The sequence below is a fragment of the Paenibacillus lignilyticus genome (assembly GCF_017942085.1).
Classification (GTDB): domain Bacteria; phylum Bacillota; class Bacilli; order Paenibacillales; family Paenibacillaceae; genus Paenibacillus_Z; species Paenibacillus_Z lignilyticus.
The window spans coordinates 288,358-346,028 of the sequence record NZ_JAGKSP010000005.1; the positions used below are offsets into that span (position 1 = coordinate 288,358).

Sequence of the window (57,671 nt, forward strand, 5' to 3'; positions counted from 1 at the left end):
TGTCGATTGAGCGCTTTTCCAAAATGGAACACATCCACTTTAAACTGCTTTTGTGCTTTTTGAATCGCATTCCAAACGGCCGTTTCGATATGATGGTTCAGCTCGGTCTCGTATAAGCGCAAATGTTCGGGATTTCGAAGATCTAATGCCGGAATGCTCTCGAGTACGACTCCGTTGCCTTTCAAGTCGACTTCAATGTTCACTCGACCGTCCTCGACTGCTGTACGGATCTCATTATTCGGGTTTCGGACATTTGCGTTGAACGTACCTTTACCGTCAGACAAAACCACTGTGACCGGAATGTTATCCGTTTCGCCGGTCACCCATAATCGGTAAACGGATTCCAATCGATCGAAATAACCGGCTAATTGCTCCTTACGGTTAAGAATAGCTCGTCCGTATAATTGAATCGTTTTTTTTCGGAGTTTCGTATCGTATATGATTTCAACGGCAGGAAGAGTCGGACCGCTTCCTTCCACGTTTTGTTCGATTAACAGCTCCAGCAACGAGTTGCCGGTTCTCTTGCCAATACTATGTCTTAATTTAGATAGGGCAATAGCAGGCATCTTCTCAAGCGGGTAGGACATTTGCATAAACGAAAGGGCGGATCCGCCTTTCACGACCCATATATCCGATTTGAGCCGGCTGTCGGGGTCACGAGTTACCGAGTCCATGAGGTTCGAGATGCCGACCTTTGCCATTTCTTCTCCGATGTAGATGTTATTGCGATGACCGCGGGTTATTTTTCGCGACAGCTTTAACTGCAAATCTAATAGACAGGTAGACACCGTGGTTCCGATGCCGGTTTCGATAAAGTACGATTGTTTCTCGCCACCGCCAGCTTCTCCGGTCTTCGTCGGAATCATGAATTGCCCAATCAGCAATAGCTTGCCATCCCCTAGCCAATCTACGCCGGAACCGAGCTCGAATAACCGGTCGTTCAATTCACGGCGATCCCAGCATCCGGTTAATAGAAGCAGGCAAATGATGGCCGCCAGCAAGCCAGGTCGTTTGCTCCGCATATTACCTCCGTGTAGCTTTTTTGATTATTGAGGTTTTTGGTGAAAACTTCTTCCACCAGGGAACGCGTATGAGAACGTCCTTGATTTGATCCGGCTGGAAAGGAGCGATAGGTGACAAATAGGGAACTCCGAACGACTCCAACTTCGCCATATGGACTAAGATAATCAGTGTCCCCATGGCGATTCCATACAAGCCAAGCGCTCCGGAAATAAGCAGAAGCGGAAACCGAAGGATGCGAAAAGGAATGCTCATGTTATAACGGGGAATGGCGAAGGACGCGATCCCGGTTAATGAGACGATGATGACCATCGGCGCCGATACGATTCCCGCCTGGACCGCTGCTTCTCCGATAACCAGGGCACCGACGATGCTAACGGCAGAACCTACGGCTTTGGGCAGGCGCACGCCTGCCTCGCGTAAGCCTTCGAACAGAAATTCCATCAGAAGGGCTTCGATGACGCCCGGGAACGGAACGCCTTCGCGAGCTGACGTGATGCTCAGCAAGAAGTTCGTAGGAAGCAGCTGCGGATGAAACGTCGTAATTGCGACATACATCGAAGGCAGGTACAAGGAAATAGTGAACAAAATAAATCGGGTCCACCTAACCAGCGTGGCATAGATGAATCGTTCATAGTAATCCTCGACGGCTTGAAATGCCGTCCAGAACGTGATCGGAACGATTAAGGCCAGCGGCGTTCCATCGGTTAGAATCGCGACTCTTCCTTCCATCAAGCTGGCTGCCACGATATCCGGGCGTTCCGTATTCATGACTTGCGGGAAAGGACTAAATGATGTATCTTCAATGAATTCTTCGATATAACCGGATTCCAGGACGATATCCATTTGAATGTCGGACATTCGCTGTTTGACGAGTTCCACCAAGTCATGACGCGCTTTTCCTTCTATGTAGGCGATAATGAGTTTGGTCTTGGAATACGTTCCAAGCGTAACAGAGACAAACTTAAGTTGTGGCGATTGAATTCTTCGACGCAGGAGACTTGTATTGGTTAGAAGGGTCTCGGTAAAGCTTTCCCTAGGCCCGCGGATGGCCACCTCGTTAGCCGGTTCTTCGACTCCCCGGTGCTCGGAGCCGGACATATCCAGAATAATCGCTTCCGACTCGCCTTCAACGATCACTACCAGACATGCTCTCAAGACCGATTCGACGATGACTTGTAGACGGCTTTCGTTCCGGATCGGCCGTACGACGGCAAAATGCTCTTGCAAAATCGGGAAGTCGACCGTATCTTTGCCAGCGGGGGTACCGCTTTTCTCTAGTAGCCAGGATTGAAAGAGCGGCGACTTGATTTCGTTCTTATCGATCATGCCGTCAACGTAAACCATGAGAATCGTGCAAGTGTCGGACAAATTAACCCGTTGAAAGATGATGTCGAAGCAGTGCTCGAATAATTGACGCAGCAGCGCTTCATTCTCGGCCAAGTCGGAGCTGATTGATTCCCGGGGATAGGAAACAGGATTTCGAGAGGCGATCAAGTCGTCACAGCTCCCTCAATTTTTCCATATTATGCTACGCAATGCGATCCATTATACCGTTAAGTGGATATAGAAAAAGGCTGCCGACTGTAATCGGTAGCCTTTAACACGCAATAGGGGAAAACGTACCTGCATCATTTATTTGGGATTGGTAATATCGAATATTTTACCGATCATTCCGGCGGAACCGAGCGCATTCACGGCGTCCGTTGGAATAAAGATCGTAGTAGCTCGACCCTCCGCCATTTGACTGAGCGCCTCGAAGGATTTATAGGCGAGTATTTGGGCATCCAGACCGGCTACTTTAATAGCCTCGATTCTTGCTCGTTCCGCGTTTGCGACATGCTTAATGGCTTCCGACTTTCCGATCGCTTCCAGCTCCTGCGCTTTCTGCTTGGCTTCCGCATCCAAGATCTGACGCTGTTTCTCCGCTTCCGCAGCAAGGACGACCGCAGCTCTCTGCGCCTCAGCACGCAATACGGTGGATTGCTTCTCACCTTCGGCCTGCAGGATGATAGCACGTTTCTCGCGCTCCGCCCGCATTTGTTTCTCCATCGAATTCTGAATATCGGCAGGAATGGCCAATTGCAGCACCTCGACGCGCTCGATTCGCACACCCCAATTCTCCGATGCCTGGTCGAGAACCAGACGCAGATCCGTTTGGATACGGTCACGGTTGGAGAGGATTTCGTCCAATTCCATCTTGCCAATCGTCGCGCGCAGCGCTGATGCTACGATATTATGTATACCTCCAACGTAATTGGCAATGCCGTAAGTCGCGAGCTTCGGATCAACAACACTGAAGAACGTGGCAAGCTCTATGCCGATCGCAACATTATCCTTCGTTATGACGGATTGAGAGGGCACCGTTTCTTGATGTATACGAAGATCATGGCGAAGCCGAATCTTATCGATGACCGGGATAATCAAGTTCACTCCGGCATGAAGCGTTTTATTGTATTTTCCCAGTCTCTCCACAATCGCAACGGTTTGCTGCGGAATTATGCGAATCCCCTTGATTACGATGGCAACGACTACGGCCAATATAACGATAAATACGATAATGCCGACCAATCTGCATCTACTCCTTTGTCACGATTAATTTGGTAACTCGGACCTCTGCGACAATAACTTTATTTCCTTCTTCAATCTTTTCATTAGCAACCGCGGACCATATTTCGCCATGAAGCTTGACCAAACCGGCCTCATCCGGAGATATGGTCTGCACGACAAATGCCTCTTGACCCACTAAATAATCGGATAGCTGGGGGATCATGGACTTCGAGGTCGAAGGGATCAATTTACGAAGGAGCGGCAGCAAGAAGATATACATAAGGGCAATGGCGACAACAAAGGTGAAGCATTGAACCAGTATCGGGAGACCGGCAAGTGCGGTAATCATGGTGAGGATGGATGCGGCGGCAAGGAGTAGAAAATAGAACGTCCCCGTATGCAGCTCGATCAGTACGAGCACGGCGGTCAGAATCAGCCAAGCTAACGCGTACATGAATCTCCTCCTTCACAAAGCGTCCATTTCTATTCCTATGTTTCTACTTCTTGTTCAGAACATCGGCAAGCGATATTTGCCAATAAAATCCTGCAAAAGGTTGTCTCATCCCCTATACTAATAGAGTAAAACAACGAAGCAGAATGAGGACATGTCACCGGGACATCTTAATGCCAAGGAGTACATTCGCGTTAAGACGTACAAGAGGCTTTCGCCGACGGCACGTTATCTGCTTCATGTCGAGTGGGACATGATTTGAGCTTATTTATACTAGGAGGGTACAGCGTGGAGGTTTTTGCAGACTATTTAGACGGAATTGAAAACCCGCAGCATCGGGCTCGGACGGAAGAAGTTTTGGAGTGGGTAGCCAAAACATTTCCGGGGCTGGAGCCTAAATTCGCATGGAAACAGCCCATGTATACCGATCATGGCACTTTTATTATTGGCTTCAGCATATCCAAACAACATTTGGCGGTTGCTCCTGAGAAAGCGGGGATGAATCAGTTTGCTGATCGGATTAAGCAGGCTGGCTATGATCAAACCAAGCTGTTATTTCGTATTGGATGGGATAGTCCGGTAAATTATGAGTTGCTGGAGCAAATTATCGAATTTAATCGCATGGATAAAGCAGATTGCTCCACTTTCTGGCGAATATAAGGAGGTGCCGGGGATGACGAAACTTCGATGTGCAATTCTGGACGATTATCAGAAAGTAGCGTTGACTGCAGCCGATTGGTCGCCCATTCTGGATCGGGTGGAGGTTAAGCACATTACTTGGCATATTGATCAACAGGATGAACTGGTCGAGCTAATCGCTGATTGTGAGATTGTGGTCATGATGCGTGAGCGGACTCCATTTCGAGCCTCTCTGCTGGACCGACTTCCTCGCCTGAAGCTGCTGGTTACGACAGGTATGCGCAATGCCTCGATTGATTTAGAAGCAGCCGCATCAAAAGGGATTACGGTATGTGGTACGGGAGGTGCCGGTAATTCAACAGCCGAACTTACTTGGGCTCTGTTGCTGGGGTTAGCTCGAAATATCGTACAGGAGCATCATGCAATCCGAAGCGGTCAGTGGCAAAGCACGATCGGCGTAGATTTGTACGGCAAGACGCTCGGTGTGCTGGGCCTTGGTAAACTGGGCAGCCAGATCGCGAAGTTTGGACAAGCGTTCGGGATGGATGTTATGGCATGGAGCCAAAATTTGTCGCAGCAACGCGCGGACGAGGCAGGAGTAAGATTAGCTGCTTCCAAGGAGGAGCTTCTGGAGAACAGTGATTTTGTGTCGATCCACCTTGTGTTGAGCGACCGGACACGAGGACTGATTGGCGCTGCGGACCTCAAACGAATGCGCCCTTCAGCATTTCTGATCAATACTTCTCGCGCACCGATCGTCGATCAAACCGCACTCGCCGAAGCCTTACAGAATAGCTGGATTGCCGGTGCCGCAGTGGATGTATTTGAAGTGGAACCATTGCCAAAGGACGATCTATTCCGGTCGCTTCCGAATCTGCTAACTACCTTCATATCGGGTATGTTTCACAAGCCAATTATGAGGCATTTTATAGAGACATCGTGCAAGATATCGGAGCTTATTTATCCGGAGAGCCGATACGGATTATTTCCTAGCGGTGGATGTATTACATAGGTAGAAAGAGTGCGAGCCGGTGGCGGTTTGCACTCTCTTTGTGTTGCTCGAATCTGCGAGCGGTGTATTAGTAATTGGAACATTCTATGCAATAATGCAAATCCAACAAATTGTCGTCGCCTGTGACACACCGGAGACAGGTGCAGCATGGGACATTTCCAAATTCTATCTGGCTGGTGGCAAAATTACTTAACGGTCTTCTTTAAGAAAACCTTCCAATTCTTATTGGGTGGTTTTTCGAATATACAGTAAAGTACCGGAGAAGGATATGATCCCACTTCGAGGAGGTCATCCATTGGATTTTAATAAACTACTGCACTTGAACCTGGGCGCATACACGCGCAATATCCCCCTTAAGAATTCTTTCGGCAACGTGTATCCGGTACTAAATGATGAACTTCTGACACAAATGCTTGATATTCAGCCGGGTGAGACAGTTCTCGATATTGGCGGCGGCTCCAATCCGTTCTCTCGCGCGAATACGGTGACAGAGCCTTTCCTAACCCATAACGCTCATCGTTCCTGGGCCGGGATTGATACTCGTTTTGATTATGTGGAATGTTTCGCGGAGAAATTGCCTTTCCAAGATAAGAGCTTCGATTTTGCGCTTTCTCGCCAAGTGTTCGAACATACCAACTCTCCCCTAGACGCTTGTGAAGAAATGATGCGAGTCGCCGAGCGTGGGTTTATCGAAACGCCGCAGAAAATCTTCGAGCTGCTGCTGGGACCTAATCCGTCTCATAATTGGTTTGTTTCGCTGCAGAGCGATACGATTATATTCGAGCGGCGGCAGTTCATTCGCCACCCGCTCGGTCATCTCTCGCTAAGCGCAGTACCTTCCTCGCCGGAGCTTCAAGTGCTCACGCATTGGGAACTCAAAAACCTCAGCAATGTGCAATATTACTGGGAAGGTGCTATTAAATATGAGGTGTTCGATGATCCGGCCGGGTTTGATTATAACAAACAGGACCATGCCTCCCAGTCACATCTCGACGTTGCGCTATGCGCGCTCCGGCAAGGCGGTCATTATCTTGATCACCGGGAAGCGGATGCGAGGGAGGCCGTGCGACTAAAGCCCGATTGGGCTCTTGCTCGCAGCACGCTGGGCATCATCCTGTGGCGACAAGGCAAACTTCTTGAAGCAGCAGCCGAGTTCGCAAACGCAAATAAGCTTGACTCTCGAGAAGAATACGCGCATAATGCTCATTTGCCTGCCGGTGATTCGCCTGTGCTTGTTGGCTTCGAAGATACACTCGCGATGGATGAAACGTTCTACAAACGGTTTAGTCTGTGCAGCTATTTTGATATGAATGCGTATCTGCATCGGCCACATGTGATCCTTTGAAGTAGAGAAGAGAAGCGATGATTCGCTTTTCTTTTTATTTTCCACGGAACTTACAAGTAAAGGAAAGAGCATCTTCATGAACGAATAGTTAGGAGTAATTCGAATCAATCCATACTTGAATTGACTCACGGCAGGAGGTCCTATGAGAACTTATATTTACATGGTAAGACATGCGGAATCGCCAAAGTCCGATCCCAATGAGCGAACACGAGGGCTCACGGGCAAAGGTTGGACTGATTCGCGAAAAATAACCGAAATGCTCAAAGAAGAAGGCATTGATACTTTTATATCCAGCCCCTATCGGCGAGCGGTGCTGACAATCGAGGAACTAGCCAGCAGCTGCGGTAAAGAAATCATTCTATTCGAAGATTTGCGTGAAATGACGTTCTCGAGCGCTGATGGCACTATGACCGATAAGGATTTTTATCTATTTGTGGAGAAGATGTTCCGCGACCCTGATCTCTCGTTGCCCGGCAGCGAAACGATTAAAGCGTGCATGGATCGTGCTGTTAAGGTAGTAGCGGAAATTCTTGTGAACTTTAGGGGTCAGAAAATCGTTATCGGCACGCATGGCATGGTTATGACGTTAATGATGCGGTATTTTGACAGTCAATATAATTACGAGTTTCTGTTACAGACCTCAAAGCCTGATATTTACATCATGGAATTCGATGGGGAAGTGCTGGTAGGCGTACAGAGAATGTGGCGGTAGAAGGCGAATTTGTCTCAACACTGGCATGAAAAGGAGTAATTTTATGATTACTCCTAAAGAAGTACAAAAATATTAGTGCATTACATTTCTTTATAGTACTTGAAACGGTAATAAGAGCAATAAACAAGTATAAACAAAAAGGTGAATACCAGCAGCAATACCACGATTATATCAATACCCATCAAAGCAACTGCCGTAATTAAAGCTCCGAACACAAAAACCATCATGTCATAAGCTTTCGCTTTTGCCCGATTGGCGATTGCCAAATTTCGCTCATCATTCCGGTCAATCTCCAGCTGCTTTGCTGCTGTGGGATCCTTTTTCATTGCGCTTCGGAGGATGATTTCTCCCACACCGAGACCAAATAAGCCACAGCCAAGTCCAACACAGATATATGGCAACGCTCGCAGCACACCTTGCGGATCTTCAATTGTTTTGATGAAATAAACACCGCAAGCTAGCAGTCCTATGCCTGCAACGGTAAGGAAATAATACGAAAGCGTTTTGTTCATACGTTCTCTTCCTCCTCATAAATAAAGATTTCTTCGATACTCATACCGAAAAAGCGAGCAATCTTGAACGCTAACAGGATCGAGGGGTTATAGCGTCCGTTTTCCAGCGAACCGATCGTTTGCCTGGACACTTCAAGAGCCGCAGCTAATTCTTCTTGCTTAATTCCGCGTTGTTTGCGGATTTCTTCTAAACGGTTGTTCAATGCGTCGACCCTCCTTACGGAAAGCTAACTTTCCATATGAGAAGCTTACCGTGAATTGAATGCAATGTCAAGCGAGCTTTCCATTTTGATGAACAAGAGAATTTGGATTCAGTAACTTTCTTCGAATTATAACGAGGTAAATAAGAGGGAGTTTATCCACTTGTAAACAAAACAGGCTGCCTCGCGGCAGCCTGTTTGATTTCCATAAGGAACTTTATTTGAAAAATAGGAAATGGGTCGGTACCGGTCGAAGTTGTCCGTCCGACGGGTGATTTACGACGCGGCCATTAAAGACGAGAGATGACGACCCGCCACCGTCAAGGTTATAGCCATCGATCGCGCCGAATCGCTGAAGTAACAGCTGTGATTCCTGAAGTGTCGCGCCAGAGCTGCCATTCTCGTTGCGCCCGTCGATAACGAGGAAGAGAAGCTGATTGTCTTTATAATTGGCGATTATAGTCCGTGGCGCACGTAAGGGGCTGGTCCGCCACTTGTCAGGAATCGGAAGGGCATTGCCGTTATGCAAGAGGACCGGTACAAATGAAGCGCCGAATCTTGGATTCTCACTGTCCAGGTGAGATTTGCTCCTATATTTGCCACCGATCAGCTCCAGCTTATCGTTAAGCCCAACGAAGAACAAATCCTTATATGACGGAGCAAAGCCATTCAAATAGTTGCCGTTCATCACAGTGGTGCCGAGCGGATAACGCTTGTTGCCATCATCTGCGAAGCCGCCGGCATTAACGCCGGCAATGGCATTGTATCGATCAACGGCAGCGAGCGTTGTTTCAGCTCCGCCGTTCTTGTCTTGACCGAGCACCATTTTCATCGCTTTGGGCGATTTTAGCTTGACCTTCAGCGCATAGCCGTTAAAGTGCTGCGCATGAATCACAAAAAGCTGCGCACGAACGTTATCAGACTCAATCTGCTGCGTCGGTGCACCGATCTTCCGCGTAATGCGGCGGTCATAGATGCGATATGGCCTGTTTGTCTGTGAGACGGCGATGGAGACGATGGCATCCATGTTTCTGTTCGTAGTGGTATAAAGCTGAATTGATTTCTTGAGTGACTTCGCAGTGACGAGTGCCGTCTTCTTCGCTTGGTCCAAACCGGCTGTCAGCTTCGCGGTATCCGCCGGCACGGTTGCATGCGTTAATGCATGCTTCGGATACGAACTGTCCGGAAGTGTGATAGACAGTTCCGAAACCATCAGCCAAATGATTAGCCCGATGAACGGGGCGCATGCCATAAGAAAGAAACGGTTGATTTGCTTGATATTCAACGTCATTTCAGCACATCCAAACTTTTCTGCAGTTCGGCCAGTTTTTTCTTAACCTCATTCAGCTGCGTGAACAGTTTATTGCTATTGTCGGTTTTTGAATTCGTATTATCTTTAGTAAACTCCAAAAGTTCGTTAAGCGCGTCAACTTTGCCTTGCACCTTATTCAGTTCGCCTGAAAAATCGGCCTGCATCTGCTTCAGCTGCGCATCGTAATTTTGCTGCATTGTCGTAATTTGCTGCGCCGTTTGAACGCTTATGTCTTGTGTCAATTTGTCCTTCACTTGACCGGTATACCAGACTGCGCCTACTATGCCACAGCTGATCAACAGCACCCAGGCTGCAAGAAACATAGGGACAGATGGCTTTGATTTGCGGGAAGTTCTCTCGAGAGATCGGTTTGCCGACGTCGGGACATTCGTTTCCATGCTATGAATCGCTCCTCTTACTATCATTCAGAACTTATATTCTACCACAAAAGTACTAGGGGAAAAAGAAAGGATAATATGCTACTATTTTCATAAAGAGTGTTAAGGAGGGAATCCAATTGTCAGATCATGACGAATTATCGGAAAGACGAAAGAATAAGTTGAAGCTTATTCAATTCAACCAGGATGACCAATCCATCATTGAATCAGATAAACCGAAGGAAACCTTTGAAGATGTCGGTGGTCTTGAAGATGTGAAGAAGAAGATTCGGATGAACTTCATTCTCCCTCTGAAGCAGCCGGAAATTTTCAAAGCCTATGGCAAACAAGCAGGCGGAAGTCTACTGTTGTTTGGCCCTCCCGGATGCGGGAAGACTTTCCTCGCGCGTGCGGTTGCCGGTGAGATTGATGCGAATTTTATTCATATCGAGTTGCAGGCTATTCTGTCCATGTATGTGGGACAAAGTGAGCATAATTTACATGATGTATTTCAGAAAGCGCGTGAAAATAAGCCATGCGTTATCTTTATCGATGAACTGGATGCCATGGGCGGAAGCCGGCATCAGATGAGGCAGCATCATGAGCGCATGCTCGTCAATCAGCTGTTGACCGAGCTCGACGGATTACAAGCCGGCAATGATCAGGTGTTTGTCATTGGTGCAACGAATACGCCATGGTATCTGGATTCTGCTTTGCGGAGACCGGGGCGGTTCAACCACCTGGTATTCGTTCCGCCGCCGGAGGAGGAAGAGCGGAGTGCTATCCTGAAACTGAAGCTTGCGGATAAGCCAACAGCCTCACTGAACTTGTCCAAGCTGGCAGCGGAAACGAAGTTGTTCTCCGGTGCGGATCTGGAACAAGTCGTCAAGGATGCTGTGGATTACGCAATGGAGCGGACGTTTGAGACGGGTGAAATTCAGCCGATCATGCAGGAAGATCTCCGTAAATCACTGAAAGCACGGAAGGCTACAACCATTGAATGGTTCTCAACCGCAAGAAACTATGCCACATTCAGCGATGTGAACGGTGATTACCAGATCGTGCTGGACTACGTGAAGAAGCATGGTATCAAATAGCCGAATAATCGGGAGGATCGTTCAATGGAAGGAACTATACGTCCGGCAACTTCTACAGCCTACAGTGCCGTCTATCAGCTGATTGCCTGGAAACGATATAAGGAAGCATTGGTTGAAACGGAGAAACTGCTGCGGGATGATCCGCATGATCCGGATCCGTATGCCATATATGCTCAAATCTTTACGTTTATGGGGGAGTATGAGAAAGCCCAGCATTGGGCGAAAGAAGCATTGAGTCGGGATCCCGAACATCATTTAGGCTGGTATGTGCGCGTTTCGGTTTATTATGAGACCGGTAATGAGAAAGCCTTTGAGAAGGCACTCCAAGAAGCGCTGCGCATAAACCCATACGAATCCCACTATTATTATTTAGCGGCCAATCAATTGAACAAGAAGGGCAAGTTTAAGGAAGCGAAGATTCAAATAGTGACGGCCCTTGAGCTGGATGCCGAGAATCCCCAATATTTGGCTGTTCTCAGTTATATCGAAGCTCTTCTTGGTGAAGCGGTTGAATCCAGGAGATTGGACCGTGAAGCAATCCGTTACGGAGCCGAAGAGCCTGTCGTCTTGATGTATCTTGCATGGGCAGCTGCGAGCCGTAATGAGTATAAACTGCAAGAGACTTATATGCGCAGCGCGATCCGGTTGAATCCCGATGAGAAGCAGTACCAGGATGAATATTTGGAATCGCTTCGTCATCACTATTTCCTTTATCGAATCTGTATGTGGCCTAATAAATTATTACGCAAAATGAAGCCATGGCAAATCTTACTATTATGGATTGGCAGCTGGATCTTGTTCAAGCCACTCGTAGTGGTTTTTATTGTCCTACATATTCTGGCCCATTGGTCGACAAGAGCCATCGTTCACATCAGTGTGTTCGGCTGGCGCAGACGGAGGACATAATAGTCCGTATAAAGAAGTGAAGTCTAGGTAATAAATAGGCGATTGCGAGGCTGTCGGATTCAATCCGGCAGCCTCGCTTCGTTATGGGTGTGTAAACATTTATAGTCAAAATGTATGTTATAATATACAAAATGACAATAATCATGTATGATTCGAATGTGGAGGTGATGAAGTGGGTGAATTACGCAACCGCGTCCGAGAGCTGAGGGCTCGCGATCGCTTGTCGCAAGGCGATCTCGCCCAATTAATCGGGGCATCCAGACAAACGATTGCCTTAATCGAAAGAGGGGATTACGCTCCTTCGATCGTATTGGTCTTGAAGATCTCGGCTGTTTTTCACGAACAAGTGGAGTCCATATTTTTCCTGGAAGGGGATGGGGAGAACAATGAACAATAAATCGAAAAAAATCAGCGCGCTGTATTTGGTATTCATGATGGCCGTTGGAGGGGTTTGCGGTTTCCTACTGACCAGCGAGTCGATTCCGCATCCGGACAATTTATCGTTTAACCCCGGGATCTATTACGATTACGATGTTATCTTTGGGATTATAATCGGATGAAGGACCGACAGCACGTGAGCGTGCGGTTGGCTTCCTTATGAAGATCAGCGCCTTCAATTATATTTCAGCTTCTTTGTGGTTCGCGCTTTGCATGGCTTACTTCGCGAGCAGGGAAGCTCAAGACAAGGATCAAATAGTCTTTCTGAGCGTAAACCTGTTTAGTGCTGTTGTATTTATCGTCATAGCGGTTCTTTTGCAGTCCATCATCCTTCGTCATTATAACAAACTGTATCCGGATCGTTCGATTTCGATGCGTTCAAGAAACACGCAACGCGAGTTGTTTGATAAACTGGATGAAGCCGAACGATTCACCGTCTATCGGTCTGCCTACAGCTCCTTCAAGGCTGACAATGTGATGATTTATTGCTGCATCCTGTTCTTTATTCCGGTATTTAACAATTTCCGCTTGTAGATTAAAATGACTGTATAGGTACGAGTTTGATCAAAGCTCGAAATCACATGGGGGTTATCGAATGCTTGAGGAATATCTGAAAGAATGGTCTTACCTGGCGGTATTCATCTTGTCGGCGCTGCCCTGGGTAGAGTCTGCGGCGATTGTCGTGCTGGCTATAGCGCTTGGTTTAAATCCGATTTGGTCCACTATTCTTGCTTTTACAGGGAACTGGATAACCGTAGCCCTGTTGATCTCCCTCTTCCATAGATGGCAGGAATGGAGAAACAAAAAACAACCTGCAGAGGTAAGGCAACAGCAGGAGAGCAAGAAGAGCAGACAGGCTCATAAAGTATTCGTTAAGTATGGATTGCCCGGCCTTGCCGTAATCGGTCCGCTATTGATCGGGACGGAAGTCGCAGTCGTGTTCGCCATGATTTTCAAAGCTCCGCGTAAAAACGTTCTCTTCTGGATGACGACGAGCCTTGCCTTCTGGACTGTTCTATTCGCGGCAGCTGCCTATTACGGTTTTAGTATTATCTAATATTGACTTGAACATAATTGCGTTATCGCCAGAAAACCTGAAATTATCATCGATGCCAAGAAACGGCGGCTATTCATAGGGCGGCCGTTTTCAAGATTGAAAAGCGAAAAAAATTATGATAAGATGAATTCTAATTTAACGATTGGAGGTGAAAAGGATTATGTAATATTTCTTGCTTATGTCGTAAAGAATAATTCAGCAGGTCTGGTTTATTCTTTATAAGCAAGGAAGTTACGTATTCTTTTCACTCAATCCAAATATTCATTCCGGCCCTCTTTGGGGTTGGATTTGTCATATTTGTTTGAGCCACAAGAAGGTAACTTTCTTGTGGCTTTTTATTATTAATTGGAGAAATGCTATTGTTGCGCAGGACACCGCGTTTTTGAAGGGCATTTTAACAAATAACGCAAGAAACAACAGGATCGAAAAGTGTATAAAAGGAGAGGTAACATGAGCACAGACACGGTCATTACACATGATTTACTCCGTATAAGTCGTTAATATCCATTGAACTTATGCGGAGCGACTAAGAAGAGATGGGTATGAACCGACTTTTTATAAAAAGTAAATGTGTTATAAAAAGGAGGAACTTACCATGTCCATGATTCACGTTCAAAACCTGACATTTTCATATCCAAGCAGCTTTGATAATATTTTTGAAGATGTCAGCTTTCAAATCGATACGGATTGGAAGCTGGGCTTTATTGGCCGTAACGGCCGAGGCAAGACAACTTTTTTCAATTTGTTATTAGGAAAATATGAATACAATGGAACCATTATTTCTTCCGTTGAATTTAATTATTTTCCATATCCTGTATCGGATAAAAGCAGATACACGCATGAAATATTAGAAGAGATATGTCCTCGGGCAGAGGATTGGGAGTTGCTTCGGGAAATATCTTATTTAGATGTCGATGCCGAAGCGATGTACAGACCCTTCGAAACTTTATCGAACGGGGAACAAACGAAGGTTTTGCTGGCTGCGCTTTTTTTGAATGAAGGGCAGTTTTTATTAATTGACGAACCAACCAATCACCTGGACAGTCACGCACGAAAGATGGTTTCGAATTATTTGAAAAAGAAAAAAGGATTCATTCTCATTTCACATGATAGAAACTTTTTGGATGGCTGTGTTGACCACATCTTGTCGATAAACAGAGCCGATATAGAAGTTCAAAGTGGCAACTATTCTTCTTGGAAGCTGAACTTCGATAGACAGCAGGAACATGAAGAAAAAACAAACGAGCGTTTACGAAAAGACATCGGAAGGCTGCAACAATCTTCAAAACGTTCTGCCAATTGGTCGAATCAAGTAGAGGCTTCCAAAAATGGCACGACGAATTCCGGTTCTAAATTGGACAAGGGGTACGTAGGACATAAAGCTGCAAAAATGATGAAACGTGCAAAGAACCTGGAAACAAGGCAGAATAAAGCGATTGAAGAAAAGTCAACACTGCTTAAAAATGCGGAAAAAACGGAGTTATTACAATTAGCGCCTCTAGAATACAAATCGAAAGAACTGATTCAGTTAACGGACGTGGCTGTTCGGTATGATAATGATTTGGTGAATACGCCAATAAGTTTTACCGTTAAGGCTGGGGACCGGGTATTGCTTGATGGACGGAATGGGAGTGGAAAAAGCAGTATTTTAAAACTAATTTTAGGGTATCCACTCCACTATACAGGTACTTTGAACGTTAGTTCTGGCCTTGTCGTATCTTATGTACAGCAAGATACCTCTCATTTAAAGGGAAAGTTATCAGACTTTATTGAAGAAAATCAGATTGATGAACCGATCTTTAAATCCATTTTACGCAAGTTGGATTTTGACCGTATCCAGTTTGAAAAGGATATCTCCCACTACTCCGGCGGACAAAAGAAAAAGTTGCTTATCGCTAAAAGTCTATGTGAAAAAGCTCATTTATATATTTGGGATGAACCACTAAACTTTATTGATGTTTATTCGCGAATGCAAATCGAAGAGCTTATAAAAAGCTTTAATCCAACCATGATTTTTGTTGAGCATGACCAGACATTCCAAGAAGAAGTTGCAACGAAAAGAGTTGCCTTATAGTTCTGCTTTGCTTCGTCAAAGTAAAGCCTATAAGATCTCAAAATTATATTGTCGGATAAACACTATCTCATTAAAGGCCGCGAAAATCGCGGCTTTTTCACATTTATAAGATCAAGTTCTTGTCAAAACCAAATGACAAGGACTGAAGGACACTCAGCCGGAAATGGCCGACTACGATTCATTGAGGCCCCCTCAGACAAAGTTCGCAATGCACTCATGCCCTGTCTCGCTTGGTAAAATCTTTCGTTACCTACTTGTAACTGTTTCGTTACCGTTCTGTTATTCCTTTCGAGGCTAGTCTGGGTATTATGAGGTTGTAAGCCAACCGTCGCTTATCTCCAATAAAATAAGAGGTGAAATTCTATGTGTTGAACAAATCGAAACAATCGTATAAATTAGCCGCCAAGCTAGTCTTAACCGGCTTAATCGTTTTTGAGTTCAAGTATCCAAAAAATATAATTTTAAGTATCCAGATTTAACCCTATAGCGACACAGAGGCCTTATAAAACGAAAAGCTTTTGAGGAGGAAATGAACATGAAAAAGAAAAACAAGGGAATCGCAGCGCTGCTGCTGCTGGTGGCTATTGTCGCCGTATCCGTACCGGCTATAGTGTCCGCAAACAGAGCGAATCATGCTGAACAGGTAGTACCAATCGTTGCACAAGCGAATCAAGTTCAGGAATCCGCCGTCTATGAGAATACCCAATATGGCTTCCGTTTCACGCTGCCGGACAGTTGGAAAGGGTACACGATCGTAACGGACAAATGGACAGGTCAGGATGCGACAGACGGTAAGGCCGTAGAAAGCGGCGCGTCCATCGGCATCCGCCATCCCGAATGGACAGCTGACAAGCCAAGACAGGACATCCCTATTTATGTCTTTACGATCGATCAATGGAACGCGCTTCAGCAGGAGAAATTTTTCATCGGCGCAGCGCCCGTGGGACCAAGCGAACTAACTCGCAATGACAAATACGTGTTCGCACTTCCGGCCCGATATAACTTTGCCTACCTTGATGGCTACCAAGAAGTGGAAGACATCTTGAAGGACAATCCCATTCAACCGTTGTAATCGAATATAAAGAAAGAAGGAATCCGCTGTTTCAGCGGATTCTTCTTTCTTTTACATCACTTTATTGGAGCGCAGGACCCAAAGCATTGCGCCGGAAGAACAGCACGATGAGATAAGCACGGCAAGCGCAACGAACAAGCCGTTTGAGGCTTGCAGGTTGAATTTTCGGGCAGCAGTGAGACAAATTCATGCATGTTGGCCCAAAAGCATGCTATAATAAGTGCGCAAAACACATATTTTGCGCACTTTCGTCTCAGATCGACAAAAGTCATCGGAGTCAGCCTACGATAGAGGTGAATGCATGCCCCGAAACCATGAAACGGATGAACAATACGAGGAAGAGCTGCGTGCTTTTCATATATGGATGAAGCAAGCGGGTTATACGTTAACAACGCAAAGAGAATATAAGAGAGAAGCGCATTCCTATCTCCAATCGCTAGATGGACTCTCCGCCCAGAAAGCCGGAAAGATGGATGTGATCGGTTATTTGGTTTCCAAGCAAGATTCTACCGGCGATCGCACGAGGAACCGAACGCTTTCGGCGATTCGTTCCTTCTATGTAGCCTTGATAGATTTCGAGATGGCAACGAGGAACCCGGCAATGGAAGTGAAGAAATCCAAGACAGAGAAGAACAAGAAACCGATCTACTTGGAGGAAGAGGAGCTTGTCCAAAGTCTGGCTTTTGTCGATGGCAGGTACCGCGATCGGAATCTAGCGATTTTCTTGTTGATGAGCTATTGTGGCCTAAGGGTTGGAGAAGTGCATCGGTTAAATCTCAAAGACTTTAAGAAAGCGAAGGGAACGATCGAAGTATTCGGTAAAGGGAGAAAATGGAACGAGATCCCCGTACCCGAAATGCTGAGCTCCATTCTGGATAAAGTAGAGCAGGAGAGAATTTCCCCTTATCGGGAGAAAGAAGAAGCTTTCTTCGTGTCCCAGAAGGGGAAGAGATTGTCCATTCGGCAGATTCAGAAGATCGCAGAGCAGACCTTCAAGGCCTTCAAAGCGGACAAACCCGGGCTGACCGATATGAAGTTGTCTTGTCATAAATTGCGACATACTTTCGCGACGATGCTGCTTCGTAATGGTGTTGATATTCGGGTTGTAAAGGAACTGCTCGGCCATTCCTCGATTGAAACGACGATGATTTATACGCATGTCAATGACGATCAGAAGAAACAAGCCATGTCGACCATTAATATTCCGGTTTTGATCTAATTCCATATCCTACTGCGTTCAAGAGCTGCCATGAAGCGGCTCTTTTTCATTTACTTCCAAATTGTTTAGGATAGTTCATCCTTAAGCTGAATAAATATTAGCATAGCTGCTTCGACAACGTCCGCAGGTGCTGAATAAGATAACGGCAAGAGGAAACGGCATGCGCCGTGAGAAAAAGGGTGAGACATCATGAAAAAACAACGACGGATCAATACGCAATCATCGGATTTGTTCCCGGTCAGAGGTATCGACTTTCTCGAAATTTATGTCGGCAACGCAAAACAAGCCGCGCATTATCTTAGCAAAGGGTTCGGTTTCAAGGTGGTGGCTTACGCAGGATTAGAAACAGGGGAAGCCAATAAGGTCTCGTATCTGCTGGAGCAGAATCAAGCGCGTTTTGTACTCAGTGGATCGTTGACGCCGGAGCATCCCATTGCAGAGTTTGTCAAAAAGCACGGAGATGGCGTGAAAGACATCGCGATGCGTATCGATGATGTAGAGAAAGCTTACCATGACGCTGTTGCGAGAGGCGGCATCCCCATTCTGGAGCCGCGGGAACTTATGGATTCGAATGGAACCGTGACGATGGCAGCCATTGGAACGTATGGGGAAACCATCCACACATTAATTAATCGCAGCAATTATAAAGGCGTGTTTTTACCTCATTACGAGCCCTGTGACTTGAACATCCCGCATCAATCGACCGGATTAATCGGGATTGATCATGTTGTCGGCAATGTGGAGCAAATGGAGGAATGGGTGTCGTATTACGAGAAGGTCATGGGCTTTAAGCAAATGATTCATTTCGATGATAAGGACATCTCTACCGAATATTCGGCGCTCATGTCGAAGGTTATGTTTGGCGGCGGACGGATTAAGTTTCCGATTAACGAACCCGCGACCGGTAAACGTAAATCCCAGATCCAAGAATTTCTCGATTATTATCATGGTGCCGGCGTCCAGCATATCGCGATTTTGTCGAATGACATCATTGCAACGGTAACGGCATTGCGAGATAACGGCATCGAGTTTCTAAGCACACCGGACAGCTATTATGAAATGTTGACAGAGCGAGTAGGTACGATCGATGAAGAGATTGCAAAGCTCCAAGAGTTGAACATTCTTGTCGACCGTGACGATGAAGGTTATTTGCTGCAAATTTTCACGAAACCGATTGTGGATCGTCCCACATTATTTATCGAAATCATTCAGCGAAAAGGCGCCGTTGGATTCGGAGAAGGCAACTTTAAAGCCTTGTTCGAGTCGATCGAACGGGAGCAAGCGCGAAGAGGGAATTTATAAGAAATTACGACAATCGGAAGGAGTGGGTGCGATGAAAGTAGATCCTGCCACGCTGCCGTGGAGGGACGCCTATAAGCTGCTGATCGGCTCCGTTCTGCCGCGTCCTATTGCTTTTGTCTCCACTGTCGATCTTCAAGGCCATAGTAATTTAGCTCCGTTCAGCTTCTTCTCCGGCATCTGCGCGAAGCCGATGATGGTTTGTTTTGCGCCGATGATAAGAGGCTCGGACGGGAAGAAGAAGGATACGCTGGCCAATATAGAGGCGACCAAGCAGTTTGTTATCAATATTGTAGGAGAGAGAATCGCCGCACAAATGAATGACTGCGCGATCGAATTCCCACCCGAGGTGGATGAATTCACTTATACGGGACTGACGAAAGCACCGAGCCACAGCGTTCTGCCGCCGCGAGTACAAGAAAGCGATGTGCAGCTTGAATGTACGTTACATCAAATTGTAACTCTCGGCGAGCTGCCCGGCGCCGGCAGTCTCGTGATCGGCCGGGTCGTTTGCGTTCATGTGCGGGATGAACTATTCGAAGGCGGCAAAATCAACAGCGAATTGTTAAGACCGATCGGCAGAATGGCAGGGCAAACCTACACGAGGGCGGTTTCCGACACATTTGATCTGGAAAGGAAGTAGCAGCCCGAAGCTGAAGGGGGAGTACGAATATGGCGTTCTATCATCGGATGGGGGAGATTCCGCCGAAGCGACATACGCAATTTCGTCAGCCTGACGGTAGTCTGTACCGTGAACAAGTGATGGGAACCAAAGGGTTCTCGGGCATCCAATCGATTCTCTATCATCACCATCCGCCGACCGAGATCACGAAAGCATCCTTGCTGTCAGCGAGCAGACCGCAATTTGAGACGCAAGGCGCGCTTCGTCACCGCCATTTTCGCACCAATCGATTGATCTTGAAAGGAGATGCCATCTACGGCAGGCAATATATGTTCGGCAACGACGATATCTTAATCGCTGTCGCGCATCCTACTGAAGCGATGGACTTCTTCTATCGCAATGGGGATGGCGATGAATTGATATTCGTCCATAAAGGATTCGGCAAAGTGGAAACGATGTTCGGCACTTTGCGCTATCGGCCCGGGGACTACATTGTAATTCCGATTGGAACCATCTACAGAGTCGTACCGGATTCCGGCAAAACGAAGCTTCTCATCGTGGAAACGAACAGCTGGATAACGACACCGAAACGATACCGCAATGAGCAAGGTCAGCTGCTGGAGCACAGCCCGTACTGCGAACGGGATATACGGCTCCCCGAGCAATTGGAAACGTTTACGGAGAGAGGCGAATTTGAAGTTCGTACTCGCAAAGGCGGTTATCTGCATGCGCATATTTTCGCCCATCATCCCCTGGATGTTGTCGGCTGGGACGGCTATCTCTATCCGTGGATTTTGAATATACGTGATTTTGAACCGATTACGGGACGGATCCATATGCCTCCTCCGATTCATCAAACATTCGAAGGCAATCAGTTCGTCATTTGCTCGTTCTGCCCGAGGCTTTATGACTATCATCCCGATTCGATTCCTGCGCCATATTATCACAGCAATGTCGATAGCGATGAGGTGCTTTATTATGTGAAAGGTAATTTTGGCAGCCGCAAAGGGATTGAAGAAGGTTCGATGACGCTGCATCCGTCGGGCATCCCTCACGGGCCGCATCCCGGCAAAGTAGAAGAGAGTATTGGCAAGAAGGAAACCAATGAGCTGGCGGTTATGATCGATACGTTTCGTCCCCTGCAAGTCGTCGAGCATCTGCAGTCGGCAGAGGATATGAATTACGTATACAGCTGGGTAGTCCGACCGGACACCTAGTCCGGCCGGATACTGAAGGAGATGCTGCCTATGCGGCAACAACCGGCGTGGTTCCCCAAGCAGTCGGAGCTGGAACAAACACGTCTATATCAGTTCATGCTCAAGTATGGATTTACCGATTATGAGGCTTTCTATCGCAAATCGATTGAGGACATCAGTTGGTTCTGGCATGCGGTCGCGCAAGATATGGGGATCGAATGGGCAAGTCCTTACGAGCAGGTTGTTGATCTTACAGCGGGCATTCAATGGCCATCCTGGTTTAAGCTGGGTCAGTTGAACATCGCATCAAATGCAGTCGACAAATGGTTAATGGACCCCGCCGCAGCCGGCAGGAACGCAATCATCTGGGAAGGCGAGGATCATCAAACCCGGACCTTCACCTATATCGAGCTTAATGAGCAGGTGAATCGAGCAGCGCATGGATTAAGGCGGCAATTGGGTATAAGTCCGGGTCAACGTGTTGCACTTTATATGCCTATGATTCCGGAAACCGTGATAGCAATGCTTGCCGTAGCCAAACTAGGCGCTGTGGCTGTACCTATCTATTCGGGTTATAGCGCTGAAGCAGCTGCTAAACGAATGGAAGGAGCCGGATGTACAGTTCTGATCACTGCTGACGGCTATTATCGGCGCGGCAAACCGATTCCCATGAAGGAAGAGGCTGACAAAGCAGCCGATGCAGCGGTTCCTATTGTTTTAACGGTCGTTGTTCGGCGGTTGGGCAATCCGATCACTTGGCGGCAAGGACGTGATGTCGACTGGTTGGAGCTCAGGGACGGTGAAAATGGTGAAGCTTCAAAACCATTTCCAGCTGTGCCGATGAACAGCAACGATCCGTTGATGCTTCTCTACACCTCCGGAACTACCGGATTACCTAAAGGAATTGTTCATACGCACAGCGGATTTCCGATCAAAGCCGGATTCGATGCCGGTTACGTGATGGATTTTCAGCAAGGCGACACGATGCTATGGATCACGGATATGGGCTGGATGATGGGACCCTTCATGGTGTATGGCACCTTGTTAAGCGGCGGTACGATGGTGTTGTACGAAGGGGCACCCGATTATCCCGGTCCGAGTCGTATATTTAACCTCGTTAACAAGCATAAAGTGACCCATCTCGGCGTATCGCCAACGCTGATTCGCAGCTTGATGAAACATGGCGATGCGTGTTATAGGGAAAGCGATCTGACATCGCTAAAGGTAATCGGTTCGTCAGGCGAACCTTGGAATCCCGAGCCGTGGCAATGGCTGTTCCATGAAGTCGGCCTAGACAGAATCCCCATTGTTAATTACTCGGGTGGCACCGAAATATCAGGAGGCATTCTGGGAAATGTGCTGCTGAAGGCAATCGCCCCGGCCAGCTTTAACACGGCGATTCCCGGCATGCATGCGGATGTATTTTCACAAGAAGGAAAGCCCGTTCGCGGTGAGGTCGGGGAACTGGTGCTCAGGAACGCTTGGGTCGGAATGGCAAGCGGTTTCTGGCAAGAACCGGAACGCTACGAGAAAACCTATTGGTCGCGATGGCCTGAAATATGGGTGCACGGTGATTGGGTCGAGCTGGACGAAGATGGATTCTGGACGATCACCGGACGTTCCGATGACACCTTGAATGTGGCTGGCAAGCGGCTTGGACCAACCGAAATCGAATCCATGCTTGTCGAGCATCCTCGCGTGGTGGAGGCCGCTGCGATTGGCGTACCGGACGATCTTAAAGGAGAAACCGCCGTTTGCTTCGTCGTACTGAATCATCCGTTAGTCCTTCCTGATGATAGGACTGCTTTGACGGCCGAACTATTGGAGTGGGTGACCAGCCAACTTGGCAAAACATTCAAACCGTCAGCGATTCACATCGTGGACGCATTACCTAAGACAAGAAATGCGAAGGTGATGCGCAGAGTCATCCGAGCTGCCTATTTAGCGATGGATCCGGGAGATCTATCGGCACTTGAAAACCCGGAATCATTAGAAGCGATAGCCAATCTCCGCGTGATATAAAGGAGCGCATTCTATGGCATGTTCGTTCATTAATGTGGATGAGGATTCGCATTTTCCGATACAAAATCTGCCCTATGGCGTATTTCGTCCACTGCGTCATCGTGGCTGTATGCCTCGAATCGGAGTAGCTATAGGGGACTACGTGCTGGATTTAGAGGTATTAGATAAAGCCGGCTGCTTCGACCATACGCGAGTATCCGGGAAAGGCGTATTCGCCCGGCCCTCGCTCAACGCGTTCATGGCGATGGGGCGTGATGTATGGCGCGAGGTTCGATCAACCATCTCAAGGTTACTCGATTCGAATGAGCCTGCGCTTCGAGATAACTTCCCGCTCCGATCGACGGCATTTTACCGTCAACGTGAAGTCGAGATGATGCTGCCTGCGGAAATCGGTGATTATACCGATTTCTACGCATCCAAGGCACACGCTGTTAATGTCGGTACTTTATTCCGAGGCAAAGAACAGGCTTTGATGCCGAATTGGCTTCACCTTCCCGTCGGTTATCATGGCCGGTCAAGCTCCATTGTAATCAGCGGAACGGATGTTCGCCGTCCCTGCGGACAGATTAAACCTCAGGACTCCGCTGTGCCAATATTCGGCCCGAGCAGCCAGCTGGATTTCGAACTGGAGATGGGCTGGTTAATTGGAACCGGCAATAAGCTTGGGGAGCCGATCCCAATCGGCGAAGCGGAACGGCATCTATTCGGTCTTGTGCTCGTCAATGATTGGAGCGCTCGGGACATTCAAGCTTGGGAGTACCAGCCGCTTGGCCCTTTCCTCGGTAAAAACTTCGCAACCTCCATTTCCCCCTGGGTTGTTCCAATAGAGGCAATTGCACCTTTTCGTATCCCGGCAGCTTCTAAACAAGAGCCCGACCCGCTTCCCTATCTGCAGCATAGAAAAATGACTTCCTTCGATATCCAATTAGAGGTGTACTGGCAACACGCATCAAATGATAGCCGGGAACGAATTTCCGCAAGCAATTACAGCAATCTGTATTGGACGATTGAGCAGCAGGTCGCACATCATACGGTCGGCGGATGTAATTTACGACCAGGGGATCTGCTCGCTTCCGGTACGATCAGCGGTCCTGCGAAGGAATCAAGAGGATGCATGCTGGAGCTTACTTGGCGGGGAACAGAACCTTTACACTTGAATAATAACCAAGAGAAACGCACATGGCTTGCCGATGGCGACCGGATTACGCTGACCGGCTGGTGCCAAGGCGATGGATATAAAATCGGCTTCGGAGAGGTAACAGGGATGGTATTGCCGGCAGCCAGATAGATCACGCGAACAGCAGAGGGAGTGGAAGACATGAGAATGATTCCGCCTCATTTGTCCCCCTATATATCCGAGCAAGATTACGATCAGTACACGCCGATTGATCACGCAGTATGGCGTTATGTGATGCGTCAGAATCATCATGCGTTACGAGATACTGCCCATGCGGCTTTCGTTAGCGGACTGCTGAAGTCCGGTATTCAGAAGGAGAGTATCCCCCGAGTATCCGAGATGAACGCATGCCTTGCCAAAATCGGATGGGGTGCGGTAATCGTCAATGGGCTCATTCCCGGTGCTGTGTTCTACGAGCTGCTCGCGAACGGAATATTGCCGATTGCAGCTGAAATTCGTAAATTATCGAACATCGAATACACCCCTGCTCCTGATATTATCCACGAAGCTGCCGGCCATGCACCGATCTTGTTTGATCCTGAATATAGGGCTTACGTGCAAACAATTGGGTCCATAGGTACGAAGGCTTTCTCCATGAAAGAAAGAGGGGAGGCTTTCGAGGCGCTGCGCTTATTAACGATCGTCATGGAAGATCCCAAATCAACAGCGGAAGAGAAAGCGGCTGCCCAGAAGCTGGTAGAGGAGAAACAACAGGCGATTACGGAATTAACGGAAGCTGAGAAAGTGTCTCGACTCTTCTGGGCAACCGTCGAATACGGTCTGATCGGGGAGCTGGATGATCCGAAAATCTACGGTGCCGGTCTGCTGTCATCCGTAGGAGAGAGCAAACATTGCTTCACGGATGCGGTAATGAAGCTGCCATACTCCGTTGAGGCTTGTGTCGCGAGCCCAAAGGTCGTAACGGAGATGCAATCCCGCCTCTTCGTTTGCCATAGTTTCGAGGAATTATTAGAAGGCGTTGAAGCATTGGCGAACACAATGGCATTTCGAGTTGGTGGCACGGATAGCTTGGAGAAGGCGCTGCGTTCGCGTCATGTGGCGACGATTGCGTTCAACTCGGGCATTTGTGTTACGGGGATCATCCATAGCATCGAGAAAGACTCGAACGGCGAGGCCGTCTATGTGAACACGACAGGCGAAACGGCATTGTCCGTGAATCATCAGCAATTAAGCGGTCATGGCAAGCATTATCATGCGACAGGATATGGCACTCCCATTGGCAAGCTGCAAGGCGGGATTGCATTGGAAGACTGCGATGATCAAACGCTTACCGGGTTAGGCGTGCTTCAAGGAAATCAAACGGAGCTGGTTTTCGAAAGCGGCGTTCGTGTTTCCGGACGGATCCAGAGCATACTCAAAAACGATCAACAAGTCATGCTTCTATCCTTCGAGGACTGTTCGGTCACTTGGAACAGTAAAGTGCTCTTTAAGAAAGAATGGGGCACATACGATATGGCGGTAGGTTCGCGTATCATCTCCGCATATCCCGGTGCCGCTGACCCAGCAGCCTACTACAGCGCAACAGTACCTCTCTTACATGAAACCGTAGTAGAGCCGGGGCCCCCCGCACCACTTAACGAGCTTGAAACCCTCTATCAACAAGTAGCAGCAATAAGAGAGTCGGACAGCTTCACAGACCATTCCCTCCAAGCACTCACTGAGATCCACAACGAGCTCATCCAAACGTATCCGAACGACTGGTTATTGCGATTGGAAATGCTCGAATTGGCCGTCGCCAGCCAGGAATTGCAAGCACTGGAGCTCCCCCTGCAGCAAGAATTGAATGACCTTTGCAAAGTAGCTTCCATTCGTAATCTCATCCTCAATGGGTTAGCTATACTAAAGTTCCACTAAAGATTAGAAAAAAGCAGTGGTGCATAGGGAACCCCGTTCATACATTGATATGTATATCAATATTTGAATATGGAGCTAGTCCTCCTATTTATGTATTGAAAAAGTATACAAGTATGGAACGGGGGGTTATCTGTCTTGGGTCGGAATGGTTTGAGAATCGTTGTCCTCACTTTCATAGTTTCACTGCTGCTGAGTGTTTTCCCACTTGCCTCCGCAAGTGCTGAAGCAAGTAATAACCAATTGATTGTAATAAATAAAAGCACGAATAAATTAGCGTACTTCAATAACGGAGAGCTGATTAAAACCTTCTCCGTCGCGACTGGCAGAACAAGTACGTTAACACCGGAAGGAAGCTTCCCGATCGTTAACAAAATCAAAAACAGGCCTTATTACAAAGAAAAAATTCCCGGAGGCGACCCTCGGAATCCGCTTGGTGACCGTTGGTTAGGGCTGGAGGTGGACGGCACAGAAGGCACCACCTATGCGATACACGGCAATAATAACAGCAAATCGATTGGCAAATACGTCAGCGCAGGCTGCATTCGGATGAAGAATGATGAGATTCACTGGTTATTTCCGCAAATTGAAATCGGAACGCTCGTTGTTATAACCAGTTCGGAGCATACGTTAACCGAAATTGCTGAAGCTCATGGTTACCCGGTCATGAAGAATTATGAGGGGAAGCTGCTCGTTAACGGAGAACCGAAGGATTTAGAAAATGCTATGTTTATTGCCGATTCACGCGTATTTATTCCGATGAGGGAAGTGTTTGAGCTGTTGGGAGCGGAGGTAACCTGGGATGATGCAACGAAGACGGTGACGGCTGTCATCGGCGATCGAACGCTTACCCATACGATCCAATCGACAACCGTCGATGTGAACGGAGAGGCCTTAACCATAACCGCATCTAAACTGGTCGCGAATAAGGTGCTGCTGCCGCTGCGAAATATATCGGAGCTGATTGGTTATAACGTTGAATGGGACAGTACTACCAAAGAAATCCGAATTACCAAGTAATCCCGAGAACGTGCAATCCCTGATTCTACTTAGGGTTGCACGTTTTTCGATTTTCATCCGTCTCTCGACCGATTCCGTTTGGCGTCGAAATCGATTAGACTATACAAATACGAATGGAACGGAGAGGGGGGATATCATTGTTCGAGCCTTATGATGCGCTTCTATATGCGATGTCTATTTGTACACTGGTTTCATTGGCTTACTTATGTTTCGTTTGGATTCCGACAGCCGCTGATGATGCGAGGTGGACGAGAATCCGTGAAGCGGATATGCCGTTATCCTTGCTGAAGAAAACACCCGGTGTTATTCTAACGCGGCGACAGCGGTTAACACGGCATACGAAACGCAAAGAAGCGCCTGACGATGATTCTTCCCCGTGCACGACCCTGTTGATTGCTGCAGCATAACAACAACAGGGAGGATTGTTAATCATGTTAAATATGTACGCGCAAGTTAGCTTTTTTCATCAATACTTTGTTTCGCCGTTTTCTTGGATGATCGACCATTTTGCAGGATGGTTCGGAGGCAGCTTCGGACTTGCCGTAATCGCCATCACAGTCATCGTACGGCTGGCGTTAATGCCGTTCATGATTAATCAATATAAGCAGCAGCAGAAGATGAGACGCAAGATGACGGCCATGCAGCCTGAGCTCGATGCGATAAAACAGAAATACGTAAACAATACGGATGCCGATAAACAGCGTAAGCAAACGGAAGAAACGATGGCAGTCTACAGCAAGCACGGGTACAACCCTCTGAACATAGGCTGCCTTCCGATGCTGCTTCAAATTCCGATTCTGTCCGGCATGTATTATGCCATACGGTCTAACCCTGAGCTTGCCCATCATACGTTTCTATGGTTCCAGCTAGGGAAACCGGATCTTATCTTGCCGTTCTTGGCTGCCGGTGTGTACTTGGCCCAAGCTTTGATTGCCAAGAGCGCGGCACCTCAGATGAATGCAGCCAAAGGGATGGGCTGGATTGTATATCTTTCCCCGGTCATGATGGGGATATTCTCATTCTCCGCACCGGCTGCGATGCCGCTCTACTGGTGCATTGGAGGAATGATCATCATCCTGCAGACGTTGATTTCCAAGTGGATGTATCCACTGGAAGAAACTACTGCGTTCTCAGCTAAGACAGCCCAATCGTAATTCGACAATGAACCGAATGGATCGCCAAATCCATCGGTTCTTCTTTATTTAGTGGCATTAATTCATTTGATTTCAGCGTCGGAAAGAGAGATAATGGCCATGCTGTACCTAATATTTTTTCAAACTTAAAGGAGCAAATTATGACACCAATTCTTCTTATCCCCGTGGCTATTATGATTCCGGTCATCTTATTCATAATTTTCATTATTATTTACAACAAGCGGCAGAAGGATAATAAAGAAGAGTAGAAGTAAGTTTCTAAAAAAGGCGACAACGAAAACGACTGCTTCTCGGTATTCTGCCGGGAAGCAGTCGTTTTCGTTAGAGTTATGCAGCTGCTGGTGCATATCCTTCAGATGTTCGATAATAATGAAACAATCCTATGAATAGTGGTGGTGTTTACATAATGGAACATGCTCAACCGAATAAAGAGATCGCAACCTTTGCAGGCGGCTGCTTCTGGTGTATGGTTCAGCCGTTCGATACACTTCCGGGGATTGAATCTGTCATTTCCGGCTATACCGGCGGCCACACTGAAAATCCGACCTACCAAGAGGTCGGTACGGAAACGACAGGCCATGCAGAAGCCGTCCAAATTACATTTCAGCCGGAGTTGTTTCCCTACGAGCGGCTGCTGGACATCTATTGGCAGTTGATCGATCCAACGGATCGCGGCGGGCAATTCGGCGACCGCGGTTCGTCTTACCGAACCGCGATATTCGTACACAACGAGGAGCAGCGCAAGAAAGCGGAAGCCTCCAAGCAAGCGCTGCAGAAGAGCAAACGGTTCAAGAAGCCGATTGTGACCGAGATCGTGCCCGCAGCGCAATTCTTTCCTGCAGAGGACGAACATCAGGATTATTACAATACGCACCGCAGATCTTACAATATGTATCATGATTACAGTGGTCGTGTTGAATTCGCCGAACGAAGCTGGCACACGAAGAAAGATAAGGAGCGGCTGCGTCAGCAGTTAACGGAGCCGCAATACAGCGTTACGCAGAATGGGGAGACGGAGCCCGCCTTCCGGAACGAATTTTGGAATAACGAACGTGAGGGCTTATATGTTGACATCATTAACGGCGATCCTATGTTCAGCTCTAAGGACAAGTACGATGCGGGAACAGGGTGGCCGACGTTCTCGAAGCCGATTGAGGAAGGCTGGATCCGGAAAGAATCCGATCTAAGCAACGGTCAGGCGCGAACGGCGCTGCGCGGCCGAATATCCAAATCGCATCTGGGACACTTAGTCCAAGACGGCAGTAAACCTCCTCAATATCGAATCAATTCCGCTTCGTTACGTTTTATTCCGGCTGCTGAATTGGAGGAGGAAGGGTACGGCCGCTTTAAGCACCATTTTGCATAATTTTGGGTCTTCGGGCGAATACTTTCTTTGTTCCTATTCTATTGATGGCCCTGGAGAACAGAAATGATAATCGATCCTTCCGTTGCACGGAACATGAGCAATTTGGAGCAAATGTATGTGGATAACAACTACTTTCACTTCCAGCACTTCGATTCGAAACAAGGAAAACGACTGGCTTCCGTTGCTTATTTAAGTGTGATTGTCAACCAGCAAACCTTGAACAAGCAGTTCGTAAGAAAGATCAATGAGGATATTCAAGCCCAAGAGAACCCTACGGCCGAGACGATTCTCGGATCGATTCGCTCACTTGGTATCGACACCGAAATTAACGTTATGGACATGGCCGCCGAGATGATCTCGGATGCCGGAATTGTCATTTTCATCGAAGGGTTAACGGTGTGTTATGGGATTGGGATACCCGGGTATGAAACGCGGGCAGTTGACCAACCGACAACGGAAATCAATGTGCGGGGACCGCGCGAAGGATTCACAGAAGACTTGAAAGTCAATATGGGCTTGGTTTATCGCAGAATGAAGACCACCAAACTGAAATCCAAAATCTTTGTTCTCGGACGTGAAAGCCAAACGAAAGTCATGATCGTTTATCTCGATGATCAAGTGGATGCTTCCGTTCTTCGCGAGGTTGAAGAGAGAATAGAGTCCGTCAAGCTGAATATCGTTGTGGACAGTGCTCAAATTGAAGAATGGATTCAAGACAGTCCGTATTCTCCGTTTCCCCAGATCATGAATACGGAGAGGCCGGACCGTGTCGTCACCGCATTAAATCTTGGCAAGGTGATTATTTTCACGGACGGAAGCCCGAATGCGCTTATTGCTCCTTCCACCTTTACCGATTTTTTGCACCCCAGCGAGGATCTCTACGAAAAGTTTTATTTTGCCAATTTTCTACGCCTATTACGCATGCTTACATTGCTTATTTCGCTCTGCGGACCTTCCTTATACATAGCGCTAACGACCTTCCATCTTGAGATGATTCCGACTCCTCTAATGCTCACGTTCCTGTCCACCAAAGCAGGCATTCCGTTCCCGACTTTTCTGGAGGCGCTTATCATGGAGGTAGCTTTCGAGATTCTTAGAGAAGCAAGCATTAGGCTGCCTCGTACGGTTGGACAATCTGTAAGCATCGTAGGTGCGCTCATTATTGGAGAAGCAGCTGTTCAATCAGGCATTATCTCGAGACCGATGGTCATTGTCGTCGCGATGACTGGTATTGCTTCATTTACGATTCCGTCCTTCAATACGGCGATTACACTGCGTTTGCTGCGTTTTCCGCTGATATTCATTGCTGCCTGGACAGGTGTACTCGGCCTGGCTCTTGGGATGTTTGCAATTGTCCTGCATTTATGTTCGCTGCGCTCTTTCGGGAAATTGTATTTGCCTATGTTTAATTCACATCGCTGGAAGGACGTAACCGAGCATTATGTGCTGCTCCCGATTAAGCACCGAAGACAGTCCAAGAATGACACCTCATATGCATCCATGGAAGGGCAGGTTCGGGAACATGAGGATCATTAAGCTTCTCTTGCTGGGGTTCATTCCCTTGTTTCTTCTTGCGGGATGCTCTCCTGATGTAAGAGAAATAAACAGCATCGCGCTTGTTACGATTACAGGGGTTGATTACGATGAGCAATCCAAGAAATTCATTATTACGTTGTATTGCAATTACACCCCCTCGGCCAGCAAGGATATGCCGGAAAAGACGTTAGAGTGGATCGCAAGTTCATCCGGCGATTCGATTCTCGATGCGGCGCGGAATATAAGAAGCCGTGCCGGAAAACAATTGATCTGGCAGCACGACAAATTTTTCATCGTGGGGGAAAGCGCAGCGAGGCATAAGTTCTATGAAATTATCGATTATTTCAATCGGTCCCGCGAAATTCGGATGTCCGGTTATTTGGCGATCAGCAAAGGAAGAGCATCGGATATTCTTCATTTGAAGTCGGAATCCGGTGATCTGATCACGAATGAAATTGAGGGCAAGGTTAGGAACGAGCATCTGTGGGGCAAAAGCATCAACATTGAACTAAAGGACATCGTCAATTATTACACAGATCCGTATCGCGGCTTTGTTATTGGGAAATTGAATATTTCGAAGCCGATCAACAGTGATCGTGAGGTCATGATTCTGAGCGGAGGCTCCGTCTTCAATAAGGGGAAGCTCGTAGGTTGGATGAGTGCCGATGATGTGCTGAGCGTTCATATGCTTATGGGGAAGAAGAAATGGAGATACCTGGAATTCGTGCAATCTGTGCCATTTAAATCAGAGAAAGTTTCGCTGATGATGAAGATTATAAATAGTAAAACCCACTACAAGTCCATCAACGGAATGCCGGCATTAATAATTGACGTGAAATTAAAAGGTACATTAATCGATACGAGCGGTCCCATTCAATTAACGGCTAACCGTGCGCTGGAGCAGCTGGAAGATGCGGCAGAGAAGGCCGTTCAGCAGCAGCTTGCGGTAAGCTTAACTCACTTTCAGCGTGAAATGAAGGTTGACGTTCTTGGCTTCTCCGATTTCCTTAGGCAGTACCACCCGAAGGTATGGAAGAGAACGAGACAGAATTGGACGGAAGTGTATCCCACATTGCCCGTAACGATTACTGTCAGCGCCAGCATCCCGAATCTCGGCATGAGCCAAGTTCTAGGAGGAGCATGATATGCTGATCTTTACCATCTTCATGCTTTTCTTCGTTTACGCGATTGCGACATACGTAAAGCTTTGGAAGCAAAAGCAAAGAAAAGAAGCCATCGTGCTGTTGCTCTTTAGCCTGTTTATTGCCTGTTATTTCATTCCGGTGATTGAGGATTGGATGCCAACCTCGGAATCGCTTAATACGTTTTTGTATAAACCTATATCGGTGTATGTAAGAAACGCGTTGAATATTCAGTTGGGAGTCGATTGAACGTGAAGCAGGAAAAAATAACGAGTTTCCAGCTGGGATGCCTGTGTTTCGCGTTTATGTCGGGATTCTCGACTTTATATTTGCTCGAAGCGAAATGTCTTACCCAGGATGTATGGATTTCGAATATATTAGCTACGGTTGCCGTGATTCTGACGTTGGTTATAACCTCCCATATCCAAAAACAATTTCCTCTCCTCAACTTAAGCGATATTATCATCATCCTATTAGGGAAATGGGTTGGGAAGCTGCTTCTTACGATTTTTATGATCGACTTAGTCGGACTTGGCGTATTGTCGGTTCGATCCATAGCGCTGTTTTATACCAGTGCAATCCTGCCCAATACCTCGCCTAATTTGATTATGCTCATTGTATTTATCGTGACGATCTATGCCGTTTCGCTTGGTATCGGCACGATCGTCCGAAGCGTACTTGTCATTCTGCCGTTCTTCATCATCTCGATAATAGTGATCTGTATATTCATCTATCGGGATGTGGAATACAATCCTTTTCTTCCTCAGTTTCAACATCCGTTTAACATGTATGTATACGGCACCATGATTTCATTCGGATTTCCTTTTGGAAAATCAGGCGTGATGGCGTTTTTGTTTTCTGACGTGAAAAATCCGAAGAAGGTATTGTTAAGCTGCAGCGTAAGCGTCATGTTCTCTTGCCTATATCTGTTAACGTCAACGTTTCTTGCATTCGGCTGTTTAGGAATAGGGATGTTCCAGTCGTCATCGTTCCCCTTCTTCTCGTCGATTCAGCTAGTTAAATTCGGAGAATACATCGAACGGATTGAGATTCTGATCATCGGCATTTGGACCATATTCACGTTATTCGAGATCATCATTGTCCAATATGTATTTGTAAAATTATTAGGCAAAGTGTTTGAGCTCAAAAATACGAAACCCTTCATTGTACCGGTAGGAGCCTTATACCTCGCTATCGCAATCAAAAGCTTCCTGCTGCCGACGGATTTACTATCCTATGACGTCAATATTTTGCCATTTACGATTATCTTGCCTGTCGTCATTGTGCCTATCGTGCTCCTTATTTTAACGTGGCTGAAGGGACGAAGGTCAGGGGTAAGGCCTGTTTAACGGCGACAATCGATGCCAGCGAGAAGCAAAGATGGTACGATAGAAGGGAAGTGAGAGATAAAGGGGAAAATAACGTGGTATTGACAGGAGCGGTCGTAAACGCGGCAGCGATCATTGGCGGAGGTGTGCTTGGCATTGTATTGCCTCGCGTCAAGGATGAGATGAAGAAAACGGTTATGGCCGCGATGGGCATGCTGGTGCTGGTGCTGGGGATTGGAATGGCATTAAAGTCGGACAACTTTGTCCTTGTGGCATTCAGCTTGGCGATCGGCGGCGTTCTGGGGGAGCTCTTGAACATTGAAGGGAAACTGCAGAAGCTTGGAGAGCAGCTGCAAACCGTCGTAGCCCGCAACAAACCAAGCAACATTGCGGAAGGATTCGTCACAACGACGCTCGTATTCTGTATCGGGGCTATGGCGGTGCTTGGTTCGCTGGAGAGCGGCTTGCACGATAATCATAACATCCTATTTACAAAATCGATCCTGGATGGTTTTCTGGCGCTGCTCTTCGCGTCGACCCTGGGAGTAGGCGTGTTATTCTCGGCGATACCGATCTTGTTGTACGAAGGGGCACTGACGCTGTTCGCTTCGGCGATCACGTCATGGATGGGCGATCAAGTTCTGGATGCAATCATTCTGGAAATTACATCCATCGGCGGTATTTTAATTATGGGTATCGGCATTAATATCTTGAATGTCATGCGTATCAGAGTCGCGAACTTGCTTCCGGCGATCGTAATCGGGGCATGTCTGGTTCCGATCATGCAGTGGTTGGCGATTTAGATGCTTTAAATAAAAAAACAGCGGAGCTGCAAGCATGCTTGCAGCTCCGCTGTTTTTTTGTTGGCCATTACGCCGTTTTACCTTTAACCCGTGGATGGGCTGTTCGGTACATTGCCTTTCTGGTTGCGGTTCCGATCCGTTGAACCGGCAACATCATTCTCGGCTTGTCTGGATTCCGTCTGCATGGCGTTCATTTTGCCTTGCAGCGTTTTGTTCTTATTTCTGGACAATACTCATCCTCCTCGACGATATGTAGTTGCCTTGAGGGAGGCGGTCATAGGTTGCCCAAACCGTGCTCCACCGATTCTTATCTTCTCCATCGCTATCATTTATGTCCTGATCGCAATAGTTATTGTCCAGATCGACCATGATTCCATGCTATAGGTTGATTATGATGAGGGAAGTAATCGTTTACATGGTCAGAAAACAAGTGAAGGAGAGGTATGAACCCAATGATTGGAGTTGGAATCCTCGGATTTGCCCATGGGCATGTCAATGCTTATTGTGACGAATGGAAGACGGCTGATTATGGCGTGAAGGTGCTTGCTGCTTGGGATCATGATGCGCAGCGGCTGGAGACCGCGTGCACGACGTATGACCTGCAAGGGTATGCGGATGCGGTCCATGTAGTCGAACGAAGCGACATTCAAGCGGTAGTGATTGCTTCCGAGACATCGCGTCATGCCGAATTGGCAGAGCTCGCCGCTGCTCATGGCAAGGCGATTATCTTGCAGAAGCCGATGGCGCTTACCCTGGCGGAAGCAGATCGAATCGTGGCGGCCGTGCAGGAGCATCAAGTTCCGTTTACGCTGGCTTGGCAGATGAGAACGGATCCTCAAAATATCCAGATGAAGGAATGGCTGGAGAGCGGAGAGCTTGGTCAAATCTTTATGGTCCGACGTCGACACGGTTTGCCGGTTGGTCTCGATGCTGATTTTGCCAACAGCTGGCATGTCGATCCGGCAGCGAACCGCGATATTTGGGCAGATGATTCCGCGCATCCGACTGATTTTATTCACTGGCTGCTCGGTGCGCCGGATAGTGTAACGGCCGAAATTCGTTCCATGTATAACCCGCGTATCCCCATGGATAACGGAATTGCCGTGTATCGTTATGCGGACGGTCCGATTGCTGAGGTTAGCTGCTCATTTACTTGTACTTCGGCTCAGAATACGACAGAAATTATCGGGGAGCTTGGCACGATCGTTCAGAATTACGGGGACGCCACCAGCTGCAATGTTCCTCGTCCTGACGATGGCGCAGGGCTTATGAAATATACGGCAGCGACAGGCGTTTGGACCGCTAGCGACATCGCGACGCCAGCGAACCATGGCATTCGTATCCGAGGACTTGCGAAGCCGCTGGCTGAATTCCTTCGGGGCGAACGTGCGCCGATTGCGACGGCCGAAGAAGGACGCACCTCATTGCGAATGGTGCTTGCTTCGTACGTTTCTAGCGAAGAAGGCCGCCGTGTACAGCTTAGCGATCCGAAGATCGAGAACGTTTAATAGACACACCAATACCTATAAAACTATTTCAGGAGGACTCAAACATGGCGGTTAAAATCGGAATCGTAGGGATGAACGGAATCGGAAATTTACACGCGGCATGCCACAAAGAAGATGAGCTCGCTGACCTCGTAGCGGTATGCGACATCATCAAGGAACGTGCGGATGCCGCAGCAGAGAAGTATGGGGTGAAAGCTTACTACTGCTTGAAGGACATGATCGAGAACGAGCCGGATATCGAAGTCATCGATGTCACGACAGGCGGAATCGACAACGGAAGCTGGCATTTCGAGCCTGCGATGGAAGCCATCAGCTACGGGAAGCATGTGCTGGTTGAGAAACCGCTGTGCCATGATATTCGCGAGGCGCGCGAGCTCGTTGCCTACGCAGAGAAGCAGAAGGTTTACCTCGGCTGCAACCTGAACCATTATTTCACCGAACCGGCCGCGAAAGGCAAGCAATATATCGAGAACGGCGAAATCGGCGAGCTTGTGTACTGCTTGGCGAAGATGGGCTTTAACGGTGGAGAGGCTAATTATGGTCCTGCAGGATCCGGCAAAGTCAAAGGTCACCCGTACTTCCATATGAAGGCGTTTCTTACGCATCCACTTAGCGTAATGAGACATTTCTGCGGGGATATCACGCATATTCAAACGTTCTCGGATCGTCCCGGCTTCCGCAGAAGCGCAGGCGATGTCATGGCCTCGATCAACAGCATTCATCTGAAATTTGCCAACGGCGGTGTCGGTTACTTGCTCAGCCAGCGCGGCGATGCAGTGTACGGCCTTGGCGGCTGGTGGAGTCTGGAGATGGCCGGAACGAAAGGAACGTTCTGTATTGAGAACTGCGTGGAGAAAATCTCGTACTGGAAAGCCGAGAAAGGCATTCCGGCAATCAGCGTTCAGCCGGAGCCGGTAGTGACGGACTATGGCACCAACGACTTCAATACGACGTTTAATCACAGGCTGCATGCTTTCTTGGAAGACGTATCGAACAAGGTGCCATTCGAGGAGCTGCGCGCTAATGGCCGCGATGCGCTTGCTGTATTGGAATATACCTTCGCCGTTATCGAGTCGTTCGAGCGTGGGGGAGAAATGGTTAGACCGCATCCGCTTCCGCCGCTTCACGGCGATCCGCTGTTCTTGAAATAAAACCAACACTATTTCGATCCTTGAGGAGGATATAACAATGATACAAATTGGCGTGAACTCGGTACTATTCAAATCTTATGATTTCGCTCAAGCAGCCAAATTGATTGCGCAATGCGGGTACGACGGCGTGGAAATCTCCGCGATCCAAGGCATGTGCGAACATCTGGATCTCAGCCGCTGGCAGGAACAGAAGGATGAGCTGCAAGCGATCGTGCAAGAGAATGGCTTGAAATTCCTCTCGATGGAGGTCGCTTCGCTGAACGAAGAGCGCCTGCTGCTTGCTTTCGAAGCGGCGCAAGCCATCGGAATTCCGATTATTAATGTCGGACCCGGCGGTAAATCCGGCGTAGACGAGGATTTGGCTGCATCGATCGCGACGCTGAGCCGCTTGTCAGAGATCGCCGGTACTTACGGGGTTACGCTTTGCGTGAAAGCACATGTCGGCAGCTCGATCTACAACACGCCGACTACACTTGCGGCGATGGAACAAATCCCGTCTTCTTCATTCGGTATCGATATGGATCCAAGCCACATTCACCGTTCCGGCGAGAATGCGGAAGAAGCACTTCCTGCCGTAATCAGCCGCGTGAAGCATATTCACATCCGCGACTGCAAAGGCCGCGAGCAAGGACCGGGTTCAATCGAGCTGCAAGCATGCGGACGCGGTGAAATCGATCTGTTTGGATACTGTGAGGCACTGGTAGCCGGAGCTTATGACGGCCCGGTAGTGCTGGAAGTTATCGGCGCGCAGCCGACACATACCATTGAACAAGTTACTGCTGTTGCCGCTGAGTCCTATGGTTATCTGAATGCTGTCTTCAAGAAATTAAACGCTCGTTAGACGGTACGGTTGTACGTTTATACAGTCACATTATTGCTCGTCCTGCCAAACAATTTCGCTTAGGAGGCAACTGCCATGTCTGCAAAAAAACCTAATATTCTATTCTTCGGTATCGACAGCTTGCGCCGCGACCATATGAGCGGTTATGGCTATTCCCGTCTAACGACGCCATACATTGATAAGCTTGCTTCGCAAGGCGTGCTGTTCGAGCAGCATTTTAGCCCGAGCATTCCGACTACGCCTGCTTACGCTTCCATGCTGACAGGGATGGACGTGTTCGGAACAGACGTTGTCGCGCTTCGCCATGAAGGCCCGCTTGGCGGACATGTGGACACGTTGGCAGAAGTGCTGGAGGCGAACGGTTACAATACGACTTGCATCGGATTTACCGGCAATCCATCGGCGCGCGGCTTCCAGAACTACCTGAATTACGAGTCTTGGCTTCCGGACGAGGAGAGCGGTCGTGCCCCGAAGGCAGAGAACCTCAACGATGTTGCGATTCCGGAGCTGGAACGCCTAGCGGCGGAAGATAAACCGTTCTTCCTGTTCCTGCGTCATATGGATCCGCATTCGCCGTATTTGCCTCCTCAGCCGTTCGAGCGGATGTTCTATGGCAAAGACGAGAAAGACCCGTCCAATACTTCGATGGAGCCGGTATATGATTTCAAACCATTCGGCGATTATTTGAAATCTTGGATCGGGGAAGACGTAACCGACCATGAATATGTAACCGCCCAGTACGATGGTTCTATTGCTTATATGGACATTGCCATCCAAACGTTATTCACGAAACTGACCGATATGGGCATCGAGGAAGATACGCTGATCGTCATTACCTCCGATCATGGCGAAACGCTGTATGAGCATGATTGTTATTTTGATCACCATGGTCTATATGACTGCACGCTGGTTGTACCGCTTATCATCAAGTTTCCGGGACGCGTGCCCGCCGGCAAAAGAGTATCGAGCGTCAGCGTCATCTCCGACATTATGCCTACGGTTCTCGACTTGCTCCAAATTGAAACGAATACGCCTTATGACGGACGCAGCTTGAATGCCTTCATCAAAGGGGAAGCCGATAGCAGTTTGGAGAAAACCGAGCTCTATATCACAGAGTGCACATGGATGCGCAAACACGGCTGGCGTACGCCGGAGTGGAAGCTAATCTGCTCGCTCGAACCCGATTTCCATCACAAACCGGAAATCGAGCTGTACAATTTGATTCGCGATCCCCAAGAGAATGAGAACGTAGCGGATCAAGAGCCGGAAGTTGTTGCCTTCCTGCAGCAGCGGATGAACGAATACATCGCTAAACGCGAAGAACAAGTTAACCGGACCAATCCAATCTACACGAACACCAACTGGCACGGACAGAACAAGATTTTCACTTCCTCGCAGGAAGCATACGACTCGCTCTATATCGGGTCGATCAACAATGCACGCAAACTGCAGCAGAAGGAAAAGGAACAAGAAGCAGCCAAAGAAACGGTTGAGAGCAATGATTAAGGTAGCTGTCGTAGGCGTTAACCATATTGGCAAAATCCACTGCCACGCTTACAAGCGGCACCCGGATACGGAGCTGACAGCGGTATGCGATCTCATGCAAGATCGTGCCGAAGCGGCGGGAAAGCTGCATGGCGTTCCATACTATACGGATTTACGTGAGCTGCTTCAGAAAGAAGACGTGGATGTTGTCGTTGTGGCAACGGCCGGCGTAGAGAAGGGCAGCCACCACTTCGCTCCGACGATGATTGCAATCGAGGCGGGCAAGAGTGTCTTCGTCGAGAAGCCTATCTCGAACAACATCGATGAGGCGCGCGCGATGGTGGCCGCTGCAAGAGAGAAAGGCGTTCGGCTTGCTTGCAACCTGAATCACCGGTTTACGCCTGCTGCCTATAAAGCCAAGGAGCTTGTCACTTCCGGCAAGCTCGGCTCCTTGCTCTTCCTGAATATGCGGCTTACGATCCGCAATCCGCAGGAGGATACGGAATGGCTGCATATGCGTGCGCTGCATCCGCATTCCATCGATGTCATGCGCTATTTCGCAGGGGACATCAAGCGCGTGCAATCCTTTATGACCAAAGCTCCGGGACGTCAATCGTGGTCAACCGTATCGATTAACATGGAATTCGAATCCGGTGCTGTCGGACATTTGACGGGCAGCTACGATATGTCGATGCGGCATCCGATTGAATATTGCGAGGTAGCAGGGAATGAAGGCCGGATCGTCGTAGATAACGTATATGAAAGTATGACGTATTATCCGCATGAATCCGATGAGCTGACAGTCGTTCGGAATCCGCTGTTTGGCGGCATGAAAGGCTTCGACGATACGTTTGATCAGCGCATCAATTGTTTTATTGAAGAATTGAAATCAGGCGCAACGCCTGAACAGATTACGGCATCAGGAGCAGACGCGCTTGCAGCCCAAGAAGTCATTGAAGCGGCCATTAAGTCGCATCAGCTTGGAGGAGCTCCGGTTACAGTCCTTTCTTAGGGATGCTGCAGGAGATACGGAGGGAAACAAACATGAAGAACGGTTATGGCTCGGTACTTTGGTTTACCGGACTATCCGGAGCAGGAAAAACGACGACAGCCAAAGCCGTTGAGAAGAAGCTGCTGGAGCGTGGAAGACGGGTAGAGCTGCTTGATGGCGACGAGCTGCGAGCTACTGTTTGCAAAGGGCTTGGCTTTAGTATGGAGGATCGTTTCGAGAACATTCGAAGAATCTCCTACATCGCGAATTTGCTCTCCCGTAACGGGGTTGATGTGCTGGTCTCAGCCATCAGCCCTTACAAAGCCATGCGAGAGTACGCGAAAGAGCAAATTCCAACATTTGTGGAAATTTACGTGAAATGCCCGCTCCATGTGTGCGAAATGCGCGATGTGAAAGGGTTGTACGCCAAAGCGAGATCCGGGGAAATCACACGGTTCACCGGCGTATCCGATCCTTATGAGGAACCGGATAATCCCGCGATTACGCTGTGCACCTCCACTTCGACGCCGGAGCAAAACGTGGATCAGGTTCTGGCTTGGATCGATGTAAACGCGTCGACGATGTACAAAGACCACCAGAAAGGACTAAGTGGGCTATGAAAATTATTCTAATCTCGCTGGATACGCTTCGGGCCTCTCGTTTAAGCAGCTATGGCTATACGAAGCGAACAAGTCCCCATATAGATCAAATCGCTCGTGACGGCGTACTCTTCGAGCAGGCTTATGCAGCCGATATTCCGACAGAGGTTGCCCATACAGGCGTCTTTACCGGCAAAATCGGGCTGACTACAGGTGCCGTCTCGCACGGCTCCGATTTGACGCAGCTCCCGAAATCAGTGGAGTGGCTGCCCAATATATTGCGCTCAGCCGGGTTTACGACGGCGGCCGTCGATAATATGTATCAGCTGAAGGAATGGTTCGCACGCGGCTACAACTACTATATCAACAGCGTTGGCGGCAACCGCTGGATTGATGGCAGCACCGTGAACAAACTGGCTTTGCCATGGATCGATCAGCATAAGGATGAATCGTTCTTCTTATTTCTGCATTATTGGGATGCCCATACACCGTATTTGCCGCCTGAGTCCTATATTCCGGAATTTTATGATTCGGCAAAGGATCCGTTTGATCCGCGTAACAAAAGCATGGAGCCTGCCTATAATCATTCGGCCTACCCGTTTTTCAAGCACCATCATTATGATCTCGTCGGTGAAGTGACAGACAGCGATTATTATGATGCGCTCTATGACGCGGAAATCCGTTATTTGGACGATCGCTTGAAGGAACTGGACGATCATTTGGCGAAGCTAGGTATTCAAGAAGACACGCTGCTCGTCCTGTTCGGCGATCATGGCGAGAGCTTGACCGAACATGATATTTATTGGGATCATTGCGGCTTATATGAGCCGACCGTTCATGTACCCGTCATTATTAGATGGCCGGGACGTATGCCGGAAGGAAGACGCGCGTCAGGTCTTGTGCAGCAGGTCGATCTGCTTCCAACCTTGCTCGAAGCGATTCGCAAGGAAGCACCAAGCGGAATCGATCTGTCGAAGCTGAATGACCCTGCAGGACTGGACGGCAGAAGCTTGTGGCAAACGATCGACGGTGCGTCTGAAGGGACGCATGAAACGGTCTTCTTAAGCGAATGTGCGTGGCAGGCAGCCAGAGGGATTAGGACGGATCGTTACAAGTTTATCCGAACCTATGATGCCGGACCTTTTACAAGGCCGCCGCGTGAATTATATGATTTATCCGTGGATCCCGAGGAGAAAAAGAATCTGGCGGATTCAGAGCCGGCGCTGGCTGAAGCGTTCGAGCTAGAGCTGGAAGAATGGGTTCAACGAAAGCTTCACGGGCGGCAAGACCCGATGGTCGTGCAGCTTGAAGAGAGAGGTCTGCCATTCCGCAGACGGATCGAACAGATCTTGGCGGGAGCGGGAATGACTTGGGATGAGTGGAAGAGCAATCCCGACCGCGCTAAGTTTGATGAAGCAGCCAATAAACATTCACACAGTAAATAACCGGATGGGCAAGTCAGACTTATTGGTGAAGGTGGGCGTGTATGAAGGATATCTTGAGCAGTACCGGATTTATGAAAATCGAATTTCCTTTCTGGATTACACGCACGGTTCAAGGCTCTATTCGCGAGCATGGGCATGAATTCGTCGAGCTTGTGTATGTCGTTCGGGGGAAGGGGATGCATGTCTTCGAAGGCACCCATTATGCCGTTCATGCCGGAGACGTGTTTATTATCAATCCCGGTGAAACCCATGCTTACGAAGTAGAAAAAGGCGAGCAGATGGAAATTATCAACTGCTTGTTTATGCCCTCCTTCATCCCGGATGCCTTGCTTGCCGAGCTGGAGATCACCGGATCGATGGATTATTTCTATGTGCATCCCTTCCTGAAGGAAGATGTCCGGTTCAATCACCGCCTTAATTTGCATGGGCAGGATGCGGCTCATGTGCTGATGCTGCTCGAAAATATGCTCAGAGAGATGAATGGACGCTCAATCGGCCACACCACGCTAATTCGGCTGCAGCTCATCGAGCTGCTCGTCCTGCTCTCTCGTTATTACACGCTGATGCAGCAGCAGCGCGCACATCCTTCACCGCGTCAGATGGAACGTGAAATGACGGCGAAGCGCATTTACGGCTATCTCGAACGTAACTATGAGAAGAAGATTACGCTCCAATCGTTATCTTATTTGTTTAGCTCCAGCATCAGGCAGCTAAATCGGTTGATGCAAGAGGAATACAATCGCAGCGTTTTCGAAGCGCTGCATGAGGTGCGGATTGAACGTGCCAAACATTTGCTTATGGAATCCGACGAGAAGGTCATTGTCATTGCTACGATGGTTGGCTATGAAGATCAATCCTTCTTCAACCGGTTGTTCCTCAGACATGTAGGCTGTTCGCCGAGCCAATACCGTGTAAGCGGCTAAACGAGAGGAGACAACAACCGTAATGGTACAGCGCCCTCCTAATATATTGCTAATTACAGCCGACCAATTGCGTTATGATTGTGTCGGCTACAGCCGCGTCTATCCCGTCCAAACGCCGAATCTGGATCGGCTTGCGGCGCAAAGCACCGTGTTTCACCATGCCTACTCGCATATACCGGTTTGCAGTCCTGCCAGACAGTCGATGCTGCATGGCAGAAGGGCCGAAACAATCGGCGCTCTGTGGAATTATAATGCGTTTCTGCCGGTTGGCAGCTTGCAGCCGGAGCAGTATTCTTGGAGCGCGGCACTTGCGCAGCAAGGTTATCGCTCTGCCTTCCTTGGCAAATGGGGTGTCAATCCAAGCGAGGATCCAACAGCGTTCGGCTATGACTCCTATGTGAGTGAAACAGAGTATAGAGAATTTCGGAAGGATCGTTACCCGGAGCTAACCTATACGAATGGCTATTTCGGTGAGACCAATCCGATTCCGCTTGCGGATTCGGAAACACATTGGTTCGCGGATCGAACCATCGAAGCGATCGATCAGCTGAACGCCGGTGAGGAGCCATGGCATGTGGCGGTCCACTTCGCAGAGCCGCATCTCCCATGCCGCCCAGCCGGAAGGTTTGCTGATATGTATGATCCGAATCAGATTCCGGAGTGGCAAGGATTTCGAGAATCGTTCCAGGGCAAACCTTATATTCAGCAGCAGCAGCTTATAAGCTGGGGAGTAGAAAGTTATACGTGGGCTGACTGGGCACCGGTAGTTGCCCGCTATTACGGCATCATTAGCCAACTTGATGAAGCGATTGGCCGGATTCTTGAGTCGCTTGAACAAATGGGAGCCGCGGAGAATACGGTCATTATATTCACGGCAGATCATGGCGATATGTGCGGCTCTCATCGGATGATGGATAAACATTATATTCTCTATGATGATGTGGTGCGTGTACCGCTGATGATTTCATGGCCTGGCCACTTGCAATCTGGGGCAACAAACGATGCATTCGTCTATAATTTACTTGATATGGGCCCTACAGTGTTGGAGCTTGCCGGAGTTATCGATGAGCCGCCTGTGAGGTTTCATGGCCAATCGATCGTACCTCTGTTGAATGGCAGCTTAGCGCAGCAGGGGGCGAACTGGCGTGATGAGATTGTAGCGTCTTATAACGGTCAGCAATTCGGCCTATTTACGCAGCGCATGATCCGGACGCAAACCTGGAAATACATTTGGAATTTAACGGATACGGATGAGCTCTATGATCTACAGTCCGATCCGGCCGAGTTAATCAATGTGATTGGGGAATCGGCACACGCAGAAGTGGTGGCAGACCTGAGGAAACGTTTGTTTGACCGACTTTCTGAAGATGAGGACCCGGTCGTCTCCAATGAATGGACACGCAGACAGCTTCTAAATGGAGCAAAATTGCATAAATAAGAGAGACATGGATCGGAGTGCGAACCAGACTGGCAACAGTTTGGGCACTCCTTTTTTATGGATCCGTTTTTGGGTATGGCTTTTCCAAAGCGTTCCTTTTATAATGAATTCACATATTCTTGTTAGATTATCTGACATGGTGAAACGGAGGGAAGACGGATGCATGAACTTTGGAAACAGCGCAAATCTTGGGCAGGCTACGTAATCGTCGTCTTGGCTCTTCATCTCATGGGTTTCATTGGGTTAATGGTGGCGGTACGCTCGGATGCAGGATTCTGGAGCCTCGGATTGTTAGCGTATACGCTCGGCATGCGTCATGCGTTCGACGTGGATCATATTGCTGCTATCGATAACACGGTGCGAAAGTTAGTCCAACAGAAACGGAATCCGCTAGGAGTAGGCTTCTATTTCTCACTGGGTCATTCGTCGGTCGTATTCTTGATGGTGCTTGCCATTGCCTTCTCGGTGAAGTGGATTCAGAACGAAATGCCCTTCCTACAGCATACGGGCAAGCTGATCGGGACATCGGTTTCGGGTATTTTTCTGCTGTTAATCGGTATCATCAATTTACTCGTGCTCATCAATTTGTTTCAGTTGTTTCGCAGTATGCGCAGCGGCAATCATAATCAGAATGAACTGGAAGAGCTATTGGAAGCGCGAGGGTTATTCTCCAGGCTGTTTAAGCCGCTGTTTCGTCTCATTAGCCGCAGCTGGCATGTGTATCCGCTCGGATTCTTGTTCGGCCTTGGCTTCGATACCGCAACAGAGGTAGGGCTGATGGCGATTTCCGCAGGCGCGGCGCAGAGCTCCGTGTCCATCATCGGTATTCTCGCTCTGCCGCTCTTATTCGCATCCGGCATGAGTCTCTTGGATACAGCAGATGGCATGTTTATGACCAAAGCTTACCGCTGGGCCTTCAATACACCGCTTAGGAAAATGTTTTATAACGTTACCGTCACAAGTGTATCTGTCATATCAGCGCTGTTGATCGGCATGGTGGAGCTGCTGCAAATTCTAACGGAGAGGCTGAACCTGCAAGCTCCGTTCCTGCAATGGGTTAGCAGGCTTGATCTGGGAGACCTCGGTTATTTCTTAGTCGCCTTGTTCGCCATTGCATGGCTTGTGTCGGTGGTCGTCTGGAAGACGATGAAGCTAGAGGAACGTTATTAGTAAAGCTGCTCTAGCTAGGGTACTAGCAACGAAGCGCCCTGACTTGATATAATGATCGCAGGTAGGTGATCACGATGGCTAAGAAATCGAAGTACAAACCGGCTTCCCACTCGCAGCAGCAGCTGAAGCAATCCAATGAGGAGAAGCCTGCGACACTGAAGGATCTATTGCGACCGGAAGTGCTTGATAAGCTTAAAGGCGCGGCTCAGGATTTAAAAGATGCGGAAGAAAAGCGTAAGGCAGACCTACGCAAGCAGGAGGAAGACGCGCGCGCGGCCGAGAAGAAACGGCAAGAGAACGACTTCGAATATCTCCTAAATAACAGCAAGCTGGATTGGCGTAATAATAAAAGCTAATCGTAAAGAAAGCTCACGTCTAGCCAATAGACGGGAGCTTTTTTCTATGGAATTATTTGGATTACACGACCACCTGTCCAATCTTTATCTTTCTATTTTACATATGAATACATAAAGGAGGTGATGTATTATGGCTACAATTTTGCTAGATTCGAAAACATCACAAAATGCGAGTTACGCCAACTCCATTGCTATTCCGATCACGGTAATCAACACGCCTAACCTGATTGCTCAGCAAACACTCAATTTATCCGCAGGTGTTGCTGGACAAACACGGGTTGAATTTACAGGCGTAGCTGCAGTTCAATTGCCGCTTCTTCCGCTTCTGACAACGATTAATATCTTCGTTACAAGAGGGTTGACATCAGCAGATATCAACGTGTTTTCCGCTTCGCAAAACCTTGATCTGAGCATCGTCGGACCGCAGCTGCTTGCGTTCTCCGGCTCTGATTTCAACGCGCCTAATATTGCGAATCAAGCGTATTCCGTATTCATACAATCTTCTGCACTTGGTACGATTCGTGTAGGACCAGAGAGCTTCAACTTCACCGCATACTCTAACTAAACTTGTTTTTTAAATTAGAGGGGTGCAAGCGCGACATCATCATGCTATAATTGGGTATCTTGAACGTTGTAGGAGGTATCCAATTAGACATCATGTGGACCTAATTTTCTGTCGATCATGATTTTCGAAAATGACGATAAGAAATGAGCTCAGCCTGTGCGCGGAGCGGAATAGGTTACGTGTGTCTATAGGAGAAGACTCCTGCTGCCTTAATGGATGCCAATCATTGGCGTTTATTTTAGGTATGTTCACGCTATCTCTATATCCGTATATCCTAAGCCGCAGGCGTGCCTTGCGGTTTTTTTGTTGTCTTCGACAATCATCGCCCATGTCAGTTGTTCAACTAAACTAAAAGTGGTGATTGGTATGACATTATTAACATTGCGCGGAATTAAGAAAAGCTTCGGCGACACGAATGTGCTCGTGAAGGTAGACGCCGATCTGGCAGGCCGAGAACGGGTCGGCTTGGTCGGCATGAATGGTGCAGGCAAAACAACGTTGGCCAATATGATCTTCGGCAGCATCCAGCCTGACGAAGGCAAGCTAACGTTCCACAAGGATCAGCTGCGAATCGGGTATCTGCTGCAATCGACTTCGTATACGGTTAGTACCTTCAGCCAAATGATGGACCCCGCAGCGGAATCGCGTGAAACCGAGCAGTTCCTGCAAACGGCAAGCCACCTTGGCTTGCAGAAGGTGAAGGAATGGGACGGCGAACGTCTTGCCGGACTAAGCGGAGGCGAGAAAACAAAGCTTGCCATTGCACATATCTGGGCCTCGAAGCCGGACATTCTGCTGCTCGATGAACCGACGAATCATTTGGATTTTGACGGCGTCGATTGGCTGGTGCAAGAACTGAGACGTTACAGCGGGACGACGATCGTCATCTCGCATGACCGTTATTTCCTGGATCAAACCGTTGACCGGATAATCGAGCTGCAAGATGGCGTTTCGACGTCCTTCCCCGGTAATTATTCGTTCTATCGGGAGGAGAAGGCACGCCGCTTCCAAAGCCAGTTGCATCAGTTTGAAGAGCAGCAAAAGTACGAGCAGAAGATTGAAGCGGAAATCAATCGGCTAAAGAATTGGTCCGATAAAGCGCATCGCGAAGCAGGCAAGGTCGGGAAAATGGCTGAAATGCGCACCGGCGTGAAAGAGTTTTATCGCAGTAAGGCCAAAGCTATGGATAAGCAGATCAAGTCGCGATTGCACCGTTTGGAGAAGATTGATCTGGAAGGCGTTAAGAAGCCGGCAGAGGAAGCCAAGGTGTCCTTCGGCTGGGACCAACCGGAGAAACGCGGACGCCGGATCGTGGAGGCGCAGCGGATCACCAAATCGTATGGCGGCAGATCGCTGTTTGCAGACAGCTCCTTCTATCTGCAGCGGGGAGAGAAAGTCGGCTTGCTTGGACCAAACGGCAGCGGTAAGACGACGCTCATTCAAATGCTGCTCGGTCAGAAAACAGTCGATTCCGGACAGCTGTGGATTAGTCCGACAGCCAAGGTCGCCTATTTAACGCAGGATGTAACGGATCTGGATCAGCGTCGCACCGTCCTGGAACTGCTTCAAGACAGTCATGAAATTCGCAGCGATGTCGGGAAAGCGCGGACGATGCTGGCCAATATGGGCTTTGATGCATCCATGCTGCAGAAGCCGATCGCTCAGTTAAGTCTCGGGGAGCGAACGCGTATCAAGCTATCCCAGCTCATGATGCGCGAGCAGGATCTGCTGATTTTGGATGAACCGACCAATCATCTGGACTTGACCAGCCGAGAGCAGCTGGAAGCAGCGCTATCGGACTATCGGGGCACGCTGATTGTAGTTTCCCATGACAGGTATCTGATGGATAAGATTTGCACGAAGCTGCTCGTCTTCCAAGATGGCGGAATTAAGCGGATCGAATCCGGCTATGAGGCGTTTCGAGAGAAGCCGCAAAGCATGAAGGCTGCGGAAAGCGATGACCAAGTTGCCAAGCAGCAGCTGGAGGAAGAGAAGATGGTAATCGCGAATCGGATCGCCTTTCTTCTTGGCGAATTCAGTTTGCTCAAGCCAACCGACAGCCGTTATACGGAACTGGATGCGGAGTATAAGCAGCTCCTGGCGCAGAGGAAACAATTGAATACACGCTAATAGGTACAAGAGTTATGTTGGCATGCTATGACTGCCGCATAACTCTTTTTAATGGTCAAGTAGCCATCGGTCATGTGCTTCAATTGCTTGAAAATGAGAAACGACTGCGCAGGTTTCGAATATAATATCTTAACGTTTGCAGCAGTGAATGACAACGTATTCACCGCCGCATACTAAGTGCTGACGGTCGTACTAGCTTAATCGGCCAACACAACAGGGCGGTGACAACAGCATGCAAGCAGATGTTACCTTGGATTGGGATGTCTACTTATTGGCGGGCATAGGCTCGAGTCGTACGATTTTTGCGGAATGTGTGAAGGAGCTGCAGCAGCGATATGCCGAAGCCGGCAAAGCTTCTAGCATCAGGGAATTATTCCCATATGGCGATCACACGCATAATTTCTTTCAGCAGTTGATGAAAGTACGCAAGGATCTATACCGGTTTCGACGTGCCGTACAGTTTGGTGCTCGCGCCGTCGCGGGACAGGTGCGCACGCAATCCGCAGGCAAGCCCGTGCTGTTCATAGGGCATAGCGGAGGAGGCGTTGCGGCTTACCAAGCGGCAGTTATGCTGCATAAAGAAGGCGTGATTCCTGATTGGAGAGTTGTGCAGGTAGGTTCACCCAAGATGCCGATTGCAACGGACTACATCAGTAAAGTACATTATGTCGTGGCGGTAAACGAGAAGGGTGCGTGTGCCGATTTAATAACGCGGCTGGGCAGTTGGGGCGGCATTAGCCGAAACCGGTATGGCATATGGTACTGGAATCGTGTAAAATATGCTCCGAAACATATTATTCCGCTTCCGTTAATCGGGGGGCATCAACACTATTTCCGCAAAGAAGCGCCTTACATTCATCCCGTTCGAGGCTCTAACCTTGTGGTCATGATCGACGTGATTTGGGAGCGGGTAGCCAGGGAACTGGCGCTTGCGGCTTCGAGTTTGATGTAAGCGCAGACTTGCGGGGCATGAAGGGAATGTGCCATGATACGTACTATTCTAACGTACCAAGCGACGATGCAAGACCTTCCGGAATTAGCTGTCTTATTTGATCAATACCGGCAATTTTACGGCCAGTCTGCAGATCTTGAAGGTGCCCTGCAATTTCTGAAGGAGCGCTTTATTCATCGGCAATCGGTCATAATAGTCGTCGCGAAGAGCAATGGTCAATTGATCGGATTCACGCAGCTGTACCCGACTTTCTCCTCCATCTCCATGCAGCGGTCGTGGATACTCAATGATTTATACGTCTCGGAGGCGTTTCGAAGCGTCGGCGCCGGCCAGCTGCTGCTCGATGCGGCGAAACAGTACGGTGAGCAGACGGAGGCGAAAGGGATCGAATTGTCCACGGCTATTGATAATAAGGCGGCGCAGCGACTTTATGAACGCAATGGCTATGAGAAGGACGAAGCGTATTTCCATTATTATCGTAAGTTATAAGAAAAAGCTTGGTGAGCAGCGCATCCGACATGCATTGCGCGCACCAAGCTTTTTTAATGTTCCCGTTACACTTCCGTTGTCGTTTCGCCGCTGCTGTTGCTGCCGGATTCGCCGGACTCGCTTACTTCCGATTTGGTTGGGCTGCTGCGGATTTTGCGCGGTCCTTTGGCCATTTCTGCGTCGAAGTAAGCTTCGAGCTCGGCAACTTTACGCGGATCCTCGAGTGTGACCTTGCCGCTGAGCACATGCTCTACGATCATCGCCCAAGTCGGCGTCACTTTCTGGGATGCGATAATGCGGATCGCGTTCTTGACGATTTTACGTTCCTTCGCGTTGGAATAGACGTCCTTGAACTGCTGAATCCGCTCGAAATCCATATGCTCAAAAACAGCGCGGAAGATGTCCGCCGTCATCCGTGCATCCTCCAACGCGCGATGAGCATTGTTCTCTTCACCGCCAAGTCCAAGCTCGTTCAGGGCCGTTTCGACACTCACATCGTTCGTGACATCCTTGTAACGGATATATCCTTTCAACAAATCGAAGTAATTAACCGCAAGCCAATATGCATCGTCCAGGTTATGCATGCGCGTATCGAACACGATCCGCTTCATATCTTCGCCGCCCCAAGTGACGAACAGGAAGTTCTCATTCGCGCCAAGCCAATTCATAAAGTCGCTTATAACGGCCGGGAAGCCTTCTGCCTCATCGATGCCTTCTTGCGGAATGCCGGTTTTCTTCTTAATGAATTCGTTAAGCTTGGCAAAATAAACAGGTTTGACCAAAGCGGAGAATTCAGAAATGGGCTGCAAGGCCGCATTTAATCTGACCGCTCCGATTTCAATCACTTCCATCGGCAAATCGCTTGCGAATTTGCGTCCGTTAAACTCGATGTCTAGAATAATGTAGTCCAATTATGAAACCTCCGCTGCATTGTTGTCGTCCTTCATTGTAACAGAATAGGGCCATGCTGTCTTGCGAAGCGGGAAGTTACCGCTTTGATCGTGATTCTGGCATTTTGAGCCTGATTGATAGATAATGGAGTCCGAATAACCGATTGTTCGGTACATAGCAGGAGGTGCCTGTGGTAACTTTTCTACAGCTGAATACGATCTTTCTAAGCATGATCATGGAAGCGATTCCGTTTATCCTGCTCGGTGTCATCATTTCCGGACTAATCCAGACATTCCTATCTGAACGGTTGATCGCACGGATCCTTCCGCGTAATCGTTACTTGGCTTCTTTGATCGGATGCGGAGTGGGTTTGTTCTTCCCGGCATGCGAATGCGGTATAGTCCCCATCACAAGGCGGCTGATTCGCAAGGGTGTACCGCTGCACGCGGGCATTGCGTTCATGCTGACGGGTCCGATCATTAATCCGATTGTGCTGTTCGCGACCTACATCGCATTCGGGAACGATTGGAACATGGTGCTGATTCGCGGTGGAATGGCTATCGTTGTCGCCTATTTTACGGCGATCGTCATTTCCTATCTGTATCCGAAGCTTCCGCTTAGGGGAATGGAAGGAGCGGGCGCTGAAATCGCAGCAGGTGCCGAATCGTTAGCCGGCGAGCGCGTTAGAATGCCAATGCGTTCACGATTATACGATGTGATGCTGCACGCCATTGACGAGTTCTTCTCCGTCGGAAAATATTTGGTGCTTGGTGCCTTCATCGCGGCTTCGATGCAAACCTTCATTCCGACGTCCACGTTGCTGCACATCGGCAGCACGCCGATTGCGGCCTCCTTGGTGATGATTGGACTGGCATTCATCATGTCGCTGTGTTCGGAAGCCGATGCCTTCATTGCTTCATCGTTTCGCAGTACGTTCTCCATCGGTTCGTTATCTGCGTTTCTCGTATTCGGGCCAATGATTGACATTAAGAACACGCTTATGCTGCTTGCCGTTTTCCGCGGGAAATTCGTGCTTGTTCTCATTGCATTGGTTGCGGCATGCACGCTGGCTTCGTCATTGCTCGTGGGGAGGTTGATGGGATGATTCGTTTATATGTGCTTGCCGGGTTCGCATGCTTGTTTATTATGATGCACCTCGGCGGCAATTTGAATAAATACATTAATCTGAAATATGCGTATTTAACCCAAAGCGCAATCGTCATGTTAATTATCCTGTTTCTATTCGAATTTGTGCGGCTGTATAGGAAGGAAAGGGCTGAGCACGAGCGGAAGTCGAAGGCCGAGCGCCGCGATCATGACCATGAGCATGACCATGAACTCGGCCACGCACACGGCGATGTCCATCCACATACGCATCATGAGCACCATGACGAGTCGCATGAGCATCATCGCCACGGTGACCGCCATGATCTCCCGCATGCGCATCATGATCATTTCGGCCATTCGCATGAACAGCCGATACGCTGGAAACGTATTGTGTCGTACAGCATCTTGATTTTCCCGCTGCTGACCGGATTCTTGTTGCCTGTTCAGACGCTGGATTCCAGTTTCGTGAAGGCCAAGGGCTTCTCGTTTCCGAATTTCGACGCATCCGCCGATAATCCCGGCTTCCATCAGTTTCTAAAGCCTGATTCCAGTGTGTTCTATGGCAAACAAGGATATGCGAAGGTATCACGCGAAGAGCTTGAGGAATTCCTGCCTTTGAAGGAGGTAGGACTGACAGATGCCAACTACTTGAAGGGGCTGGAAGCCATTTATAACTTCCCCGATGCGTTTATCGGCCGGAAGATCAGCTTTGACGGTTTCGTCTATGCGGGGGAGCAGACGGAAGCGAATCATTATTTTGTATTCCGCTTCGGATTCATTCATTGCGTAGCGGACTCAGGCGTTTTCGGGATGCTCGTCGATTTCCCTTCCGACACAGCTGCTTTTCACAACGATGAGTGGGTGAGAGTAACCGGCACCTTAACATCGTCGTTCTATCAGCCATTCAAGCAAACCATTCCGATGCTGCGGGTGACGGAATGGAAGACGATTCCCAAACCGCAAGACCCCTATGTATACCGCGCATAACGTAAACAACAATAAAGGCTCTCCGCTCAGCAACCAAATGAGCAGAGAGCCTTTATCTCCATTTCGGGATCTGGTCACCTTTCGGCGAGTTACTCCTCATGGGTTTCGATCACAATCGTAACCTCGTTGGAATACACCGAGCTCGTGAACCATTCACCGTTTACTTCGTAACTAAATTGCGCAAGCACGCGGAACCGCAAGCGATTTTGAAGAGGATGCGCAGTCAACCGCAGACGATACTGAACGATGATCGTCTGGTTCGGTGCCAGTATGCCAATCGGCAGCCCTTCTCCGGGCGTGAAAGGAACCTCGACGCCATTGATCCGTATACTCGCAATTTCGATACTTGTTTCGTCAGGGATAAGTGCGAACAGCGTTACGGCGGCTGCATAATTCCCCGTATTGGTAATCGCTACGGAAACCGCGATATATTCGCCCGGTCCAACTACGGGCGGAGCTGCGCTTAGTTCTGCTCGTATAACCGGCACAACGACGGAAGTAACAACAGCATTGGTCGTAACCGCATCCGTAACGAGAACGCCGCTCGGAAGACGGAAAGAATATTCCGCGGTCGCCCTGTTGATTAGCTCCGTTTGATTCCCTGATCGGGTAACGGAGACCAGGAAGGAAAGGACGTATTGCACACCGGGCTGCACCAAACCCAGCTGAATTCCGGCATCCGGGTTCGCACCGGGCAGCGGACGGCCGTTCACTTCAGCGCTGCCTTGCACGAAGAGGGCTCCGGCAGGAATCGCATCGCGTACGGTAACTTCGGCGCCGGTTGTACCGCTGTTAAAGATGGTGATCGAATATCGTAACGATTGACCAACGGTAGCTTGCGATAAACTTGCGGATTTATGGACCGACAGAGCTGGCCCCGATACGAGGGAAGAAACCGTATTGGACGTGACGGATTGGTCGAAAGTGCCGAATTGAAACCTCAACTCGGCACTGTTCGCTAACTGGGTGTGGACGGGAACATCCAATACGATGACACTGAATGTCACTACGAAGGATACACCGGGCTGAATGAGTCCCAGTGTGATTCCGGTAATAGGTGAAGCCGATGGAGAGCGAACGCCATTAATGGTGACGCTCCCCTGAACAAACAGCGTTCCCTGCGGCAGTGCATCATACAGCACGCTCTGCCGCATCGGCTCCGTTCCTTCATTAGCAGCCGTAACGGTATAAACCAGCATATCGCCGGTGTACGTATAAGCCGTATTCACGCCTTTCTGCAGACTGACTTGCTGTACCGTAACGGGCAGCGTTACGACGTTCGAGCTTTCCGAGCCGGTAATCGTTCGACCATCGGTCGTTTCAAAATAATACGCTGCCGTCGCTTGATTATCGAGCTGCCCGGAAGGCGGTGAGGAAACAAGCAGCAGTTGAAAATAAATCGTTACCGTGCTGCCCGGACTGACTTCTCCGATCGGAATGCCGCCTTCCGGCGTTACGCCGGGTACAGGTGAACCATTGACGATGACGCTGTTGGCCACGAACACGGTACCCTTCGGCAATATGTCATACACGGTCACATTTGCGGAGCGATTCCCGCTATTGGCGACCGTAATTTGATACGTAACCGGCAGGGTCAAACCCGCTCGCGTCGAGGTCGTAGACAATGCAATGGAAATGACGGGCCCGTTCACAGTGGTATTGACGATATTCGAGTACGAGAAGCTTATTGCGCCGGCGGAAGAGAAGGACACGACGGACTGGTTGCGAATCGTCTGCGGCGGGTCCGGAACTGCCATCATACTACCAGCACCTGGAACTGAACGGTAGATACCGCGCCGACCGCGATTGTGCCGATATGGATACCCGTATTCGGACTGTCAGCAGGCATCGGTACTCCGTTGACGGTGACCGTTCCAGGGATGAAGCTTGCGCTCGGCGGAAGCGGGTCAACCAGAGTGACGTTGTTAACCGGCGACAAGCCGTTATTCGTGACCGTAATGGTATAGATAATCGTATCGCCTACAACAGCATCGATGGCGTTGCTGCTCTTCACAACAGACACATCCGGTGAGGAAACCGGAATGATGACCGTGTTCGAGTTAACCGTGGCATTAATAATACGGCCATCCGGCGGCGAGAACGAATAGGCGGCTGTCGCTTGGTTGGCGAGTTGCTGCGGAGAAGGAAGGGCTTCGACGGTAACCTGCAGCGTGACCAGCACGTGTACGGAAGCGCCTGCAGGTACAACGCCGACATTAATGCCTGTTACCGGGTCTGCTCCCGGCTGCGGAACGCCGCCGATCGCTACGCTGTTCGGGATGAATTCGGCTCCGGCCGGAATCGTATCGTACAAGATAACGGTGGCTTCCAGATTACCGGTATTCGAGATAAGCAAGGAATACGTAATGGTATCGCCGACGGTGGCATTCGCCGTACTTGCGCTCTTCACGACGGACATGATCGGGTTGTAGACAGGAGTCGTCAATACATTCGATAAACCCGTGCCGGAGAAGACGCCCGATGTGAAGGACACTGTAGATTGGTTGTTTAACTGACCGCTCGCCGGAAGTGAATTCACCGTAATGTCAAAGGTAACGGTAACTGAGGATGAAGGTGTGATGACGCCAAGCGCGATACCCGATGCCGGATTGGCATTCGGAAACGGCACGCCGTTTACGGCAACCGAACCGGGTACGAAGGTCGTGCCTGCAGGCACCGGATCGGAGAGAACGGCACTGTTCAAATTCGCAATTCCCGTATTCGTGACGGTATTCGAATACGTGATCACATCGCCGATGATCGCATCCGTGGACAGCGTGCTCTTCACGATGCTTATGTTAGGCGAAGTGACCGGAATCGTAAGCGTATTGGACGCGGCCGAGCGTATGAACGATCTGGAATCCGGCAGCGTAAAGGCATAGCTGGCCGTCGCTTGGTTGGTCAGCTGCTGATTTGGCGGCATCGTGTTGATGGTGTATTCGAATGTCGTCTGCACTGTCGCTCCAGGTGCAACGACGCCGATACTGTAACCGGCCGCCGGATCCGCACCTGCTTGAGGAGCGCCGCTGACAATGACGCTGTTCGGTACCAAAGAGGTGCCGGTTGGGGTAGGATCCGTGATTGTGACGGTTGTCGGATAGTTGCCGCTGTTCGTTACATTGACACGATATACAACCGTGTTCCCAACGCTGGCCAACGAGGTGTTAGCCGATTTATCAAGCGTAATAACAGGCTGATAAACAGGCGTCGTAACGGTATTCGAGAACGTAACCGCCGAGAATACGCCGGAGGTGAAGCTTACCGATGAACGGTTGCTGACAAGTTCGCCTTCCGGAACAGCGGTCACCGTTACGCTGAAGGCTACCGTGACGGAAGCGCCGGCTGCGATCGGATCCAGCGAGAACCCTGCAGCCGGATTCGCGTTCGGAAGCGGAACTCCATTAATGGTGACGCTGCCTGACAGGAAGGAGGTTCCTGCCGGGATGGGATCTGCAAAGATAATATTATCGACCGTGGAAATCCCGCTGTTGGTCACAAGAATGCTGTACGTTTGAATATCGCCGACCGTGAGGGCAGTCCGTGTAGCGCTCTTCACGACATCGACATCCGGAGAAGATACCGGGTAGGAAAGTGTATTGGACACCGATGAGCCGTTAAGCGTACGGCTGTCAGGCAGCGTATAGCTGTAGGCAGCTGTCGCTTGGTTGGATAATTGCTGCGATGGCGGCAAAGAGGTGATAACCGCCGTAAAGGTGACATTCACTGTAGCCCCTGGCTGTACGACACCGACGGGAATACCGGTAATCGGATCCGCGCCTGCTTGCGGCGATCCCCCAACGATAACGCTGTTCGGAACAAAAGAAAGCTCTGGCGCAAGTGTCGGGTCGGATAGAATGACGGACGCGGCATAGTTCCCGGAGTTGGCGACTGCCATTGTATAGATAACGGTTTGGCCAACGGATGCATTTGTCGTGCTGGCGCTTTTAACAACACTGATGACCGGCTGATAGACAGGAATATCTACGCCATTAGAGAAGGAAGAGCTGGCGAATGCGCCGGAAGTGTACGTTACGGAAGCTTGGTTGGAAATGAGCGGAGGCGTCGGCACCGAAACGACCAGCAGACTGAAAGTCACGGTAGCCGTGCCGCCGC

At 49.0% G+C, this 57,671-nt stretch carries 57 protein-coding genes (2 of these 57 only partly in view); 45 read left to right on the forward strand and 12 right to left on the reverse strand.

Annotation, left to right across the window (positions count from 1 at the left end; genetic code table 11):
- The 4 genes from I8J30_RS15255 to I8J30_RS15270 form a co-directional block, all read right to left on the reverse strand.
- Positions 1 to 1,022 carry the 5' portion of a Ger(x)C family spore germination protein gene (locus I8J30_RS15255; RefSeq protein ID WP_210659046.1) on the reverse strand. The gene continues 130 nt to the left of window position 1, outside the view, so the window shows 1,022 of its 1,152 coding nt (coding positions 1–1,022); the start codon lies at positions 1,020 to 1,022; the stop codon falls past the left edge of the window.
- A gap of 1 nt (position 1,023) precedes the next feature.
- Positions 1,024 to 2,517, reverse strand: coding sequence for a spore germination protein (locus I8J30_RS15260; protein ID WP_210659047.1), 1,494 nt, complete (start codon positions 2,515 to 2,517; stop codon positions 1,024 to 1,026).
- Positions 2,518 to 2,655: 138 nt separating this feature from the next.
- Complete coding sequence (locus I8J30_RS15265; RefSeq protein WP_210659050.1) at positions 2,656 to 3,591, reverse strand: SPFH domain-containing protein; 936 nt, start codon at positions 3,589 to 3,591, stop codon at positions 2,656 to 2,658.
- 7 nt (positions 3,592 to 3,598) lie between these two features.
- Positions 3,599 to 4,024 (reverse strand): NfeD family protein, encoded by a 426-nt coding sequence (locus I8J30_RS15270; protein WP_210659052.1) that lies wholly within the window; start codon positions 4,022 to 4,024, stop codon positions 3,599 to 3,601.
- Between the two features lie 285 nt (positions 4,025 to 4,309).
- On the opposite strand from I8J30_RS15270, the gene I8J30_RS15275 reads away from it, so the two are divergent.
- From I8J30_RS15275 to I8J30_RS15290, 4 genes are all read left to right on the forward strand, one after another.
- Positions 4,310 to 4,681 carry an iron chaperone gene (locus I8J30_RS15275; protein ID WP_210659054.1) on the forward strand — a complete coding sequence of 124 codons (372 nt, stop codon included), beginning with the start codon at positions 4,310 to 4,312 and terminating at the stop codon, positions 4,679 to 4,681.
- Positions 4,682 to 4,694: 13 nt separating this feature from the next.
- Positions 4,695 to 5,672: a D-2-hydroxyacid dehydrogenase family protein gene (locus I8J30_RS15280; RefSeq protein ID WP_240548087.1), complete on the forward strand. Its 978-nt coding sequence runs from the start codon at positions 4,695 to 4,697 to the stop codon at positions 5,670 to 5,672.
- A gap of 295 nt (positions 5,673 to 5,967) precedes the next feature.
- Positions 5,968 to 7,017 (forward strand): class I SAM-dependent methyltransferase, encoded by a 1,050-nt coding sequence (locus I8J30_RS15285; protein WP_210659056.1) that lies wholly within the window; start codon positions 5,968 to 5,970, stop codon positions 7,015 to 7,017.
- A 142-nt stretch (positions 7,018 to 7,159) separates the two neighbouring features.
- Positions 7,160 to 7,729 carry a histidine phosphatase family protein gene (locus tag I8J30_RS15290; RefSeq protein WP_210659058.1) on the forward strand — a complete coding sequence of 190 codons (570 nt, stop codon included), beginning with the start codon at positions 7,160 to 7,162 and terminating at the stop codon, positions 7,727 to 7,729.
- Between the two features lie 80 nt (positions 7,730 to 7,809).
- Here the strand turns inward: I8J30_RS15290 and I8J30_RS15295 are convergent, their stop codons facing one another.
- From I8J30_RS15295 to I8J30_RS15310, 4 genes are all read right to left on the reverse strand, one after another.
- On the reverse strand, positions 7,810 to 8,241 hold the full coding sequence (locus I8J30_RS15295) for a hypothetical protein (protein WP_210659059.1): 432 nt from the start codon (positions 8,239 to 8,241) through the stop codon (positions 7,810 to 7,812).
- The gene (locus I8J30_RS15300) at positions 8,238 to 8,444 is read right to left on the reverse strand and encodes a helix-turn-helix transcriptional regulator (RefSeq protein WP_210659061.1); all 207 of its coding nucleotides are present in this window, start codon (positions 8,442 to 8,444) and stop codon (positions 8,238 to 8,240) included. The genes I8J30_RS15295 and I8J30_RS15300 overlap by 4 nt, the downstream gene beginning before the upstream one ends.
- A 214-nt stretch (positions 8,445 to 8,658) precedes the next feature.
- On the reverse strand, positions 8,659 to 9,732 hold the full coding sequence (locus tag I8J30_RS15305) for a phosphodiester glycosidase family protein (RefSeq protein WP_210659063.1): 1,074 nt from the start codon (positions 9,730 to 9,732) through the stop codon (positions 8,659 to 8,661).
- Positions 9,729 to 10,151, reverse strand: a complete 423-nt coding sequence (locus tag I8J30_RS15310; protein WP_210659065.1) for a hypothetical protein — start codon at positions 10,149 to 10,151, stop codon at positions 9,729 to 9,731. The genes I8J30_RS15305 and I8J30_RS15310 overlap by 4 nt, the downstream gene beginning before the upstream one ends.
- A gap of 119 nt (positions 10,152 to 10,270) precedes the next feature.
- Here I8J30_RS15310 and I8J30_RS15315 point away from each other — a divergent pair, with 119 nt between their 5' ends.
- The 24 genes from I8J30_RS15315 to I8J30_RS15430 all read left to right on the forward strand — a co-directional run bounded on the left by I8J30_RS15315 (position 10,271) and on the right by I8J30_RS15430 (position 34,530).
- Positions 10,271 to 11,227 carry an ATP-binding protein gene (locus tag I8J30_RS15315; RefSeq protein WP_210659066.1) on the forward strand — a complete coding sequence of 319 codons (957 nt, stop codon included), beginning with the start codon at positions 10,271 to 10,273 and terminating at the stop codon, positions 11,225 to 11,227.
- 24 nt (positions 11,228 to 11,251) lie between these two features.
- A complete protein-coding gene (locus I8J30_RS15320; RefSeq protein WP_210659068.1) occupies positions 11,252 to 12,133 on the forward strand; it encodes a tetratricopeptide repeat protein in 882 nt (293 codons plus the stop codon).
- 172 nt (positions 12,134 to 12,305) lie between these two features.
- Positions 12,306 to 12,530 (forward strand): helix-turn-helix transcriptional regulator, encoded by a 225-nt coding sequence (locus tag I8J30_RS15325; RefSeq protein ID WP_210659070.1) that lies wholly within the window; start codon positions 12,306 to 12,308, stop codon positions 12,528 to 12,530.
- Complete coding sequence (locus tag I8J30_RS15330; protein ID WP_210659072.1) at positions 12,520 to 12,693, forward strand: hypothetical protein; 174 nt, start codon at positions 12,520 to 12,522, stop codon at positions 12,691 to 12,693. The genes I8J30_RS15325 and I8J30_RS15330 overlap by 11 nt, the downstream gene beginning before the upstream one ends.
- A gap of 37 nt (positions 12,694 to 12,730) precedes the next feature.
- Positions 12,731 to 13,105, forward strand: a complete 375-nt coding sequence (locus I8J30_RS15335; RefSeq protein WP_210659073.1) for a DUF3169 family protein — start codon at positions 12,731 to 12,733, stop codon at positions 13,103 to 13,105.
- A 61-nt stretch (positions 13,106 to 13,166) separates the two neighbouring features.
- The gene (locus I8J30_RS15340) at positions 13,167 to 13,628 is read left to right on the forward strand and encodes a small multi-drug export protein (RefSeq protein WP_210659075.1); all 462 of its coding nucleotides are present in this window, start codon (positions 13,167 to 13,169) and stop codon (positions 13,626 to 13,628) included.
- A 595-nt stretch (positions 13,629 to 14,223) separates the two neighbouring features.
- Positions 14,224 to 15,702: an Lsa family ABC-F type ribosomal protection protein gene (locus tag I8J30_RS15345; protein ID WP_210659077.1), complete on the forward strand. Its 1,479-nt coding sequence runs from the start codon at positions 14,224 to 14,226 to the stop codon at positions 15,700 to 15,702.
- Between the two features lie 535 nt (positions 15,703 to 16,237).
- Positions 16,238 to 16,774, forward strand: a complete 537-nt coding sequence (locus I8J30_RS15350; RefSeq protein WP_210659079.1) for a hypothetical protein — start codon at positions 16,238 to 16,240, stop codon at positions 16,772 to 16,774.
- A gap of 301 nt (positions 16,775 to 17,075) precedes the next feature.
- Positions 17,076 to 17,993: a tyrosine-type recombinase/integrase gene (locus I8J30_RS15355; protein ID WP_210659081.1), complete on the forward strand. Its 918-nt coding sequence runs from the start codon at positions 17,076 to 17,078 to the stop codon at positions 17,991 to 17,993.
- Positions 17,994 to 18,182: 189 nt separating this feature from the next.
- Positions 18,183 to 19,295: a 4-hydroxyphenylpyruvate dioxygenase gene (hppD, locus tag I8J30_RS15360; protein WP_210659083.1), complete on the forward strand. Its 1,113-nt coding sequence runs from the start codon at positions 18,183 to 18,185 to the stop codon at positions 19,293 to 19,295.
- A 31-nt stretch (positions 19,296 to 19,326) separates the two neighbouring features.
- Entirely contained in the window at positions 19,327 to 19,935 is a 609-nt protein-coding gene (locus I8J30_RS15365) for a flavin reductase family protein (RefSeq protein WP_210659085.1), read from the forward strand.
- Between the two features lie 29 nt (positions 19,936 to 19,964).
- On the forward strand, positions 19,965 to 21,131 hold the full coding sequence (locus I8J30_RS15370; RefSeq protein WP_210659087.1) for a homogentisate 1,2-dioxygenase: 1,167 nt from the start codon (positions 19,965 to 19,967) through the stop codon (positions 21,129 to 21,131).
- A gap of 30 nt (positions 21,132 to 21,161) precedes the next feature.
- On the forward strand, positions 21,162 to 23,132 hold the full coding sequence (locus tag I8J30_RS15375; protein WP_210659089.1) for an AMP-binding protein: 1,971 nt from the start codon (positions 21,162 to 21,164) through the stop codon (positions 23,130 to 23,132).
- A gap of 13 nt (positions 23,133 to 23,145) precedes the next feature.
- Positions 23,146 to 24,420 (forward strand): fumarylacetoacetase, encoded by a 1,275-nt coding sequence (fahA, locus tag I8J30_RS15380; protein WP_210659090.1) that lies wholly within the window; start codon positions 23,146 to 23,148, stop codon positions 24,418 to 24,420.
- A 30-nt stretch (positions 24,421 to 24,450) separates the two neighbouring features.
- Entirely contained in the window at positions 24,451 to 26,184 is a 1,734-nt protein-coding gene (locus I8J30_RS15385) for an aromatic amino acid hydroxylase (protein ID WP_210659092.1), read from the forward strand.
- A 240-nt stretch (positions 26,185 to 26,424) separates the two neighbouring features.
- Positions 26,425 to 27,201, forward strand: coding sequence for a L,D-transpeptidase family protein (locus I8J30_RS15390; protein WP_240548088.1), 777 nt, complete (start codon positions 26,425 to 26,427; stop codon positions 27,199 to 27,201).
- Positions 27,202 to 27,338: 137 nt separating this feature from the next.
- Positions 27,339 to 27,608, forward strand: a complete 270-nt coding sequence (locus I8J30_RS15395; RefSeq protein ID WP_210659102.1) for a hypothetical protein — start codon at positions 27,339 to 27,341, stop codon at positions 27,606 to 27,608.
- Positions 27,609 to 27,632: 24 nt separating this feature from the next.
- On the forward strand, positions 27,633 to 28,355 hold the full coding sequence (gene yidC / locus I8J30_RS15400) for a membrane protein insertase YidC (RefSeq protein WP_210659104.1): 723 nt from the start codon (positions 27,633 to 27,635) through the stop codon (positions 28,353 to 28,355).
- 406 nt (positions 28,356 to 28,761) lie between these two features.
- Positions 28,762 to 29,721 (forward strand): peptide-methionine (S)-S-oxide reductase MsrA, encoded by a 960-nt coding sequence (gene msrA / locus I8J30_RS15405; protein ID WP_210659106.1) that lies wholly within the window; start codon positions 28,762 to 28,764, stop codon positions 29,719 to 29,721.
- Positions 29,722 to 29,784: 63 nt separating this feature from the next.
- On the forward strand, positions 29,785 to 31,257 hold the full coding sequence (locus I8J30_RS15410; protein WP_210659108.1) for a spore germination protein: 1,473 nt from the start codon (positions 29,785 to 29,787) through the stop codon (positions 31,255 to 31,257).
- A complete protein-coding gene (locus I8J30_RS15415) occupies positions 31,244 to 32,401 on the forward strand; it encodes a Ger(x)C family spore germination protein (protein WP_210659110.1) in 1,158 nt (385 codons plus the stop codon). Before I8J30_RS15410 ends, I8J30_RS15415 begins: the two co-directional genes overlap by 14 nt.
- Before the next feature lies 1 nt (position 32,402).
- Entirely contained in the window at positions 32,403 to 32,648 is a 246-nt protein-coding gene (locus tag I8J30_RS15420) for a hypothetical protein (RefSeq protein ID WP_210659112.1), read from the forward strand.
- A gap of 2 nt (positions 32,649 to 32,650) precedes the next feature.
- Entirely contained in the window at positions 32,651 to 33,748 is a 1,098-nt protein-coding gene (locus I8J30_RS15425; protein WP_210659114.1) for a GerAB/ArcD/ProY family transporter, read from the forward strand.
- A gap of 74 nt (positions 33,749 to 33,822) precedes the next feature.
- Positions 33,823 to 34,530: a DUF554 domain-containing protein gene (locus tag I8J30_RS15430; protein WP_210659116.1), complete on the forward strand. Its 708-nt coding sequence runs from the start codon at positions 33,823 to 33,825 to the stop codon at positions 34,528 to 34,530.
- A gap of 83 nt (positions 34,531 to 34,613) precedes the next feature.
- Here I8J30_RS15430 and I8J30_RS15435 read toward each other — a convergent pair whose 3' ends face one another.
- Positions 34,614 to 34,760 (reverse strand): hypothetical protein, encoded by a 147-nt coding sequence (locus I8J30_RS15435; protein WP_210659118.1) that lies wholly within the window; start codon positions 34,758 to 34,760, stop codon positions 34,614 to 34,616.
- Positions 34,761 to 34,982: 222 nt separating this feature from the next.
- Between I8J30_RS15435 and I8J30_RS15440 the strand changes: the two genes are divergently transcribed.
- The 15 genes from I8J30_RS15440 to I8J30_RS15510 all read left to right on the forward strand — a co-directional run bounded on the left by I8J30_RS15440 (position 34,983) and on the right by I8J30_RS15510 (position 50,573).
- Entirely contained in the window at positions 34,983 to 36,038 is a 1,056-nt protein-coding gene (locus tag I8J30_RS15440; protein WP_210659120.1) for a Gfo/Idh/MocA family protein, read from the forward strand.
- A gap of 44 nt (positions 36,039 to 36,082) precedes the next feature.
- Positions 36,083 to 37,189 carry a Gfo/Idh/MocA family protein gene (locus I8J30_RS15445; protein WP_210659122.1) on the forward strand — a complete coding sequence of 369 codons (1,107 nt, stop codon included), beginning with the start codon at positions 36,083 to 36,085 and terminating at the stop codon, positions 37,187 to 37,189.
- A 37-nt stretch (positions 37,190 to 37,226) separates the two neighbouring features.
- Positions 37,227 to 38,030, forward strand: a complete 804-nt coding sequence (locus I8J30_RS15450) for a sugar phosphate isomerase/epimerase family protein (protein ID WP_210659124.1) — start codon at positions 37,227 to 37,229, stop codon at positions 38,028 to 38,030.
- A 75-nt stretch (positions 38,031 to 38,105) separates the two neighbouring features.
- On the forward strand, positions 38,106 to 39,536 hold the full coding sequence (locus tag I8J30_RS15455; protein WP_210659126.1) for a sulfatase family protein: 1,431 nt from the start codon (positions 38,106 to 38,108) through the stop codon (positions 39,534 to 39,536).
- Entirely contained in the window at positions 39,529 to 40,527 is a 999-nt protein-coding gene (locus I8J30_RS15460) for a Gfo/Idh/MocA family protein (protein WP_210659128.1), read from the forward strand. The genes I8J30_RS15455 and I8J30_RS15460 overlap by 8 nt, the downstream gene beginning before the upstream one ends.
- A gap of 32 nt (positions 40,528 to 40,559) precedes the next feature.
- The gene (gene cysC / locus I8J30_RS15465) at positions 40,560 to 41,126 is read left to right on the forward strand and encodes an adenylyl-sulfate kinase (RefSeq protein ID WP_091217044.1); all 567 of its coding nucleotides are present in this window, start codon (positions 40,560 to 40,562) and stop codon (positions 41,124 to 41,126) included.
- The gene (locus tag I8J30_RS15470) at positions 41,123 to 42,550 is read left to right on the forward strand and encodes a sulfatase family protein (protein WP_210659130.1); all 1,428 of its coding nucleotides are present in this window, start codon (positions 41,123 to 41,125) and stop codon (positions 42,548 to 42,550) included. Before cysC ends, I8J30_RS15470 begins: the two co-directional genes overlap by 4 nt.
- Before the next feature lie 41 nt (positions 42,551 to 42,591).
- Positions 42,592 to 43,473, forward strand: a complete 882-nt coding sequence (locus tag I8J30_RS15475) for an AraC family transcriptional regulator (protein ID WP_210659132.1) — start codon at positions 42,592 to 42,594, stop codon at positions 43,471 to 43,473.
- Positions 43,474 to 43,495: 22 nt separating this feature from the next.
- Positions 43,496 to 44,911: a sulfatase family protein gene (locus I8J30_RS15480; protein WP_210659133.1), complete on the forward strand. Its 1,416-nt coding sequence runs from the start codon at positions 43,496 to 43,498 to the stop codon at positions 44,909 to 44,911.
- A 159-nt stretch (positions 44,912 to 45,070) separates the two neighbouring features.
- Complete coding sequence (locus I8J30_RS15485; protein ID WP_210659135.1) at positions 45,071 to 46,081, forward strand: HoxN/HupN/NixA family nickel/cobalt transporter; 1,011 nt, start codon at positions 45,071 to 45,073, stop codon at positions 46,079 to 46,081.
- A gap of 74 nt (positions 46,082 to 46,155) precedes the next feature.
- The gene (locus I8J30_RS15490; RefSeq protein ID WP_210659137.1) at positions 46,156 to 46,437 is read left to right on the forward strand and encodes a YqkE family protein; all 282 of its coding nucleotides are present in this window, start codon (positions 46,156 to 46,158) and stop codon (positions 46,435 to 46,437) included.
- 130 nt (positions 46,438 to 46,567) lie between these two features.
- Positions 46,568 to 47,002, forward strand: coding sequence for a hypothetical protein (locus tag I8J30_RS15495; RefSeq protein ID WP_210659139.1), 435 nt, complete (start codon positions 46,568 to 46,570; stop codon positions 47,000 to 47,002).
- 366 nt (positions 47,003 to 47,368) lie between these two features.
- A complete protein-coding gene (gene abc-f / locus I8J30_RS15500; RefSeq protein WP_210659141.1) occupies positions 47,369 to 49,132 on the forward strand; it encodes a ribosomal protection-like ABC-F family protein in 1,764 nt (587 codons plus the stop codon).
- 232 nt (positions 49,133 to 49,364) lie between these two features.
- Entirely contained in the window at positions 49,365 to 50,084 is a 720-nt protein-coding gene (locus I8J30_RS15505) for an alpha/beta hydrolase family protein (protein WP_210659143.1), read from the forward strand.
- Positions 50,085 to 50,117: 33 nt separating this feature from the next.
- Positions 50,118 to 50,573 (forward strand): GNAT family N-acetyltransferase, encoded by a 456-nt coding sequence (locus tag I8J30_RS15510; protein WP_240548089.1) that lies wholly within the window; start codon positions 50,118 to 50,120, stop codon positions 50,571 to 50,573.
- Positions 50,574 to 50,638: 65 nt separating this feature from the next.
- Here I8J30_RS15510 and I8J30_RS15515 read toward each other — a convergent pair whose 3' ends face one another.
- On the reverse strand, positions 50,639 to 51,484 hold the full coding sequence (locus I8J30_RS15515; RefSeq protein ID WP_210659145.1) for a 3'-5' exonuclease: 846 nt from the start codon (positions 51,482 to 51,484) through the stop codon (positions 50,639 to 50,641).
- A 209-nt stretch (positions 51,485 to 51,693) separates the two neighbouring features.
- On the opposite strand from I8J30_RS15515, the gene I8J30_RS15520 reads away from it, so the two are divergent.
- Together I8J30_RS15520 and I8J30_RS15525 are read left to right on the forward strand one after the other, a co-directional pair.
- The gene (locus tag I8J30_RS15520; protein WP_240548118.1) at positions 51,694 to 52,569 is read left to right on the forward strand and encodes a permease; all 876 of its coding nucleotides are present in this window, start codon (positions 51,694 to 51,696) and stop codon (positions 52,567 to 52,569) included.
- Positions 52,566 to 53,558 carry a TIGR03943 family putative permease subunit gene (locus tag I8J30_RS15525; protein ID WP_210659149.1) on the forward strand — a complete coding sequence of 331 codons (993 nt, stop codon included), beginning with the start codon at positions 52,566 to 52,568 and terminating at the stop codon, positions 53,556 to 53,558. The genes I8J30_RS15520 and I8J30_RS15525 overlap by 4 nt, the downstream gene beginning before the upstream one ends.
- Positions 53,559 to 53,647: 89 nt before the next feature.
- Here I8J30_RS15525 and I8J30_RS15530 read toward each other — a convergent pair whose 3' ends face one another.
- The gene (locus I8J30_RS15530) at positions 53,648 to 55,318 is read right to left on the reverse strand and encodes a COG1361 family protein (RefSeq protein ID WP_210659150.1); all 1,671 of its coding nucleotides are present in this window, start codon (positions 55,316 to 55,318) and stop codon (positions 53,648 to 53,650) included.
- On the reverse strand, positions 55,315 to 57,671 hold the 3' end of the coding sequence (locus tag I8J30_RS15535; RefSeq protein ID WP_240548090.1) for a DUF7507 domain-containing protein. 4,399 nt of this gene lie beyond the right edge of the window; 2,357 of the gene's 6,756 nt are visible here — the last part of the coding sequence; the start codon falls outside the window, past its right edge; the stop codon is at positions 55,315 to 55,317. The genes I8J30_RS15530 and I8J30_RS15535 overlap by 4 nt, the downstream gene beginning before the upstream one ends.

What these genes read in the sequence shown, in the direction of transcription:
- I8J30_RS15410 (WP_210659108.1), top strand. Translation starts at nt 29,785, where the DNA reads ATGATAATCGATCCTTCCGTTGCACGGAACATGAGCAATTTGGAGCAA.
- I8J30_RS15525 (WP_210659149.1), top strand. Translation starts at nt 52,566, where the DNA reads ATGATTCGTTTATATGTGCTTGCCGGGTTCGCATGCTTGTTTATTATG.
- I8J30_RS15520 (WP_240548118.1), top strand. Translation starts at nt 51,694, where the DNA reads ATGATCATGGAAGCGATTCCGTTTATCCTGCTCGGTGTCATCATTTCC.
- I8J30_RS15470 (WP_210659130.1), top strand. Translation starts at nt 41,123, where the DNA reads ATGAAAATTATTCTAATCTCGCTGGATACGCTTCGGGCCTCTCGTTTA.
- I8J30_RS15510 (WP_240548089.1), top strand. Translation starts at nt 50,118, where the DNA reads ATGATACGTACTATTCTAACGTACCAAGCGACGATGCAAGACCTTCCG.
- I8J30_RS15450 (WP_210659124.1), top strand. Translation starts at nt 37,227, where the DNA reads ATGATACAAATTGGCGTGAACTCGGTACTATTCAAATCTTATGATTTC.
- I8J30_RS15475 (WP_210659132.1), top strand. Translation starts at nt 42,592, where the DNA reads ATGAAGGATATCTTGAGCAGTACCGGATTTATGAAAATCGAATTTCCT.
- I8J30_RS15495 (WP_210659139.1), top strand. Translation starts at nt 46,568, where the DNA reads ATGGCTACAATTTTGCTAGATTCGAAAACATCACAAAATGCGAGTTAC.
- I8J30_RS15485 (WP_210659135.1), top strand. Translation starts at nt 45,071, where the DNA reads ATGCATGAACTTTGGAAACAGCGCAAATCTTGGGCAGGCTACGTAATC.
- I8J30_RS15530 (WP_210659150.1), bottom strand. Translation starts at nt 55,318, where the DNA reads ATGATGGCAGTTCCGGACCCGCCGCAGACGATTCGCAACCAGTCCGTC.
- I8J30_RS15280 (WP_240548087.1), top strand. Translation starts at nt 4,695, where the DNA reads ATGACGAAACTTCGATGTGCAATTCTGGACGATTATCAGAAAGTAGCG.
- yidC (WP_210659104.1), top strand. Translation starts at nt 27,633, where the DNA reads ATGTTAAATATGTACGCGCAAGTTAGCTTTTTTCATCAATACTTTGTT.
- I8J30_RS15295 (WP_210659059.1), bottom strand. Translation starts at nt 8,241, where the DNA reads ATGAACAAAACGCTTTCGTATTATTTCCTTACCGTTGCAGGCATAGGA.
- hppD (WP_210659083.1), top strand. Translation starts at nt 18,183, where the DNA reads ATGAAAAAACAACGACGGATCAATACGCAATCATCGGATTTGTTCCCG.
- I8J30_RS15340 (WP_210659075.1), top strand. Translation starts at nt 13,167, where the DNA reads ATGCTTGAGGAATATCTGAAAGAATGGTCTTACCTGGCGGTATTCATC.
- I8J30_RS15345 (WP_210659077.1), top strand. Translation starts at nt 14,224, where the DNA reads ATGTCCATGATTCACGTTCAAAACCTGACATTTTCATATCCAAGCAGC.
- I8J30_RS15335 (WP_210659073.1), top strand. Translation starts at nt 12,731, where the DNA reads ATGAAGATCAGCGCCTTCAATTATATTTCAGCTTCTTTGTGGTTCGCG.
- I8J30_RS15375 (WP_210659089.1), top strand. Translation starts at nt 21,162, where the DNA reads ATGCGGCAACAACCGGCGTGGTTCCCCAAGCAGTCGGAGCTGGAACAA.
- I8J30_RS15440 (WP_210659120.1), top strand. Translation starts at nt 34,983, where the DNA reads ATGATTGGAGTTGGAATCCTCGGATTTGCCCATGGGCATGTCAATGCT.
- fahA (WP_210659090.1), top strand. Translation starts at nt 23,146, where the DNA reads ATGGCATGTTCGTTCATTAATGTGGATGAGGATTCGCATTTTCCGATA.
- I8J30_RS15310 (WP_210659065.1), bottom strand. Translation starts at nt 10,151, where the DNA reads ATGGAAACGAATGTCCCGACGTCGGCAAACCGATCTCTCGAGAGAACT.
- cysC (WP_091217044.1), top strand. Translation starts at nt 40,560, where the DNA reads ATGAAGAACGGTTATGGCTCGGTACTTTGGTTTACCGGACTATCCGGA.
- I8J30_RS15490 (WP_210659137.1), top strand. Translation starts at nt 46,156, where the DNA reads ATGGCTAAGAAATCGAAGTACAAACCGGCTTCCCACTCGCAGCAGCAG.
- I8J30_RS15270 (WP_210659052.1), bottom strand. Translation starts at nt 4,024, where the DNA reads ATGTACGCGTTAGCTTGGCTGATTCTGACCGCCGTGCTCGTACTGATC.
- abc-f (WP_210659141.1), top strand. Translation starts at nt 47,369, where the DNA reads ATGACATTATTAACATTGCGCGGAATTAAGAAAAGCTTCGGCGACACG.
- I8J30_RS15505 (WP_210659143.1), top strand. Translation starts at nt 49,365, where the DNA reads ATGCAAGCAGATGTTACCTTGGATTGGGATGTCTACTTATTGGCGGGC.
- I8J30_RS15365 (WP_210659085.1), top strand. Translation starts at nt 19,327, where the DNA reads ATGAAAGTAGATCCTGCCACGCTGCCGTGGAGGGACGCCTATAAGCTG.
- I8J30_RS15480 (WP_210659133.1), top strand. Translation starts at nt 43,496, where the DNA reads ATGGTACAGCGCCCTCCTAATATATTGCTAATTACAGCCGACCAATTG.
- I8J30_RS15420 (WP_210659112.1), top strand. Translation starts at nt 32,403, where the DNA reads ATGCTGATCTTTACCATCTTCATGCTTTTCTTCGTTTACGCGATTGCG.
- msrA (WP_210659106.1), top strand. Translation starts at nt 28,762, where the DNA reads ATGGAACATGCTCAACCGAATAAAGAGATCGCAACCTTTGCAGGCGGC.
- I8J30_RS15370 (WP_210659087.1), top strand. Translation starts at nt 19,965, where the DNA reads ATGGCGTTCTATCATCGGATGGGGGAGATTCCGCCGAAGCGACATACG.
- I8J30_RS15455 (WP_210659126.1), top strand. Translation starts at nt 38,106, where the DNA reads ATGTCTGCAAAAAAACCTAATATTCTATTCTTCGGTATCGACAGCTTG.
- I8J30_RS15290 (WP_210659058.1), top strand. Translation starts at nt 7,160, where the DNA reads ATGAGAACTTATATTTACATGGTAAGACATGCGGAATCGCCAAAGTCC.
- I8J30_RS15350 (WP_210659079.1), top strand. Translation starts at nt 16,238, where the DNA reads ATGAAAAAGAAAAACAAGGGAATCGCAGCGCTGCTGCTGCTGGTGGCT.
- I8J30_RS15355 (WP_210659081.1), top strand. Translation starts at nt 17,076, where the DNA reads ATGCCCCGAAACCATGAAACGGATGAACAATACGAGGAAGAGCTGCGT.
- I8J30_RS15445 (WP_210659122.1), top strand. Translation starts at nt 36,083, where the DNA reads ATGGCGGTTAAAATCGGAATCGTAGGGATGAACGGAATCGGAAATTTA.
- I8J30_RS15460 (WP_210659128.1), top strand. Translation starts at nt 39,529, where the DNA reads ATGATTAAGGTAGCTGTCGTAGGCGTTAACCATATTGGCAAAATCCAC.
- I8J30_RS15320 (WP_210659068.1), top strand. Translation starts at nt 11,252, where the DNA reads ATGGAAGGAACTATACGTCCGGCAACTTCTACAGCCTACAGTGCCGTC.
- I8J30_RS15385 (WP_210659092.1), top strand. Translation starts at nt 24,451, where the DNA reads ATGAGAATGATTCCGCCTCATTTGTCCCCCTATATATCCGAGCAAGAT.
- I8J30_RS15305 (WP_210659063.1), bottom strand. Translation starts at nt 9,732, where the DNA reads ATGACGTTGAATATCAAGCAAATCAACCGTTTCTTTCTTATGGCATGC.
- I8J30_RS15415 (WP_210659110.1), top strand. Translation starts at nt 31,244, where the DNA reads ATGAGGATCATTAAGCTTCTCTTGCTGGGGTTCATTCCCTTGTTTCTT.
- I8J30_RS15330 (WP_210659072.1), top strand. Translation starts at nt 12,520, where the DNA reads ATGAACAATAAATCGAAAAAAATCAGCGCGCTGTATTTGGTATTCATG.